This is a genomic window from Micromonospora sp. NPDC049044 (assembly GCF_040649215.1).
Taxonomy (GTDB): Bacteria; Actinomycetota; Actinomycetes; order Mycobacteriales; family Micromonosporaceae; genus Micromonospora.
In genome coordinates, this window is the sequence record NZ_JBEZFA010000003.1 from 134,556 (window position 1) to 191,619 (window position 57,064).

Below are 57,064 nucleotides of genomic sequence, written 5' to 3' on the forward strand. Positions count from 1 at the left end.
GGTTAGGGGGGGGGGGGCCGTGGCGATAGCCACGGCCCCCGCTTTCGTTCGGGTGGTTAGTGCTGCTTGTCCTGGTCCGGGTGGGCGAAGTTGAGGTGCTCCGGAGGCAGCGGGAAGGTCACGTCGTCACCGAACGGCGACGGCGCTGCGGCCCGGTCGAACGTGAGTTCGGTAAGCGGCAGCTTGCCCCGGTCGTCCACCGCCGGAGCGGTCGGGTGGGGCACCTCCCGGTCCCAGTTCACGCCACTCTGCGCCTGCGCCTCGGCGCTCGGGTTGTGCGAACCACCGGCGTGCGAGTGCACCCCGGCCCGCGTCGGGCCCGACGTCGTCGAGCCCTGACGGGCGGTGGTCACGCTGGTCTGGGGCGTCTCGCCCCGACGGAAGATCTTGCTACCAAGCCACACAAGGGGATCGTACCTGCGGTCGACGACCCGTTCCTTCATGGGGATGATCCCGTTATCAGTGATCTTGATGTGCTCGGGGCAGACCTCGGTGCAGCACTTGGTGATGTTGCAGAAACCGAGGCCCTGTTCGGCCTGCGCGTACTCCTTGCGGTCCGTCCGGGTGTCCAACGGGTGCATGTCCAGCTCGGCCGCGCGGATGAAGTACCGGGGGCCGGAGAACGCCTGCTTGTTCTCGTCGTGGTCGCGGATCACGTGGCAGACCGTCTGGCACAGGAAGCACTCGATGCACTTGCGGAACTCCTGCGAGCGCTCGACGTCGACCTGCTGCATCCGGTAGTCACCCGGGGCAACGTCCGCAGGCGGGGCGAACGCCGGGGTCTCCAGCGCCTTCTGGTAGTTGAACGAGACGTCGGTGACCAGGTCCCGGATGACCGGGAACGTCCGCAGCGGGGTGACCGTGACGGTCTCCTCGTCGCCGAAGGTCGACATCCGGGTCATGCACCCCAACCGCGGCTTGCCGTTGATCTCCATGGAGCAGGAGCCGCACTTGCCGGCCTTGCAGTTCCACCGGCAGGCCAGGTCCGGCGCGTCGGTGGCCTGGAGGCGGTGGATGATGTCGAGGACCACCTCGCCCTCGTTCACCTCCACCATGTAGTCCTGCAGGTCTCCGCCGGTCTCGTCGCCCCGCCAGATCCGGAACTGACGCTTCGCGCTCATCGGTTGTCCGCCTCTCCAGCGTCGGCGACGAGGGCGTCGAAGTCGGCCAACTCCTCGTCGGTGAGGTACTTGGCCAGCTCCGCACGGTCGAAGAGGCCGATCAGCTCCGGCCGCATCTTCGGCAGCGGCTTGCGGGTCAGCCGTACGCTGTCGCCGTCGAGCGAGCAGACCAGATTGACCTGCCGCCACTTCGGCTCCATCGCCGGATAGTCCTCCCGGGTGTGCCCGCCGCGCGACTCCTGCCGCTCCAGCGCCGCCTTCGCGGTGCACTCCGAGACCACGAGCATGTTGCGCAGGTCCAGCGCGAGGTGCCAGCCCGGGTTGTAGCGCCGACCGCCGACCGCGCTCACCTTGGCCACCCGCTCGCGCAGCTCGGCCAGCCGCACCAGGGCGTCGGCCAGTTCACCCTCCCGGCGGATGATCCCCACCAGATCCCCCATGACCACCTGGAGGTCCTGCTGGAGGGTGTAGGGGCTCTCACCGGTGTCCCGTTGCAGCGGGGCCAGGGCGGTGTCCACCGCCGCCTCGACCGCGTCCACCGCCACCTTCGGCCGGGCCGACAGCCCGTCCGCGTAGCTGGCCGCGTGCCCGCCCGCCCGCTTGCCGAACACCAGCAGGTCGGACAGGGAGTTGCCGCCGAGTCGGTTGGAGCCGTGCATGCCGCCGGAGACCTCACCGGCGGCGAACAGGCCGCGTACGTGGCCGAAGGCGGCACCCGAGTCCGGGTCGACCTCGACGCCACCCATCACGTAGTGACAGGTCGGCCCGACCTCCATCGGCTCGGCGGTGATGTCGACGTCGGCCAGCTCCTTGAACTGGTGGTACATCGACGGCAGCCGCCGGCGAATCTCGTCGGCCGAACGCCGGCTGGCGATGTCCAGGAAGACGCCACCGGCGGGGGAGCCCCGACCGGCCTTGACCTCGCTGTTAATCGCGCGGGCCACCTCGTCGCGGGGCAGCAGCTCCGGCGGACGCCGGTTGTTGTCCGGGTCGGTGTACCAGCGGTCCGCCTCCTCCTCGGTCTCCGCGTACTGCTTGCGGAAGACGTCGGGGACGTAGTCGAACATGAACCGCTTGCCCTCGGAGTTCTTCAGGACACCACCGTCACCACGCACCGACTCGGTGACCAGGATGCCCTTCACCGAGGGCGGCCAGACCATGCCGGTCGGGTGGAACTGGAGGAACTCCATGTTGATCAGCGTCGCCCCGGCGCGCAGCGCCAACGCGTGCCCGTCCCCGGTGTACTCCCAGGAGTTCGAGGTGACCTTGTAGGAGCGCCCGACACCGCCGGTCGCCAGCACCACGGCCGGCGCCTCGAAGAGGATGAACTCGCCCGACTCGCGGTAGTAGCCGAACGCGCCTGCCACCCGGTCGCCGTCGAGCAGCAGCTCGGTGATGGTGGTCTCGGAGAACACCTTGATCCGGGCGTCGTACGAGCCGAACTCCCGCTGGTCCTCCTGCTGGAGCGAGACGATCTTCTGCTGCAGGGTGCGGATCAGCTCCAGGCCGGTCCGGTCGCCGACGTGCGCCAGGCGCGGGTACTCGTGGCCACCGAAGTTGCGCTGCGAGATCTTGCCGTCCTTGGTGCGGTCGAAGAGCGCACCGTACGTCTCCAACTCCCAGATCCGCTGCGGTGCCTCCTTCGCGTGCAGCTCGGCCATCCGGAAGTTGTTGAGGAACTTGCCGCCGCGCATGGTGTCGCGGAAGTGCACCTGCCAGTTGTCCCGGCTGTTCACGTTGCCCATGGCGGCTGCCGCGCCGCCCTCGGCCATCACCGTGTGCGCCTTGCCGAAGAGCGACTTGGAGATGATCGCGGTCTTCTTGCCGGCGAGCCGGGCCTCGATCGCCGCGCGCAGACCGGCGCCGCCGGCCCCGATGACGACGACGTCGTAGTGGTGTCGTTCGATGCGAGTGGTAGTGGTCATGTCAGGGGCCCTTTAGTTGATGAACCGCAGGTCGGAGAACCAGCCAGCCGCGAGCGCCATGATGTAGAAGTCGGCGAGCGCCAGGGTGCCGAGGGTGATCCAGGCGAGCTGCATGTGCCGGACGTTCAACGCCGAGACGACAGTCCAGGCCTTGTACCGCACCGGGTGCTTGGAGAAGTGCTTGAGCCGGCCGCCGATGATGTGCCGGCAGGAGTGGCAGGAGATGGTGTACGCCCAGAGCATCACCACGTTGAGCACCAGGATGATGTTGCCGAGCCCGAAGCCGAAGCCCTTTGGCGAGTGGAAGGCGAGGATCGCGTCCCAGGTGTTGATCAGCGAGATGATCGCGGCAGCGTAGAAGAAGTAGCGGTGCAGGTTCTGACCGAGCAGCGGGAAGCGGGTCTCCCCGGCGTACTCCTTGTGGCCGTCCGGCACGGCGCAGGCCGGCGGCGACAGCCAGAACGACCGGTAGTAGGCCTTGCGGTAGTAGTAGCAGGTGAGCCGGAACAGCAGTAGGAACGGCAGGGTCAGCGCGGCGTCCGGGATGATCCACCAGCCGGGCAGGAACCGGCCGAAATGCGAGGCGGCCTCGACGCACCGGTCGGTCACGCACGGGGAATAGAACGGGGTCAGGTAGTGGTACGCGTCCACCCAGTAGTTGTCGTGCATGAAGACCCGGACCGTCGCGTACGCGACCCAGGCGCTGAGCCCGATCACGGTGATCAGCGGGGCGAACCACCAACGGTCGGTACGCAACGTCTTCGCCGCGATCGCGGCGCGCGCCCGCGCTCCCCGCGGCTTCGTTGCCGTTGAAGTCATTCGAGTCGTCTCCTCGACGGGCCCGTACGGGCGGGCTGATCTTTCTCCGGTCGGCACGCGGACCGGCGAACCCGCACCCGCTGCCACATCCTGCGCACACCAACGACCACGCCGGATCGACCGGCGCAGCTAAGTGACACACGTTACGCCGATCTCTGCGAGCCGTCCGCGCAAGGGACCGTCCCGTGTGTCTGGCCTGCGAAAAAGCCGCGTTGGGCCGGCCGGCGGCAGGCCGTCGCCGTCACCCCGAGGCGCCACCGGTGAAGTGCCAGGACGCCAGTCGCAGCGAAGGGGCCGCCCACCACACACCGTCCACCCGATCCGGTTGCCGCACCGCCCGAGCGCCCAGCCCGAGCACCGTCCCGGGTCCGAGCGCGCGCGGGTACGACTCGGTGAACCGCAGGTCACGTACCGCCCGCACGACAGTGCCGTTCTCGATGAGCCAGACACCGTTGCGGGTCAACCCGGTGACGACGAGGCTCTTCGGATCGAGGACCCGCGTGTACCACAGATCGGTGACCAGCAACCCCCGGCGTACCTCAGCGACAAGCGCCGCGGTGTCCGCGTCGACCACCGCGCCGGCCGCCCCACCGGTCGTGCTCCGCCCGGTCGCGCTGGCCGGGCCGGCCGTCGCACCGGACAGCCGCAGGTTGCGGGCCATCGGCCCCCAGGTGGCGCCACCCGCTACCGCGTGCCCGGTGGAGCGCGCACCCGCCTCGTTGGCCGTCCGCCGGTCGTGCGCCACGGCCCGGGTGATGCCCGCCTCGACCAGGGTCAGCGCCTGCCGACCGGTGCCTTCCGCGTCGAACGGCAGCCCTGACCCGCCCAGCGGATCGTCCACCAGGGTCACCGCCCTGTCGAACTGGGCCGTACCCGGCTCGGCGAACGACTGCCGTTCGGCGTACCGCTTGCCGTTGAAGCCGTAGAAGGAGAGGTTCTGCAACAGGTCGGCCACTGCGGCCGGCTCGAACACCACCTCGTAGCGCCCCGGCGGCAACTCGACCGGGTCGGCCGCCGCCTGGGCCTTCGCCGCCGCCTGCGCGCCAAGCTCCGCGCCGTCGAGGTCGGCGAGTCGGTCGACGTGGCGGCGGGCCACCCCGTCCGCGCCGTCGCGGCGCGCGATGCCGTCCATCGCCGCCTCCGCCGAGCGGCCGGAGGCCGAGTGCCCGGCCGAGTTGGCGAACGCCGACGAGCGGTGCGCGGTGCGGCAGTAGCCGGCCGTGCTGAGGCCACCGGCGGCGGCCACGAACGCGCCGACGCGGTCGGCCCGCTGGTCCGGCTCGGCGTGCGCGGTGGCCTCGTCGACCGCCGGAGCGGCCGGCACGGGCACCGGCGCGCCCAGGCCCGGCCAGCCCGGGTCGGGCGGTCCGAGCCGCGCCGCGGCCAGGGTGCGCTCGACAAGCGCGCTCAGCCCGTCGGTGGTGACCACGCTGCCGCTGCCGGCGGCCGTCCGCCCGTCGACGTGCAGCCGTAGCCGGACCCCGACCGTCGACTCCGCGACGTTCTGGTGAATGGCCGAGTTGGCGAACCGAGTCAGCGCCAGATCCGCCCGCGTCACCACCACCTCGGCCTGGGACGCCGGCCCGCCGAGGCGGCGCACCAGCTCGATGACCTGCCCGGCCAGCTCCAACTCGGTCATGCCGAGCAACCTTTCGTCAGCCACTGCGGGGCTCGCAGACCCGGCTCGCTCCTCGCGCTCGCCGAGCCGCCTTTCGTTCGCGACTGCGGGGCTCGCAGACCCGGCTCGCTCCTCGCGCTCACGCGGACACTCCGACCCGGACGTTGCGGAACCGGGCCGGCGCGGCCGGGTGACCGGTGTGCCCGATCTGGCCGGGCTGGCCCTTGCCGCAGTTGGGCGTGCCCCAGGGGACCGTCTCGCTGGAGAGCATGTCCATCGAGCGCCAGAAGAGCGGACCGATCCCGGTGTACGTCGGATTGCGCAACATCCGTCCCCGCCGCCCCTTCCTGATCTCCCAGCCGACCTCGCAGCCGAACTGGAAGTTGAGCCGCTTGTCGTCGATCGACCACGACCGGTTGAGGTCCATCAACACCCCGTCGTCGGTGGCCGCGATGATCTCCTCCAGGGTGTGCGGGCCGGGTTCCAGGCCGACGTTCGTCATCCGCACCATCGGCAGCCGGGCCCACCCGTCCGCGCGTACGCTGCCGCCGTAGTCGAGGCCGGCCATGGCGGCGGAGTCCCGGCCGGCCAGCACCCCCACCCAGCGACCGTCGCGGACCGCGTCCCGCTTGACCGCCGGGGAACCCTCGTCGTCGAAGCCGAAGCTGCCGAGCGCACCCGGGATGGTCGGATCGATCGTGATGTTCATCAGCTCGGAGCCGTAGCGCAGCGAACCGAGCTGGGCCAGGTCCAGCCAGGACGTACCGGCGAAGGCGGCCTCCCAGCCGAGGATGCGGTCCAGTTCGATGGCGTGCCCGACCGACTCGTGGATCTGCAGGGCCAGCTGCTCGCCGCCGAGGATCAGGTCCGTCTCGCCGGCCGGGCACTGCGGCGCGGTGAGCAGCGCCCGGGACTCCTCGGCGATCTGCGCGGCGTGCGCGGCCAGGTCCAGCGACTCGACAAGCTCCCAGCCGGTGGTGCCGTACTGGCCGCGGTAGCTCGGCCAGGACCGGCGTTGCGTCTCACCGTCGCCGATCGAGGTGGCCGAGATGCCGCCACCGCACTCGCGGATCCGCTGGTCGATCCGGTGGCCCTCGCTGGAGACGAACCACTTCGCGGTGTCCCAGATCTGGTACAGGCCCTCGGCCAGGTCCGCGCCGTGCTCGGCCATCGTGCGGGTCGCGCCGACAAGCAGGTCGCCCTTGTCCGACAGGGGCACCCCGAGCGGGTCGATCTGGCAGCCGGAGGTCCAACTCGCGACGAACGCCTGCGCCGCGACCAGGTCGACCGGCGGGCCGGGGACCCGCGCGCTTGCCATCGCGGTCCGGGTCGCGCGCCGGCCAGCGTCGCGGGCGGCGGCGTCGGAGAGGTCGGGTACGGCGTGGAAGCCCCAACTCGCACCGACGAGTGCCCGCACACCGAGCCCGATGCTCTCGTCCTGGGTCAGCTCCTCCACGTCGCCGTTGCGCGCGGTCATCGACTCGTAGCGGCGGTGCATCACCCGCGCGTCGGCATACCGGGCGCCCGCGTCGAGGGCGGCCTGGACGGCGGCGGTTGCCGCGTCGAACTCGGTCATGGACCGACCCTAGGCCAGCCGACCGACGCCCGTCAGGGGACGAGATCCTCCGGCCGGATAGTGGCCCGCACCGGCTCCGTCAACTCCAACACTTCGCCGACCCTGGTCGTCGACCGCCGCACGTAGCGGGCATCCTCCAGTTGATAGAGGTGCAGGGCCAGAGTTTCCTGGTCGACACGACCTCAGCCTCGATGACCCGCCAGAGCATCGAATACTGACGCTGCGGGCCTGCGCCAGCCGCAAGATCGCGCATCATCCTGGTTGTAGTGGTGTCGCGCGTCGGTGATGCCACTACATCCTGGTTCGAGCGTGACCTTGACGGCGGCTGGTGCGGGGCGCGGGACGGGAGGATGTGAGATGAACGGGCGTGGATGGCGAGGTGACGGGGGTGCGGGGCCGATGCGGACTCGTTACGCTCGGCCCCGCTGACACGCGCCGACTTTGTAGCTTATTTTCACCCTCGGGACTTTCCTGTAAGTTCCCTTCGTCACTGAGGGAGGTGGCCGTGGACAGCTCCGAACCCTCGCCGTCCGGCGATCCGGACGACCGTCCCGCCGTGCCGGCCCAGCGCTCCGACCAGGACGCCTACCTGCGGGTGCGGGACCTGCGGGTCCGGTTCGACACCGAGGACGGCGTGGTGCGCGCGGTCGACGGGGTGTCGTTCGCCGTCGAGCGGGGCCGCACCCTCGGCATCGTCGGCGAGTCCGGCTCCGGCAAGAGCGTCACCTCGCTGGCCATCCTCGGCCTGCACGATCCCAAACGGGCCACCATCACCGGGGAGATCTCCGTCGGCGGCCGGCAGGTGGTCGGCCTCCCCGACGAGGAGGTACGCCGGCTGCGCGGCCGGGACATGGCGATGATCTTCCAGGATCCACTGTCGGCGCTGCACCCCTACTACACTGTGGGTCGGCAGATCGCCGAGGCGTACCGGGTGCACCACCCGAAGGCCAGCCGGCGCGAGGCCCGCCAGCGGGCTGTCGACATGCTCGACCGGGTGGGCATCCCGCAGCCGGCCCGCCGCTTCGACCAGTACCCGCACGAGTTCTCCGGCGGCATGCGGCAGCGGGCCATGATCGCAATGTCCCTGGTCAACGACCCGGCACTGCTTATCGCCGACGAGCCGACCACCGCACTTGACGTCACGGTGCAGGCGCAGATCCTGGACCTGCTCGCCGACCTGCAGGCCGAGTTCCACTCCGCGATCATCCTGATCACCCACGACCTCGGCGTGGTCGGTCAGGTCGCCGACGACGTGCTTGTCATGTACGGCGGGCGTGCCATCGAGCGGGGCAGCGTCGAGCAGGTGCTCCGCTCGCCGCAGCACCCGTACACCTGGGGGTTGCTCTCCAGCGTGCCGTCCCTGCACGGCGACGCGGACGCGGACCTGGTGCCGATCCCCGGCAACCCGCCCAGCCTGATCAACCTGCCGTCCGGCTGCGCGTTCCACCCCCGCTGCCGGTACGCGGACCGCGCCGGTACCCGGTCCCGCAGCGAGGTGCCCGAGTTGCGCGCGGCCGGTGGGACCGGCTCAGCCAGCGCGGCCGGGGCCGACGGTCACCTGGTCGCCTGCCACCTGAGCGCGCAGGAGCGGGCCGCGTTCTACGCCGAGGACGTCGCACGAGTGGGGGTGGCTGTGTGAGGGCGAGGAACGCAGCGCAGCGGAGTACCGCGGTCCCGAACGGAGGACTGTGGAGATGACCGACGAACCACTGTTGCGGGTACGCGGGCTGACCAAGCACTTCCCGGTACGCCAGGGGCTGCGCGCCACCAGTCTGGTGCGGGCGGTGGACGGGCTCGACTTCGACGTACGCCCCGGCGAGACGCTCGGCCTGGTCGGGGAGTCGGGCTGCGGCAAGACCACCACCGGCCGGATGCTGGTGCGGCTGTTGGAGCCGACGAGCGGCAGCATCGAGTTCGCCGGGCGGGACATCACCCATGCCGGCCGGCGCGAGTTGCGCCCGCTGCGCCAGGAACTCCAGATCGTCTTCCAGGACCCGTACGCCTCGTTGAACCCCCGGCACACCGTCGGCCGGATCGTGGCGATGCCGTTGCAGGTGAACGGGATCAAGCCGCCGGGTGGGATCAAGGCCCGGGTGCAGGAGTTGCTGGAGCTTGTCGGGTTGAACCCGGAGCACTACAACCGCTACCCGCACGAGTTCTCCGGCGGCCAGCGCCAGCGCATCGGCATCGCCCGCGCGTTGGCGTTGCGGCCCAAGCTGATCGTCGCCGACGAGCCGGTGAGCGCGCTCGACGTGTCGATCCAGGCGCAGGTCGTCAACCTGCTGCGGGACCTGCAACGGGAGCTCGACCTGGCGTTCGTGTTCATCGCGCACGACCTGGCCGTGATCCGGCACTTCTGCCAGCGGGTCGCGGTGATGTACCTGGGTCGGATCGTGGAGATCGGCGACCGCGCCGACATCTACGAACGCCCGCAGCACCCGTACACCAGGGCGTTGCTCTCGGCGATCCCGGACGTCACCCAGCTCGGCCCGGCGGGCCGGATCCGGCTGAGCGGCGACGTGCCGACGCCGCTCGACCCGCCGTCGGGCTGCCGGTTCCGGACCCGGTGCTGGAAGGCGCAGGACATCTGCGCCACCGAGGAGCCCGCGTTGGTGCCGCGCGACGGCGGTCGGCAGGCCACCGCGTGTCACTTCCCCGAAGGGGGAGCGGTCAGCACGAGCCCCGAAGGGGAAGCGGTCGGCACGAGCCCGGAAGGGGAAGCGGTCGGCACGAGCCCGGAGTCGGCGGGTGCCGGCCCGGTGACGGATGCGGCCGTGCTCGGGGCCGAGCCGGCCGGCCGCGGGGCCGAAGCGAACGTCGAGGAGGTGCCGTCATGAGCCTGTCCCCGGTGGAGGGTGTGGCGCTTGCCGAGATCGAGTCCGGCCCGGACGTGGGCGGGCCGGCGACGAAGGGTGTCGTCGGGCGCTCGCCCGGTCAGCTCGCCTGGCTGCGGCTGCGCCGTGACCGCACGGCCGTGGCCAGCGGCGTGGTCCTGGTTTTCCTCATGGTGTTGGGGCTGGCGGCCCCGCTTGTCGAGATGGCCTACGGCGTCGGTCCGCGGGAGCAGTTCCAGCAACTGCTGGACGGCTTCGGCATGCCGCTGGGTTACGCCGGTGGCGTCAGCGGGGACCACTGGTTCGGCCTGGAGCCGAACCTGGGTCGGGACGTCTTCATCCGGCTGATCTACGGGTTGCGCACGTCGTTGTTCGTCGCCCTCGCCGCCGCGCTGATCACCGCGACGATCGGCGTCGTGCTCGGCACGCTCGCCGGCTACCTCGGCGGCTGGCTCGACGCGGTGCTCAACTGGATCACCGACCTGACCCTGGCCATGCCCTTCCTGATCATCGCGCTGGCGCTCACCCCCGCCATCACGCTGCGCTTCTACGGCGAGCGGGGGCAGGTGTCGTCCGCCTTCGGCGTGGGCGTACTGATCGCCGTGTTCGCCATCTTCGGCTGGACCAGCACCGCCCGCCTGGTGCGGGGGCAGGTGATCGCGCTGCGCGAGCGGGAGTTCGTGGAGGCGGCAAGGGCCAGCGGCGCCGGGTTGGGGCACATGCTCTTCCGGCAACTGCTGCCGAACATCTGGGCGCCGATCCTGGTCTCGTTCTCCCTGGCGGTGCCGCAGTTCATCACGAGCGAGGCCGCGCTGTCGTTCATCGGTGTCGGCCTCAGCGACGAGACGCCGAGTTTCGGCCGGATGATCTACGACAGTCTGGACTTCCTCCAGACCGACCCGGCGTACGTGTTCTTCCCGGGCATCACGATCTTCGCGCTGGTGTTCGCCTTCAACCTCTTCGGCGACGCGTTGCGGGACGCGCTCGACCCGAAGTCGTCCCGGTAGGGGTGGACTCATGTCACGGTTTCTGATCAAGCGGCTGTTCTCCGCCACGCTCACCCTGTTCGCGGTGAGCGTGCTGACCTTCCTGATGTTCTTCGCCCTGCCGCGTGACCCGGTCACCAGCATCTGCTCGAAGAACTGCAACCCGGAGCGGTTGGAGCGGGTCCGCGACGACCTGGGTCTGAACGACCCGCTGGTCAGCCAGTACGCCGGTTACATGAAGGGCATCGTGACCGGTCGCGACCTGGGCAGCGCCCAGGGTGGCCGGTGCGACGCGCCCTGCCTGGGCTGGTCGTACGTCACCAACGAGGCCGTCTCGGACACCCTCGCCCGGGTGCTGCCGGTGACGCTGAGCATCGTGATCCCGGCAGCCATCCTCTGGTTGCTGCTGGGGGTGGGGCTGGGCATGGTCTCCGCGTTGCGGCGCGGCACCTGGCTGGACCGGGCCGCCATCGGTTTCTCACTCACCGGCGCCTCGTTGCAGCTCTACTTCGTGGGCGCGGTGCTGCTGATGGTGTTCGTCTACAACCTGCGGCTGCTGCCGGTGCCCAGCTACACGTCACTGTTCGACAACCCGGCGAAGTGGGCCAGCGGGCTGGTGCTCGCCTGGGTGGCGCTGGCCTTCCTCTTCTCGGCGATCTACGCCCGGTTGTCCCGGGCACAGATGTTGGAGACGCTCTCGGAGGACTTCGTCCGGACCGCGCGGGCCAAGGGCCTGGCCAAACCCACTGTGTACGGGCGGCACGCGCTGCGCGCGGCGATCACCCCGGTGGTGACGATCGCCGGGCTGGACGTGGGTGGGGCGCTGGGCGGCACGGTGATCACCGAGACGACGTTCGGCATCCAGGGGCTGGGGCGTACCGCGGTGGACGCGGTGCGCTCGGGTGACCTGCCCACCATCATGGCCACCGTGCTGATCGCGGCCGTCTTCGTGGTGCTGGCGAACGTGCTTGTGGACCTGCTCTACGCGGCCATCGACCCGCGGGTCCGGCTGCGCTGACGTGTTTGATGGTCACCGCACGGCTGGTGGCGAAATTTATCGACAACTGTTACACAACTCGTAGGTTTTCTTCCTTACGATCCTCGGGACGTCGGCGGTTCTCGCCCCGGCGAAACCGCACGGCACATGGGTGAAGGGGGTACTTCATGAGACCACGCGTGGTGGCTGCCGCAGGCGGCGCGATCGCTCTGGTGGTGGCATTGGGTGCGTGCTCGAAGAACACGGGCGAGGGCACCACCGTGAACACCGAGCGGCAGCAGACCGGGGTCATCGCTACCGATCCCAAGGACTCGCAGGGCCCGGCCGCCGAGGTGAGTGGGGCGCAGAAGGGCGGCACCTTCACCGTCATCCGGGAGTCGCCGATCTCCCACCTCGACCCGCAGCGGACGTACTCGTTCGCCGGTCTGATGGCCAACCCCCTCTGGTCCCGCTACCTGACCACCTGGAAGGACGACGGCAAGGGCGGACTGGTCCTCGTCGGCGACCTGGCCGAAACGCCGGGCAAGAACGTCAACAACGACTGCAAGGTCTGGGAATTCACAGTCAAGGACGGCGTGAAGTTCGAGGACGGCCGGCCGATCACCTCGAAGGAGATCGCGTACGGCATCGCGCGGTCCTTCGACCCCGACCTCTCCGGCGGCCCCACCTACATCCAGGAGTGGCTGGCCGACACCGCGCAGTTCGACACCAAGTGGGACTTCAAGAAGAACAAGACGTCGCTCCCGCCCGGCCTCTCCACGCCGGACGCGAAGACGCTGCGCTTCGAGTTCGCCAAGCCCCGCTGTGACCTGCCGTTCGCGGTCTCGCTGCCGACCACCGCGCCGCTGCCGGCGGACAAGGACACCGGCATCGACGTGGACAAGCAGCCGTTCTCGTCCGGCCCGTACAAGGTCGCCAAGAACCAGGTAGGCGTGTCGCTCACCCTGGACCGCAACCCCAACTGGGACCCGAGCACCGACCCGGTCCGGCACCAGTACCCGGACCAGTTCGTCTGGACCTTCGGCCCGACCGCGGACGCCGCCAACAACCGGGTGATCGCCGACAACGGCGCCGACCAGAGCGCGCTCGCCTTCAACGCCGTGCCCGCCTCGCTTGTCGCCAAGGTCGCCGGGGACGCCACGCTCAAGTCGCGGACGCTCCTCTCCCCGACCCCGAGTGCCAACCAGCTCGTCATCAACAACCAGCGGGTCACCGACCTGAAGGTCCGCCAGGCGCTCAACTACGCAATCGACCGCGAGGGCATGATCAAGGCGCTCGGCGGCCAAACCGTCGCCGCGCCGCTGACCACGCTGATGCCGCCGGCAACCATCGGCTACAAGGCGTACGAGGCGTACCCGGCCGGGCCCAACGGCAACGTCGACAAGGCCAAGGAGCTGCTCGGCGGCAAGACGCCGGAACTGGTTCTCGGTGTCGCCGACAACTCCACCGAGCAGCAGCAGGGTGCGCAGCTCAAGGCCAACCTGGAGCGGGCCGGCTTCAAGATCACCGTCCGGAACATCTCGGACGACGCGAAGCTCGACGAGATCAAGAAGAAGAACAACCCCTGGGACCTGTACATCGGTAACTGGGCTGCGGACTGGCCCAGCGGGGCGTCGATCCTGCCGGTGCTCTACGACGGCCGCACCATCAAGGCCGAGGGCAACAGCGACCAGTCCTACTTCAACGACCCGGCGATCAACGCCGAGATGGACCGCATCCTGGCACTGGCCCCGGCCGACCAGGGCCCCGAGTGGGCCAAGCTCGACGAGCGGATCATGAAGGAGTTCGCACCTGTGGTGCCGCTCTACGTGGACGTGGCCTACAACGTGCACGGGTCCAAGGCTGGCGGGGTCTTCATCTCCAGCGTCTTCGGCTATCCGTCATTCGTGAACGCGCACGTGAAGCCGTAAGTCACACCGCAGACCAGCAGGGTCCTCTCCCGACAACGCCGTCGGGCGGGGACCCTGCTGTTTTCGTTGACGGGTGGAGGTCGACGGCCCGGTCGATCCGGACGGCTGGAGTTCCGACGCCGGAGCGCCCGGCTGGAAGGAACGCTGGGGGATGCTCAGGCCGAGATGCCGGCAGATTAGGATCGGCTGATGTCCAACTTGATCAGGCTCGGCGTGACGACGGTCAATGCGCCGGACGCGCTCGCGCTCGCGCGGTTCTACGCTGAGATCACCGGCGGGGTCGCGAAGGGTGACGAGAGCTGGGCGGTCGTAGAAGGACCGAACGGTGACCTCGGGTTCCAGGGGGTCGACGACCACCGGCCGCCCACCTGGCCGGATGGAGAGGTGGGGATGCAGATGCACCTGGATTTCCTCGTCGACGATCTGGAGGCGACCGGAGCGCGTGTGCTGGCGGCCGGCGCTACCCGATTCGAGCATCAGCCCAACGCGGACCACTGCGTCGTGTACGCCGACCCGGCCGGGCATCCGTTCTGCCTGTCCCTGTGGGGAGCCCCGAGAGTCGGCGACTGACTCAGCTGCGGATACCGCAGAGTCATCTCGCTGCCTCCGCGCCCACCGTGGCGGATCGGTGCGACGGGCCGACAGTTCCACGAGGATGGGCACATGGCGGAGATCTACCCAGATGGCGGCGACGGGGAAGCCCGCACCGAGGCCGTGCCCGGTCTGCGCCCCGAGAGTGAGGACGCCGCCGATGCCACGGCGCGCACGCTCGACGTCGATGGAGAGACGTTCGCTCTCCGTCGAAACGAGTGCGATGGCACCGACTACACGTGGCTCAGCGGGCCGAACCCCGGCTATGGCTTCGGGATGAGCCCGACCGCCGGCCTGTCGCTCGACGAGCACCGGGAGAACATCCGCGGTTTCCTGGCCATGGTTGACCCCACGACCGGACGCATCGAAGACGACTGAACACCACAGCGGCGTCGGCGGCTGGCAGGTCGGGTTCGGCTCGCGCTGCGTCCGAGCGCCATGTGGATCGCCGAGGCGCTCTCCCAACGAAAGCGGGTGATGATGACGCCAACGCTGTTTCTGACAGTGGGCTTGCCGTGCACCGGGAAGACCACTGCTGCTCGCCGTCTGGAGATCGAGCGCAACGCCCTCCGGCTGACGAAGGACGAGTGGGTGAAGGCGCTCTACGGGCCCGAGAATCCGGCGGCGGCCCAGGACGTGATCGAGGGACGGCTCATCGCGATCGGGCTGCGCGCCCTCGAACTCGGCACCAACGTCGTGATCGACTACGGCCTGTGGAGCCGGGACGAGCGCTCCGCCCTCCGGCAGGCGGCAGCGGACCTCGGCGCGGCAGTGGAGCTGCGCTACTTCGAAGTCACCCCTGCTGAGCAGCGCAAACGAGTTGATCAGCGGCAGGCCGAAGCGCCACACACGACGTGGCCGATGTCCGACGAGGAACTTGCCGAGTGGGCCGCCGGCTTCGACATCCCGACCCCTGGCGAACTCGACGGCACCGAACCCATCGACGAGCCACCGGCCGGATTCGCGACGTGGCGCGAGTGGCGTACGCACCGCTGGCCGCCGTCGATCTCCTGACACCTGCGCCGTACCGGCAGTCGCGGACGCTCACCGGCCTGTTTGACGTCCACGCCCCGCCGAAACCGCCGGCATGGGTGCCAGCAGCTCGCGGCCACGCCGTCTGGCTCGCCGGCGGGAGGGCCGGCGAGCCAGACGCTGATCAGTTGAGGATCCGGACGGGACCGACCGCCAGCTGGCCTGACTGACCGCGCTCACCGCCGCGGATCAGGGGACGATCACCACGCCGCCGCGCACGCCACCTCGGGCCAGCCGATCATGGGCGGCCGCCACGTCGGCGAAGGGGTACACGTCGGCGACCCGGAGCGGGATGTCGCCGCTGGTGACGAGCTTTACCAGCTCGCCCAGCCGGGCTCCGTCCGGTAGCACCTCCAGCGCGAAGGTCCGGATTCCCCGCACCGGCTCCGGACGAAGAGGGGGTGACGCGGCCACGTAGCCGCCGCCGTCGCGGATGACGTCCAGCAGCGGGGGGCCGATCACCGCCAGGTCGATGACCGCGTCGAACGGCCCCGTCGGATCGTCGGCGCGCGACAGGAACGCCGCACCGAGCGACTCGACGAACTCGCGGTCGCCGGCCCCGGCGAGGCCCGTGGCGTGCAGACCGGACACCCGGGCCAGCGCCAGAACGAACCCACCGACCTGCCCGGCGGCACCGGTGACGAGCACCGTCGAACCCGCCGGGAGCGCGAGCAGGTCGAGGGCCTGCGCGGCGGCGAGGCCATTGGCCGGCAGGGTCGCCGCCTCGGTGGCGGGGACGCCGGTGGGCGCGGAGGTCAGCCAGGCGGCGTCGAGGACCACGTACTCCGCGTGGGTGCCGACAGTGGTTTGTAGCCACGGCGAGAAGCCGATGACCTCGTCGCCGATCGTGAGCTCCTCGACCGACGGGCCGACCGCGTCGACGCTGCCGGCAACGTCCCAGCCGGGCGTGTAGGGCAGGCCGGTCGGCAACGGGGCCGGGAACCGACCGGAGCGGACCACCAGATCAACCGGATGGACAACTGACGCCGCGACCCGCACCCGCACCTGCCCGGGCCCGGGCTCGGGCACCGGCACGTCGGCCACCTGCAGGACCTCCGGCTCTCCGAACCTTGCATAACTGACTGCGCGCATCGTCGTCTCCTTCACGGCATCTCGTGACCACCAGAACCGTATGAATGATCGGCACTGTGAGAAAGTAGGTACCGTAAAGTGCCTAGGGCACCAAAGGAGGGAAAGATGGCGACGACTACCGCCGCGCAACGCCGTGAAAAGGCCAAACGCGACTACGACGCGTTCCTGGAACAGTGCCCGACCCGCGAGCTGCTGAGCAGGCTCACCGACAAGTGGGTTGCCCTGGTGATCCCCGCACTCGTCGACGGCCCGCAGCGGCACGGCGAGCTCGCCCACCGCATCGCCGGCGTCAGTCAGAAGATGCTCACCCAGACCCTGCGGACGCTGGAGCGCGACGGCCTGGTCACCCGCACGGTCACCGCCTCGGTACCGGTCCGCGTCGACTACGAGCTCACCCCACTCGGCCATGAACTGTTCCCGGTCATGATCGCGATCAAGAACTGGGCGGAGACGCACATGGATCGCGTCTTCGAAGCCCGTACCCAATACGACGCCCGCCCCTGAAGGCATCCGCCGCCGACCGCACAGACCGCGCGACGTATCGCTCATCAGCTAGGTCCAGCTTGGTGAAGACGGCCGTCACGTGCTTCTCCACGCTGCCTGCGGCGAGACGCAGCGACTCGCAGATGGCCGCCTTGGACCGGCCCTCGGCCACCCGGCGTGCCGGAATCACCTATCGAGGATTGGCCCTACAGCAGATGGGTACGGAGGAAGTCGAGTTCCAGCGGAAGCAGTCGCTCGGCGGTGCCGTTCGCTGCCATGTGGGTGGCCCCGGTCAGCGGCAGCACGGCGTGCGGGCGGCCGGTGCTCAGCAGGGCCGCCGAGAGCCGGAGCGTGTGCGCGGCCACCACGTTGTCGTCGGCCATGCCGTGCACAAGCAGCAACGGGCGGGCCTGGTCCGGGCCGGTGACCGGCTCGGCGGCCAACTCGATGAGCGAGTGGTGCGCGTACACGTCCATGCCGTCCTCCGGCAGGCCGAGATAACGCTCGGTGTACGCGGTGTCGTACAGCGTCCAGTCGGTCACCGGCGCACCCGCGATCCCGCACTTGAACAGCTCCGGGTGGCGCAGCACCGCCAACCCGGCCAGCCACCCGCCGAACGACCAGCCCCGCACCCCCACCCGCGCCATGTCCAGGTCGGGATGTTTCCCGGCGAGCGCGGTCAGGGCGTCGATCTGGTCGGTCAGGGCCACGTCGGCCATCCGTCGGTGGACGGCCTTCTCGAACGAGGGGGCCACGCCCGGCGTACCCCGGTTGTCGATGGCGACCACCGCGAACCCGGCGTCGGCCCACCACTGCCGCTCCAACCACGCGGCCCGCGCCGCCACGACCTCCTGGTGCCCCGGCCCGCCGTAGATGTCGAGCAGCACCGGCAGTCGGCGGCCGGTCACGTGGTTGTCCGGGTAGAGCACCGCCGCCGGCAACCGCCGGTCGGTCACCCGTTCCAGCAACGGCAGCGGAGAATATGGCGGGACGGCGGCAAACGACCGCAGCTCGGCGAGCTCCTGGTCGCCGCGCCGGACCGTCCACCGCACCCCGGCATGATCAAGTGACGCGACCCCGACGGCCAGCACGTCACCGCCCACGGCGGCGGTGTGCCAACCCGAGTCGGTGGTGATCCGGCGCGCGTCCACCCCACCGCCGATGGTGGTCCGGACCCGGAACAGGTGCCGCTCGCTCGGCTCGCCGTCGCTCGCCTCGACGAGCAGGTCGGCCGGACCGGAACTGGCCGGCAGTCGACCCACGACCCGCCGCACGTACAGCGACGGCGGGGTGAGCAGGGTGCCGTCCGCGAACAGGCACCGCGCGTCGTACCCGTCGTGGGCCAACTCCCCGCCGACCAACACCCGACCGTCCGCCAGGTGTGCCGGGGTGCCGGCGATCGGCTCGACCCAACGCGGATCCGCCAGCTCCGCGTGCACCTGCGTCTCACCCGTCCGGGGGTCCACAGCGAGCACCAGCCCATGCTGCTGCGAACGGCGCAACACGGTGATCAACGGGCTGCCCTCGCCCCAGCTCACCGCCGTCAGGTACGGGTAGGTCTCCCGGTCCCAGTGCACGTCCACCCAGCCGTCGTCGAGGTCCAGCAGGTGTAGGCTGACCTCCGCGTTCGGCCCCCCGGCCCGGGGGTACGCCACGGCGGTCGGCGGGCTGGCTGGCTGGGCCGGGTCGTGCAGGTGCCACCGCTCCAGGCGGGACTCGTCCACCCTCGCTGCGAGCACCATCCGGCCGTCCGGTGCCCACCAGTAGCCCCGGTACCTGCCGAACTCCTCCGCCGCGATGTGCTCGGCCAACCCCCAGCTCACCCCGGCGTCCTCGCCGGCCAGCAGGGTGTCGGTGCCGTCCGACTCGATCACCCGCAACTCGCCCCGGCGCACCCCCGGCCCGGCGTCGGTCACGTACGCCACCCGCTGCCCGGTCGGGTCCGGACGTGGGTCGAGCACCGGACCGTCGGTGGCCACCTCCACCACGTCACCGTGCACCAGATCGGCCCGGAACAGCCGTCCGGCCAGCGCGAACACCGCGATCCGGCCGGCCGCGTCAAGCGCGTACGAGCCGATGCCGGCGGCGCTGAGCCGTAACCGCTCACGCAGTGCGCGTTCGCCGGGGGAGAGCGACCGGACGTCCCCGCCCTCGCCCAGCAGGGTCGTCGGGTCGGCGACCAGGCGCTCCTCGGCGGTAGCCACGTCCAGCAGCCAGAGCGCGTCCGCCGGGTCCTCCGGCCCCGCCGAGCGCAGGAAGATCACCCGGGAGCCGTCATCAGCTACGGAGACAGCGCGCGGCGCACCGTGGCTGAACCGGCGGGTGCGGGCGGCCAGCTCCGGAAAGTCCACAGACCGAATCGTAGAGCGGTACCGCAGGTGATGTGGCCGACCTGGGCGGACGCGTCAGCGCCGGCGGGCCCTGACCGCCGGTTAGAGTGACAGCCGTGACGATGCTGCCCGACCGCCGCCTGCTGCTGGTCCATGCGCACCCCGACGACGAGTCGATCGGCACCGGCTCGACGATGGCCCACTACGCCGCCGACGGCGCCCACGTCACGCTTGTGACCTGCACCCTCGGTGAGGAGGGCGAGATCCACGTGCCGGCGCTGGCCCAGCTCGCCGCCGCCGAGGCCGACCAGCTCGGCGGGTACCGGATCGCCGAGCTGGCCGCCGCGTGCGCCGCGCTCGGTGTCAGCGACCACCGCTTCCTGGGCGGGGCCGGGCGCTACCGCGACTCGGGAATGATGGGGCTCGCCACCAACGAACACCCCCGCGCCTTCTGGCAGGCGGACCTGGACGAGGCCGCCGGGCACCTGGTGGAGATCATGCGGGAGGTCCGCCCGCAGGTGCTGGTCACGTACGACCCGAACGGCTTCTACGGCCACCCGGACCACATCCAGGCGCACCGGGTCGCGATGCGCGCTGTCGAGCTGGCCGCCGCCGAGGGCTGCGCCCCGCTGAAGGTCTACTGGACCGCCATGCCGCTCAGCGTCCTGGAGGCCGGCCTGGCGCACTTCGCCGAGTCCTCCGACAACCCGTTCGCCGGCATCGAGGACATTGCGGAGCTGCCCTTCGGCACGCCGGACGCCCGGATCGCCGCCCGGATCGACGGCACCGACCAGCACCTGGCCAAGGAAAACGCGATGCGGGCGCACGCCACCCAGATCCCGGCCACCTCCTGGCTCTACTCGATCGCCGGCAACTTCGGCGGCGAGTTCATGGGCGTGGAGTTCTTCACCCTGGCGGTCGGCGAGAAGGGTCCGGGCTCCGGGCCGTACGGCTGGGAGGACGACCTCTTCGCCGGGCTCCCCGCGGAGACCGCCGCGGACCGGTCTCCGGTCACGGCGGCTGGTCTCCGGTGACCCTGCCCGCGCCGATGACGGTTCTGGACGAGCAGGATGCCCCGCCCCCGGTGGGGCCACCGCCGCGACTGCTCGACCTGGGCCTGCGGGTGGCCGGCGCGATCGTCGTGGTGGTCGCCGGGGTGCTGAGCGGGGTGCTGGAGTTGCTGCTCGCCACGGTCCGCGTCGGCGGGCAGTTGATCGGTGTGTCGGCAGTCCTGGCCGTCGGTGCCAACATCGTGCTGAGCTGGTTCGCCTACGCGGCGGTCGGCCGCAGGTGGGCGGTGGCGCTGCCGGCGGTGCCCTGGTTCGCGCTGATGGCGGTGGCCGCCATCCGGACCAGCGAGGGTGACCTGTTGCTGGCCGGCGACAACTGGGTCGGCCTGGCCATGATCGTGGCCGGCGCGATGACCTTCGCGGTGATGGGCTTCCGGCAGATCCTCGCTCCGCCAACGACGCTCGGGCTGGTGACGCCACCCAGGTAGGGATGGTAGATATTCCAGCCAGGGATGTGAGCCCGCGACGGGGCGTACGGCAGGAGGTCCGGCGATGGACAGACGGTGGCGTGACATCACGGTGCTCGTGGCGGCACTGTTCGCGGTCAACGTGGTCGCCCGGCTGGTCATCCGGTTCGGCTTCGAGGAGGACGACACGGCCGCTGACCGGGTGTCGTTGGCGATGTTCGCGGTGATCGGGCTGACCCTGGCCGTTGTCGCCTTCCGCTGGGGCCGTCGTCGGCCGCTTGCCGACTGGGCGGCCGACATGGCCGTCGTGGTGCCGGCGGCGATGGTGTTGACAGTCCTGGTCGGGCCGCTGCTGATCGGCCACAACCCGTTCGCCGGTGGTCCGGAGACGTTCTTCGCCCAGCTCTGGCTGTACCTGCTCGCCGCCGGCGCCGGGGTGCTGATCGGCTACCTGGTGCTCACCGCACTGGGGCGTGACTACCGCTCGTGGCAGCTCAAGCGGTACGCCGAGGTCAAGGCCGCCAAGCCCCGCCGCGTCGTCCGCCGCTGACCCGGGTGCCGGGCGCTGCGCGCCTTGATCAACTCGGCTTCCAGAAAGTCGCGGTGTCCGGGCGGTGTGGATGCCGCGACTTCCTGAAAGTCGAGTGGATCAGCGCGAGGTCGAGCCGATCAGCGCGACCGGGCCGTGCCGGTAGGCGTCGCGTCGAGCCGACGAGTGGCCGGGTCAGTGCGGGGCCACCCGGGTCAGGTAGGTGTGGTGGGTGGTGAAGCCGAGCCGCCGGTAGAGCGTGACCGCCGCCGTGTTGTGCTGCTCGACCTGGAGAAACGTGTGTGTCGCACCGACCGTCACGCCCCAGGTGGCCAGCTCGTGGATCACCCGACGGGCCAGCCCTTGGCGGCGGGCCGCCGGCACCACCTCGATCAGGCTCAGGCCCAACCAGCGCCCCTGGCCGGTCACCGTGCCCCGGCCGACAGCGACCAGCGCGTCGTCGACGTACACGTGGGCGAAGCGGACCTGGTCCACGGCGGTGAGCACGTGGCGGGCGGCCTCCGGTAGGCCGCCCTTGCGGCCGGCGGCGATCGCCAGCCACGGCTCGCTCGGGGCGGTGGCCAGCTCGACGACCACACCGCGCCGCCGGCCACCGGTGCCGGCGCCCACCTCGCCGGGGACCGTGTCCACCTCGCCGGGGACCGTGTCCACCTGGCGCGGGGCGGACCGATCCTCGGGCGGCAGGGGGAGCGGCGCGGTCTGCACCAGGACCGGCGGGCGGGCGGCCCAGCCACGGGCGTCCAGCTCGGCACCGACCGGCGCGGCGAGCGGCAGCGGCGTGTTGATGATCGGGGTCTGTCCCTGGTCGGCGTACCAGCGTTCGACAGCGTCTACGGCGGCGGGCAGCGGCCGGTCGGGATCGCCGAGCGGCAGCGCCGAGTTGGCCCGCCCGGTCCAACCGTCCGCCGCACGCAGCAGCCAGTCGCCGAGCTGGCCCCGCGTCGGTGCCGGCCAGGCCTCGTCGGCGGCCCGCTCCAGCGCCACCACCGCCGCGGCGGTGGGCCGGCGGGTCGGGGGCACCCGCTTGGCGCGGTGCACCTGCGTCACCGGGACGCGAAGCTGGCCCTGTGCCGTGGCGAGGGTGAGATGAGTCTCGCTCAGCTCGACCAGCTCGCCGAGGGCGTCCGAGAAGAGCGGTCGGCCTTCGCGAATCCCCACAATCCGGCGGACTACGATTCGGTGTCCCACATCCTGCTGTCGGAGCACGATCGACCCCCTCCCCGGCGAGATACTAGGCTCTTACCGTCGCGGGTGATCGCGGCGTGTCTTGCGGAGGAGAAGACCGGTGACCTACATCATCGCCGAGCCGTGCGTGGATGTGCTCGACAAGGCATGCATCGAGGAGTGCCCGGTCGACTGCATTTACGAGGGCAACCGGATGCTCTACATCCACCCCGACGAGTGCGTCGACTGTGGTGCCTGTGAGCCCGTCTGCCCGGTGGAGGCGATCTTCTACGAAGACGACGTCCCCGAGCAGTGGAAGGACTACACCGGCGCCAACTACGAGTTCTTCGAGGACCTGGGCTCGCCCGGTGGTGCCTCGAAGATCGGCAAGGTGGAGAAGGACGCCACCTTCGTCGCCGCGCAGCCGCCGCGCGGCGAGGGCCACTGAACCGGCCCGCGCCGGTCTCGTCGCGGCTGCCCGAGTTCACCTGGGACACCCTGGACGCCGCGGCCACCCTGGCCGCGGCGCATCCGGATGGCCTGATCAACCTCTCCATGGGTACGCCGGTCGACCCGGTGCCCGAGGTGATCCGCCGGGCGTTGGCTGACGCGTCCGATGCTCCCGGTTACCCGCTGACCGCCGGCACCCCGGCGTTGCGGGCCGCGATCGCGGCGTGGGTGTCCCGGGCCTGTGGCGCCGGGGTCGACGGGCTCGGCGTGCTGCCGACCATCGGCTCGAAGGAGCTTGTCGCCTGGCTGCCGACCCTGCTCGGCATCGGCCCGGGTGACGTGGTGGTGGTGCCGTCGATCGCGTACCCCACGTACGAGGACGGTGCCCGCCTGGCCGGCGCCACGGTTGTCCGCACCGACTCGCTCACCTCGGTCGGGCCGACCCCGCGCGTCCGGCTGGTCTGGGTCAACTCGCCCGGCAACCCGACCGGCCGGGTGCTGCCCGCGGCGCACCTGCGCAAGGTGGTCGACTGGGCTCGGGAGCGCGGCGCGGTGGTCGCCAGCGACGAGTGCTATCTGCCGCTGGGCTGGTCGGCCGAGCCGGTTTCGGTGCTGTCCCCGCAGGTAAGCGGTGGCAGCTATGCCGGGATCCTCGCCGTGCACTCGCTGTCCAAGCGATCAAATCTCGCCGGCTACCGGGCCGGGTTCGTCGCCGGTGACCCGGCGCTCGTCGCCGAGCTGCTCAAGGTGCGCAAGCACGCGGGCATGATCGTGCCCGCGCCGGTGCAGGCGGCCATGGTGTCCGCACTCGAGGACGAGCGGCACGCCGAGGAACAGCGGGAGCGCTACCGCGCCCGGCGGGAGGTGCTGGCCGCCGCGTTCACCGGTGCCGGGTTCACCGTCGAGCACTCCGAGGCGGGTCTCTACCTCTGGCTCACCCGGGGTGAAGACTGCTGGCAGACGGTCGACTGGCTGGCGCGGCGGGGCATCCTGGTCGCGGCCGGCGTCTTCTACGGTCCCGGCGGCCAGCAGCACGTACGGGCGGCGCTCACCGAGTCCGACGAGCACATCGCCGCAGTCGCGGCCCGCCTCGCCCAGGTCTGAGCGCGGGTTCGGGCGGTCGGGCCGGTGGCCCGACCGCCCGAACGGCGTCAGTCGCTGATCTGGCCGAACACCCGCAGCAGCGTGTTCCGGCTCTGCTTCTCCAGCAGTTCGCTGGAGTAAAGCTCCTGCATGGCGATGACCCGCCCGTCGTGCACTGTCACCTCCGCCTTCAGCGGCACCTCCCGCTTGACGTCCACGGACACGATCTCCTCGTACGGCAGGAACGTGTGCCTGGCCGACAGTTCCGCCATCGACACCGAGCCGACCAGCGTGCGCAGCCGATCCTCGCCCTGGCTGGCCTTACCCGGGTTGGCGATCAGGACCAGCCCTCGGTCGAGGACGAGCACGTCGTGCTCCGTACCGTCGATCTTGATGTTGGCCAGCGCGCCGATCAGGTCGGCGTTGCGCGCGGAGGCCCGCTCCTGCACCACAGTCGCGCCGGACGGGTCGATGCCCAGCTCGGCCAGGCGGGCCAGCGCCACGTCCAGGGTCTGCGCTACGACGGCCAACTTGGCGATCTCGGCGAGGTCCAACGGCTGCCCCTGCGGGCCGACGAGCTGCGCCGGGCCGGACCAGGAGAGCTGCCAGTGGGCCTGACCGGAGCGGACGGCCGCGTTGTCGAGCAGGGTCTCCATCGGTCCGGCGAATCGGGCCGCGGCCTCCTTGCGGGTGGCGTCGTCGAAGAACTGCTCGGCGAACTCGCCGAGCCGGCCGGAGCGCACCAGGTCCAACACTGTGGTGAGGCCGGGCTGGGAGGTGCCGGTGAACCGTCCGGCGGCCCGGTAGATGCTGTCCGCCTGCTCTTGCACGCCGGCCGCGACCGCCGCGGCGATGAACTGCGCCCAGGGCAGCGCGGTGCGCTGGCCGTGGTCGACCACGATCCGCTGCAACTGCCGCCCGGCCGCGTCGATGTCGGCGAGCAGCAGCGCGGCAGGCCGTTCGTCAGGTGTGACGGTCCCGGCCGGCAGGGCCGCCATCGCGGCGACCCGGACGCCGATCGGCGGGTGGGTGTCCCACGGCGAGGGATCCCGGTCGGGGGCGTTCTCCCGTAGCGCGGCGAGCTCGTCCCGTCGGGCGTGCAGGAGCTGGCCGAAGCCACCGAAGAGGTCGTCCGGCGCCAGCCCGGCCGACCAGCCCGACTCGACGTAGCGACGCATGAAGAACCCCCAGGCCGCGTCGAGCGCCGGCAGGGTGCGCAGCGCGGAGGCTGCGGCGTCGTGCCCGGCCAGCAGCACCGAGGAGCGGTCGGCCTCCAACTCCTGCCGCCGGGACGCGGCGTTGTCGACAATCAGGTAGAGCCTCGAGTAGCCCTTGAAGACCCAACCGACCGGGTTACGCGGGCTGATCCGGTCAAGCGTCTCCGCGATGGCGAGCCGACCCCGGTACGCCACCCCGCCGAGTCGGGTGTGCTTGCCGGAGTAGTGGCCCAGCTCGTGCGCGAGGACCGAGCGCAGCTGGTCGGTCCGCATCGCCTGGAGCAGCGGCAGTCCGACGTACAGGGTGCGCCGCCCGCCGACCAGGCCGAGCAGTTTGCTCTGCTCGGCGACCGCCGCGTTCACCTCGGGCACCAGCCGGATCTCGTCCGGGGCGCGGGTGCCCACCGCGCTGGCCAGCTCGCGCACGGTGGCCCACAGGCCCGGTGCCTCGTGGTCGGTGAGCACCAGGCCGGGTTCCGGCTCGTTCTTCGTACGGATCGCGCGCCACAGCCCGACGGCCACCGCGCCCAGCGCGATGACCAGGGGCAGCAGCAGCTTCCCGGTGACGACCCCGTTTGTGTGATCGAACAGCCAGACCCCGAGTGCGACGACGGCGGCGAGCTGGAGGAGCGCGACGACGTAGAAGCCGATCAACATGACCACCGAGGCGAGCGCCCGGTATGTCGCGGACATTGGGTTTCCTTCCCGCTGTAGCCCGCATCGACGTGGCGGGCGGCGCAGCGGACCGTACGACGCTGATCTGACGCGGACAACCCCCTTCCGGGCGGCCTCGCCAAGACTTACGATCTTGCGGATTCGTCACGGGGTGAGAGGCAGCGCGTCATGTGGCCGTTCCGGCGTAGCAACAGGCAGGTGGCGGTGCCCACGTTGACCGTGGACCCGACCGAGGGCGACCCGACCGCGCGGGCGTTGCGGGAGGCCGCCGCACGGCGGGACTGGGCCGCCATCCGCGATCTACTCGCCCCGGTGACCGACCCCGACGACCACGCCTTCTACGTCACGGCCGTCGCCGATACCGACGGCGTGCAGGACTGGATCGGTGCGTGGATCGAGGCCGAACCCGGCTCGACGCTGCCGGTGCTGGTGCGCGGGGCGCACGCCGTCTACTGGGCCTGGGAGGCCCGCAGCAGCGCACGGGCCTCGCAGGTGAGCCAGGATCAGTTCAAGGAGTTCTGGCGGCGACTGCGGCTGGCCGAGAACTGCCTCGACGAGGTGGTCGACCGCGATCCGGACGACACCACGGCGCGTACCTTCCTGGTGACCTCGGCCCGGGGCCGGCAGGTGGACCGGGACGAGGCGAACCGGCGGTTCGGCGAGGTGGTCGCCCGGCACCCGTGGCACCGGATCGCGCACGAGCAGATGCTGCAGTACCGCTGCCGCAAGTGGTACGGCAGCCACGAGGAGATGTTCGCGTTCGCCCGCGAGGCGGTGGCAAAGTCGCCGGCCGGCTCGCCGCTCGGGCACCTCGTCGTCGTCGCGCACCTGGAACAGTGGTTGGACCTGCCCGTCGGCGAGGACGACGAGTACCTGGACGACGACGCGATCCGCGCCGAACTCGCCGCCGCCGCCGACCACTCGGTGCGGCACCCCGACTACCGGCGCCGACCGGGCTGGGCGAGCGTGCACAACACCTTCGCAATGGGCTTTTCGAAGGTGGGGGACCTGCGCTCCGCCGCCGGCCAGTTCGAGGTGATCGGCGACCAGGTGACCTCCTGGCCCTGGCAGTACATCAACAACGACCCGGTGATCCCGTTCGTCGCCTGGCGCGACGACGCGATGGCCGTCGAGGACTGACCGGCGTCCGGACCGGCCCCGGACGATATCCTCGGCCCGACCCGGTCGGGGCCGTGTCGGCCCCACACCCCAGCAGGATCGTCGAGGTGTGCGGATGGTGGACAGGCCCGGTGTGCGGGCGGCGGTGGTCGGCACCGGCCTGATCGGTGGTTCGGTATTGCTCCGGCTGCACGCCGCAGGCGTCGACGTGACCGGGTGGGATCCGGACGAGGACACCCGGCGGGAGGCCCGCCGGGTGGGCGTACCCACTCCGGACCGGCTGGCCGACGCGGTGGCCGACCGGGACGTGGTCTTCCTCTGCGGGCCGCTGCCCACCCTGCCGGCGACGCTTGTCGAGGTGGCCGCGATGACCGGTGAGCGTTGTGTGCTCACCGACGTGGGCAGCACCAAGGCGGAGGTGGCGGCGTTCGCCGCCGCGCACGGGCTGACGCACCGGTTCGTGCCCGGCCACCCGATGGCCGGCACCGACCGGGCGGGCTTGACGGCGGCGGGGCCGGAGCTGCTCGCCGACGCCGCCTGGGTGCTCTGTCCCGCGGCCGGGCCGGCCACCGCCGCGTTCCGTTGGCTGGCCGCGCTGCTGACGGACCTGTTCGGGGCGCGGGTGGTGCCGATGTCCGCGGCGGAGCACGACTCGGCCGTCGCGCTCGCCTCACACGTGCCGCACCTGCTGGCCGGCGCGCTCGCCGGTGCGGTGCAGCGCGCCCCGCTGCGCGACGCGATTCTCGCGCTCGCCGCCGGCAGCTTCTCCGACGGCACCCGGGTCGCCGGCACCCCCGCCGGTCGGACCGCGAACATGCTGCTCGGCAACCGGGACCGGGTGCTACGCGAGCTGGCCGAGGTCACCGCGTTCCTGGACGACCTGACCGCCGCGCTGCGCGACGGCGACGCACCGGCGCTCACCGCCCGGTACGACGAGGCCCGGACCGCCCGCGCGGCGCTGCGGGAACGCCGGTTCGACGCGGAGCACCGGCAGTTCCCACTCGACGGTGACCACGCCGCGGAGGTGTCCTGGCTGCGTGGGTTGGGGGTGGCCGGCGGTCACCTGACGGGTCTGCGCGTCGGCGTCGACACTGTCTCCTACGCGGCGCGGCGGCCCGCGGCTGACTAGGCTGAGGGGCATGGCGGCGGACAGTCCGGTGGTGCAGGTACGCGGCGAGGCGTACCGGGAGGTGCCGCCGGAGCTGGCCCGGTTCGCGGTCACCGCGACCGCGCGGGACCGCGATCGGGAGACCACCCTGACCCGGCTGGCCGAGCGTGCCGCGGCCGTCCGGGTGCTGCTTGACGGTTCCGGGCCGGCGGTGGCGCGGCGGGAGACCGGCGATCTGCGGGTGCGACCGGAGACCCGTCGCTCGGGCGAGCGGGTGGTCGCCTGGCACGGCAGCGTGACCACCACTGTCACGGTCACCGACTTCACCGCCCTCGGCGAGCTGATGCTCCGGTTGGCCGACCAGGATCAGGTCGAGGTGGCCGGGCCCTGGTGGGAGCTTCGCCCGGACAGCCCCGCGCACCGCGAGGCCCGACACGCCGCGATCCGTGACGCGCTGGTCCGGGCCCGGGAGTACGCCGAGGCGCTCGGCGCCCAGGTCACCTCGCTGCTCGAGCTGGCCGATGCCGGGCCGGCCGACCGGCCGATGTTCGCCCGCGCGGCGTTCGCCGGGAGTGGCGGCGCGGGTGGCGGGCCGCCGGAGCTTGAGCTGGACCCGCAGCCGCAAACCGTCCAGGCGGCCGTGCAGGCGCGGTTCACGATCAGCGCGCCGGTCCTCGACTGATGCCACCGCCGCGGGTGCTGTCGGTCGACGAGTTGGTGCGGCGGGCGTCGGCGCTTGCCGAGGCCGGTCCGCGGCAGCTGCTGGGCATCGCCGGCGCCCCGGGCGCGGGCAAGTCCACGCTTGCCGAGCAGGTAGTGGCCGCCGTCGGGTCGGCCGCCCGGTTGGTGCCGATGGACGGCTTCCACCTGGCGCAGTCCCAGTTGGTCCGGTTGGGCCGCGCGGACCGCAAGGGCGCGGTGGACACCTTCGACGCCAACGGGTTCGTGTCGTTGCTGCGCCGGCTGCGTCGGCTGGAGCCCACCTCGGTGTACGCGCCGGAGTTCCGCCGGGAGCTGGAGGAGCCGGTGGCCGGGGCGATCGAGGTGCCGCCGTCGGTCCGGCTGGTGGTGACCGAGGGCAACTACCTGCTGCTGCCGGATTTTCCGTGGCAGGAGGTGCGTGCGCTGCTGCACGAGACGTGGTTCCTCGATCTGGACGCCGATCTGCGCCAGCGTCGGTTGACCGCCCGGCACGAGGCGTTCGGGCGGTCGCCGGAGCAGGCCCGCGCATGGGCGTTGGGCACTGACGAGGCGAACGCGGCCCTGATCACTCCGACCGCCGACCGAGCCGACCTGGTGGTCCGGCTGCTCGAACCCCCGGCGGCCTGACCGGCCGGGCCCGGCCTGGCGGTCTTCAGTCCAGGTCGCGGATCGGCCGGGCGGGGTTGCCGACGGCGACCACGTTGGCGGGCAGGTCCCGGGTCACCACAGCGCCCGCGCCGACGACGGTGTTCGCGCCAATCGACACTCCGGCCAGCACTATCGCACCGCCGCCGAGCCAGACGTTGTCGCCGATGGTGATCGGTTTGGCGGCCTCCCACTTGTCCCGGCGTGGACCGGGTTCCACCGGGTGGGTCGGCGTGAGCAGTTGCACGTTCGGTCCGATCTGGACGTCGGCGCCGATGGTGATCGGGGCGACGTCGAGGAAGACAGTTTGGTAGTTGACGAAGCTGCGTGGCCCGATCCGGATCTGCCAGCCGTAGTCGCAGTAGAACGGTGGGCGGATCCAGGCGTCCTCGCCCAGGTCGCCGAGCAGTTCGCGCAGCGCCGCCAGCCGCCCCTGCGGGTCCGCCGCGGCGCTGGTGTTGAAGCGTTCCATCAGCCGGGCGGCCCGGTCCAGGTCGGCGATGAGCTCTGGGTCGTCGGCGAGGTAGGGCTCGCCGGCCAGCATCCGGTCCTTCATGGAGGTCACCCGGTCGATGATGCCCGCCAGCAGCGGTGCCGGTTGGCGGGTTTCGTCATATTTCCCGGGGACACCACCGGCAGCACTGTCACCGAGCGGATCATCCAGGCGTACCCCCGTGGGGTCCGTGGCCGAGCGCCGCGGACCCGGCGGGTGCGTCAGTCGTTGGCGTGCAGGGCGGCATTCAGCTCGATGCCCCGGCCGGTGCGTGGCCGGGCCTCCAGCGCGCCGGTCACCGAGTTACGCCAGAACAGCAGGCCGTTGACGCCGGACAGCTCCCGAGCCTTGACCACCCGGCCGTCCGGCAGGGTGACCTTCGAACCGGCAGTGACGTAGCAGCCGGCCTCGACCACGCAGTCGTCGCCGAGGGAGATGCCGATGCCGGCGTTCGCGCCGACCAGGCTCCGCTCGCCGATGCGGACCTTGTCGGTGCCGCCGCCGGAGAGGGTGCCCATGATCGACGCCCCGGCGCCCACGTCGGAACCGTCGCCGACCACCACACCCTGCACGATCCGCCCCTCGACCATCGAGGTGCCGAGCGTGCCGGCGTTGAAGTTGCAGAAGCCCTCGTGCATCACAGTGGTGCCGGCGGCCAGGTGCGCGCCGAGGCGGACCCGGTCGGCGTCGGCGATGCGCACCCCGGCGGGGACGACGTAGTCGGTCATCCGGGGGAACTTGTCCACCCCGTACACCGCCAGGTGGCGGCCGGCCGCCCGCTCGATCACCCGCAGCTCGTCCACCCGCTCCGGTGGGCACGGCCCGGCCGACGTCCAGGCCACGTTCGCCAGCTTGCCGAAGATGCCGTCGAGGTTGAGCTGGTTGGGTCGGACCAGGCGGTGCGAGAGCAGGTGCAGCCGCAGGTACGCGTCCGGGGCGTCCTTGATCGGGTCGTCGAGCGAGCCGATCACGGTGACCACCTGGACGGTACGCAGACCGGGCAGGGACCGGTCACCGAGCGCCGCCGGCGGCAGGTCGAGCACGTCCGACTTGTCCTCCCCGGCGACAAGCGGCAGCTCACCCAGGCCCAGCTTGCCGGTCGGGTACCAGGTGTCGAGCACCTGCTCGTCGGCCGTGACAGTGGCCAGGCCAATGCCCCAGGCGGATTCTGCGGACGTCACTGATACACCTCTCCGTCGCGGCCGGGCCGACCTCAGCTCACTCCTCGCGCTGACAGACCTGACGGTACCGTGCGAACCATGGAGAACCCGCTGACCCCCGAGGTCCTCGCCGATCCGGTGCAGCTGACCCGCGCTCTGGTCGACATAGAGTCCGTGTCCCTCAACGAGAAGGCGATCGCCGACTGTGTCGAAGAGGTGCTGCGGGGCGTACCGCACCTGACCACCCACCGGCACGGCAACACGGTGATGGCGCGTACCGACCTCGGTCGGGCGCAGCGCGTCGTGTTGGCCGGGCACCTCGACACGGTGCCGCTCAACAACAACTTCCCGTCGACCATGCGCGGCGATCTGATGTACGGCTGCGGCACCTCGGACATGAAGTCCGGCACCGCGTACGCGCTGCACCTGGCGGTGACGCTGCCCGAGCCGCGCTACGACGTGACGTACTTCTTCTACGAGGCGGAGGAGATCGAGTCGCGGTACAACGGGCTCAACCTGGTCGCCCAGGCGTACCCGGAGTGGCTGGAGGCGGACTTCGCGGTGCTGCTGGAGCCGACGTACGGCATCGTCGAGGCGGGCTGCCAGGGCACCATGCGGGCCCTCGTGACGACGACTGGTGAGCGGGCGCACGCGGCGCGCTCCTGGCACGGGGTGAACGCCATCCACGCGGCCACCGAGGTGCTGCGGCGTCTGCAGACGTACGAGGCCCGGCGGGTCACCATCGAGGGGTGCGACTACCGCGAGGGCATGAACGCGGTACGGATCATCGGTGGGGTCGCCGGCAACGTGATCCCGGATCGCTGCGAGATCGAGGTCAACTACCGGTACGCGCCGGATCGCGACCCGGCGGCTGCCGAGGCACACCTACGGGAGGTGTTCGCCGGCTTCGAGGTGGTGGTGACGGACGCGGCGGCCGGTGCGGCTCCCGGCCTGCAGGCGGCCCCGGCGCAGGAGTTCCTGGCGGCGGTGGGCGCGGCACCGATCGGCAAGCTGGGCTGGACGGACGTGGCCCGGTTCGCGGCCATGGGTATTCCCGCGCTGAACTTCGGGCCGGGTGACCCCAACCTCGCCCACCACCGGGACGAGCACGTCGAGATCAGCAAGATCCGCGACGGCGCGGCGACCCTGCACCGCTGGCTGGCTCCGGCCTGACCGATCGCCCGGTGATCAAGAGGTTTGCGTCACCCTGGCCCGTTGTCGGCGACGCAAACCTCTTGATCGGCTCCTGCGGGCGTGGCGGCGGTGGGGGAGATGAGGGTCGGGTCCTGCAGTCGCGTGCGGCGGCGTTCGGCCACCACGTCTTGGATCCGTCGCTGCATCTGGCGACGGATCCGGATCATCTCGCTGTTACTGATCACGCTGTCTCCTCCCCCGAAGGCGCGCGCCCGGGCATACCGGGTATGTGAATAGTAAGACGTACGGGGGAGCGAATTAGTTGCCCATGATCCCGAACTATTTCCCGGCGACCGCGCCCCGCGCCCCGGCGAGGTGCCGCTCCACTACGGTTGCTCCATGAGCCAGAGCAACGGGCGGGAGGCCGGTCGCGGTCCAGGGCAGGAGCGGCACCGGGGTGCGGTCACACTACGCAGAGGGGCGATCCCGAGCAGCACCGCCGACCAGCGGCTGCTGGATTCGCGCGGACGGGGTGACTGGAAGACCAAGGACGCCTGGCGCGCCCTGCGCATCCTCTCCGAGTTCGTCGAAGGGTTCGACACCCTCGCCGACCTGCCGCCGGCGGTGAGCGTGTTCGGCTCCGCGCGCAGCGGACCGGACAGCGCCGAGTGCCGGCTGGCCGAGCAGCTGGGTGGCGCCCTGGCCCGAGCCGGCTACGCGGTGATCACCGGAGGGGGGCCGGGGGTGATGGAGGCCGCCAACCGCGGTGCCAGCGAGGCCGGTGGGCTTTCCGTCGGGCTCGGCATCGAGCTGCCGTTCGAGCAGGGGCTCAACGAGTGGGTCGACCTGGCGATCGACTTCCGTTACTTCTTCGCCCGCAAGACGATGTTCGTCAAGTACGCCCAGGCGTTCGTCGTGCTGCCCGGCGGGTTCGGCACCATGGACGAGCTGTTCGAGGCGCTCACCCTGGTGCAGACCGGCAAGGTCACCCGCTTCCCGGTGGTGCTGATGGGGCTCTCCTACTGGCAGGGCCTGCTCGACTGGCTGCGCGACACCATGGCCGCCGACGGCAAGGTCGGTCCGGTCGACCTCGACCTGATCTGCCTCACCGACGACGTGAACGCGGCGGTCCGGCACATCGTCGAGGCGGAGGCCGCGCTCTCCGCGGAGCAGGAGGCGGTCCGGGACGAGGCCGTCGCGCGTACCGGCGCGGACCAGCAGGCCGCCGCCGCGCAGGCCGCCGAGCAGCCGCGGGACAAGTGATGGCCGCGATCTGCGTCTTCTGCGCCTCCTCCCGCACGCTCGACCAGCGCTGGTTGGACCTGGCCACCGAGGCCGGCGAGCAGTTGGCCCGGCGCGGTCACACGCTGGTGAGCGGCGGTGGCTGCGTCGGGATGATGGGTGCGGTGGCCGACGGCGCCCGATCCGCCGGCGGGCGCACCCTGGGGGTGATTCCGCAGTCGCTCGTCGACCTGGAGGTCGCCGACCTGGCCTCGGACGAGCTGCTGGTGACCGACTCGATGGCCGGTCGCAAGACCCTGATGATCGACAAGTCGGACGCGTTCCTCACCCTGCCCGGCGGACTGGGCACCCTGGACGAGTTGTTCGAGGTCTGGACGACGGCGACTCTCGCCCTGCACGCCAAGCCGATGGTGCTCATCGACACCGACGGGTTCTACCGCCCACTGCTGGACTGGCTGGACGGCCTGGCCGACAATCGCTTCCTGAAGCCCGCCGGTCGCGCCCTCCTGACGGTGGCCACCTCGGTCCCCGAAGCCCTGGACGCCCTGGAGTCCCAGCTCACCTAACCCCACCCCACCCCACCCCACCCCACCCCACCCCACCCACCCCGGCCCACCCCGGCCCCGCGCGCTCCGGCCGCGTTGATCATGAAGTTATTGCCCTCGATGTCGGCGTGTCTTGGCTATAACTTCATGATCAACCACGCGAATGGGGGGTTCGGTGGGGTGGGGTGGGGTTCGGTGGGGTGGTGGGGTTCGGAGGGGTTTGGTGGGGGTGTCGTACTGGTCTGATGGGATGAGCTGATGCAGGCGTACCGGTTGGTGCGGCCCTCCGTTGGGCCGGCGCGGGAGGACGCGGCGGCGCCGACCGACGCTTCCGCGCCCGCCGCCGGCGGTTGGCGGGCCGATCCGGTGCAGGCCGAGGTGATCGGGCACACCGCCGGGCCGATGCTCGTGCTCGGCGGCCCCGGCACCGGAAAGACCAGCACGCTTGTCGAGGCGGTCGCCGCCCGGGTGCGCGAGGGGGTCGACCCCGAACGGATCCTGGTGCTGACCTTCGGTCGTCGCGGGGCCACCGCCCTGCGGCAGCGCATCGAGGCCCGGGTCGCGCAGGACGGCCACCGGGTGCTGCGTGAGCCCCTGGTGCGCACCTTCGCGGCGTACGCCTTCGGGCTGCTGCGCCGCGCCGCCGCCGAACGAGGCGAGCCGTCGCCCCGGCTGCTCACCGGCCCGGAGCAGGATCTGATCATCCGTGAGCTGCTCGACGTGGTGGGCGAGGAGCCCGAGGACGACCCGGTCGGCTGGCCGGACGACCTGCGCCCCGCCCTGCGTACCCGGGCCTTCGCCGGTCAGCTGCGCGACTTGCTCATGCGCGCCGCCGAGCGGGGCGTCGGCCCGGTCGACCTGGCCCGGCTGGGCGAGAAGCTCGGCCGCGCCGACTGGCCGGCCGCCGCACGCTTCCTGCGGGAGTACGTCTCCGTGCTCGCGCTGCGCGACGTCAGCAACCGGGGCTCCATCGCGTACGACCCGGCGGAGCTGGTCCGGGCGGCCACCGGGTTGCTGCGTGACGACGAGGAGTTGCTGGCCGCCGAGCGCCGCCGGATCGCCCACGTGTATCTCGACGAGTTGGCCGACACCGACCCCGCCCAACTGGAGCTGCTCTCGGTGATCGCGGGCGGCGGCACCCCGCTTGTCGCGTTCGCCGATCCGGATTCCTCCACGTACGCGTTCCGCGGCGCCGACCCGGCCGGCGTGAGCACGTTCACGCACCGCTTCCGGACCGCCTCCGGAGCGCCCGCCGCGCAGGTGCTGCTGACCACGTCGTACCGGGCCGGGCCGGGTCTGCTCGCCGCCGTGGCCCGGCTGGGCCGCCGGCTGCGCGGCCCGGCCGCGCACCGCCGACTACACCCACTGCCCGACGCGCCAGCCGGGACGGTCGAGGTGCACACGTTCCGGTCGGCGACCGGTGAGGCCGCCTGGCTGGCCCACGCGCTGCGCTCGGCCCACCTGCTCGACGGCGTGCCCTGGTCGCGGATGGCGGTGCTGGTGCGGTCCACCGCGTTGCAGCTGCCCACGCTGCGCCGGGCGCTGCACGCCGCCGGCGTCCCCACCGTGGTGCACGGCGAGGACCTGCCCCTGCATCTGCAACCGGCTGTCGCGCCGCTGCTGCTCCTGCTGCGCTGTGCGCTGGAGCCGGATCGACTGGACGAGGAAGCGGCGGTCGCGCTGCTGCACTCGCCACTGGGCGGGGCCGACCCGCTGGCCGAGCGGCGACTGCGCCAGGGCCTGCGTGCCCTCGCGCTGGCCGGCGGTGACCGCCGCCCGTCCGGGGAGCTGATCGTCGAGGCCCTGCGCGACCCGGCCGAGCTGGCCGGCATCGACCGACGCTGGGCGGAGCCGGCGCAGGCGGTGGCGGGCCTGCTGGCCACCGCTCGCGACGCCGCCGCCGGGCCGGGCTCGACCGCCGAGGACGTGCTCTGGGCGGTGTGGAGTGCCAGCGGTCTCGCCGAGCGCTGGGCGGGGGCGATCAACCAGGGGCGGCCAGCCGCCGGGGAGGGGGACCTGGCCCGGCGGCGGCGGGCCGAGGCGGCCGACCGCGACCTGGATGCGGTGCTCGTGCTCTTCGACGCGGCGGCCCGGTTCACCGACCGGCTGCCCGGCGCCCGCACCGAGGTCTTCCTCGACCACGTGCTCGCACAGGACCTGCCGGCCGACACCATCGCGCCGACCGCCGACCGGGGCGCGGCGGTACGCCTGCTCACCGCGCACGCCGCCAAGGGCCTGGAATGGGACCTGGTGGCGGTGGCCGGCGTGCAGGAGGGCATCTGGCCGGATCTGCGCCTGCGGGGCAGCCTGCTCGGGTCCGAGCGGCTTGTCGATGTGCTGACCGGCCGGTCGGTCGACGGCGCCACAGCGGCGAACGTGGTGGGTCAGACCTCGGCGTTGCTCGACGAGGAGCGCCGGCTCTTCCACGTCGCGATCAGCCGGGCCCGGCACCGGCTACTGGTAAGTGCCGTGGCCTCGGCCGCCGTCGGTGGCGACGACCACCAGGAGCAGCCGAGCCGGTTCCTGCACGAGCTGGGCCCGACTGTGCCACCCACCCTGCCGAGCGCCGGACCGCCCACGCCGCCCACGCCACCGGGCCCGCGCACCGGCCCCCAGGCCGGGTCGCCAGCCTCCAGCCCACCAGAGGCCACGCCCGCCGCCGACCGGTCCGCCGGCGACCCGGCCACCGCCGGGACGTCCGGCGTCGACCCGAACAGCGTCGACCCGAACAGCGTCGACCCGAACGGCGTCGACCCGAACGGCGTCGGCCCGAGCGGCGTCGGCCCGAACGGCGGCGACCCGAACAGCGGCGACCCGTCCGCCGCCGACCCGAACAGCGTCGACCCGAACGGCGGCGGGACGAACGGCAGGACGAGCGGCGCGACCGACGATGACGGCGAGCCGGACCTTCCGGGGGCGCTGCCGGTGACCCGGCCACCTCGGGCGCTCACCCTGCCGGCGCTGGTGGCCGAACTGCGTACCGCCATCACCGACCCGGCCGCCCCGGCGGGCCGGCGGCGCGCGGCGGCGGCCGAGTTGGCCCGGCTGGCCGCCGCCGGGGTTCCCGGTGCGCACCCCGACGACTGGTGGGGATTGCGCGCGCTCTCCGACGATCGCCCGCTCGTCGACGACGGGGACCCGGTGCGGGTCACCCCGTCGGCGATGGAGAGCGCCCTGCGGTGCAGCCTGCGGTGGCTGCTGGAACGGCACGGTGGCAGTGGCCCGACAAGCACCGCACAGGGGGTGGGCAACCTGGTGCACGCCGCCGCGATGCTCGCCGAGGACGCCAGCGCCGACCGGGGCGCGCTACTCGACTACGTGGCCGCCCGGTTCGACGCGATCGAGCTGGCCGCCCGGTGGATGGCCGGGCCGGAGCGGGAACGCGCCGAGGCGATGGTCGACAAGCTGCTGCGCTGGCTGGCCACCAACCCGCGGCGGTTGCTCGCCATCGAGCACGAGTTCGCGGTCCGGCTGGACGACCCGCACCGGCCGATCGACCTGACCGGCCGGGTCGACCGGCTTGAGGTCGATGAGTCCGGGCGGCTCGTGGTGATCGACCTGAAGACCGGCAAATCCACAGCTGTCACGGGCACCGACCTGGCCGAGCATCCGCAGCTCGGCGCGTACCAGGCGGCGGTGGAGGCGGGGGCGTTCGCCGAGTTCGGTGACGAGTCCGGCGGCGCGGCCCTGGTGCAACTCGGCACCTCCGCAAAGGATGCCCGGGAGCAGAACCAGCCGGCGGCCGGCGAGGGACCGGCGGCCGGTTGGGCGACCGCGCTGGTCCGGCGGACCGCCGATACGATGGCAGCCGCCACGTTCGCCGCGGTGGCCAACTCGAAGTGCCGGGTCTGCCCGGTCCGCACCAGCTGCCCGGTCTCCGGGCAGGGGCGTCAGGTCGTCGAACCGCCGACCGTGCGACGCAACAGTGAGGGCGAGGAGTGAGCGGGTGTCGCAGCCTGAGACAGCACCGTGAGCCAACCCACCCTGTTCGGTGCGGGCCCCACGCCGGCGCCCCGGCTGGCGGACTCCGGCCCCCGCTACACGCCCGTGGAGCTGGCCAAGCTGCTGCGGCTGCCGGCACCCACCCGGGAGCAGGCCGCGATCATCGCCGCCCCGGTGGAACCGCTGCTTGTGGTCGCGGGAGCCGGGTCGGGCAAGACCGAGACGATGGCCGCGCGGGTGGTCTGGCTGGTGGCCAACTCGTACGTACGCCCGGAGCAGATCCTCGGGCTGACCTTCACCCGGAAGGCGGCCGGTGAGCTGGCCCACCGGGTCCGCACCCGGCTCGACCAGCTGATCCGCAGACTCGGCAGGCAGGGCCGCGACCCGCTTGACGACCCGCTCGCCGGGGAACCCACCATCTCCACCTACCACTCCTACGCGGGGCGGATCGTCACCGAGCACGGGCTGCGGTCCGGCTACGAGCCGACGACCCGGCTGCTCACCGAGGCGTCCCGCTGGCAGTTGGTCGACCTGCTGGTGCGCAACTACGACGGCGACATGTCCGAGGTGGACCGGATGCCGAGCACCATCACCGACGCGGTGCTGGCGCTGGCCGGAGAGTTGGACGAGCACCTGGTCGGGCCGGACCAACTGGCGGCCTGGACCGGTCGGTTCTTCGCCGAGGTGCAGTCCCGGCCGGGTCGGGTGTACGCCGACGTTCGCAAGGCCCTCACCCTGCAACAGACCAGGCTGCGTCTGCTGCCGCTGGTGCGGGCGTACGCCCGGCGCAAGCTGGACTTCGAGGCGATGGACTTCGCCGACCAGCTCGCCCGGGCGGCCCGGGTCGCCCGGGACCACCCGGGGGTCGGCGAGATCGAGCGGGGCCGCTTCCGGGTGGTGCTGCTCGACGAATACCAGGACACCAGCCACGCGCAGGTGGTGCTGCTCAACGCGCTGTTCGGTGGCGGGCATCCGGTGACCGCGGTCGGCGACCCCTGCCAGTCCATCTACGGCTGGCGGGGGGCCAGCGCCGGCACCCTGGACCGGTTCCCGACCGAGTTCGCCCGCGCTGACGGCCGGCCCGCCCCGGCGCTCGGGCTCACCACGAGCTGGCGTAACCGCCCGGAGATCCTGCGGGTGGCGAACGCGCTGTCGGCTCCGCTGCGGGCTGCGGGTGCCCGGGTGCCGGAGCTGCGCTCCGCGCTCACCGTCCTGGACCCGATCCCGCACCGCAGTCCCGGCGGTGCGGCCGGCGGCACTGTGCACTGCGCGCTGCTGCCCACGTACGCCGACGAGGCGGACTGGATCGCCGACAGTGTGCTGGCCGCCTGGCGGGGGGCCGCGCGGATGCCGGGCGCGGCTCCCGAGCACATCCCGGTGGCGCAGCGTCCGAGCACCGCAGTGCTGGTTCGGGTACGCAGCCAGATCCCGGCGATCGAGTCGGCGTTGCGTGAGCGTGGCCTCCCGGTCGAGGTGGTGGGGCTCGGCGGCCTGCTGGACACCCCCGAGGTACGCGACGTGGTCTGCACGTTGCGGGTGCTTGCCGACCCGACCGACGGGGCCGCGCTGCTGCGGTTGCTCACCGGCGCCCGCTGGCGGATCGGGCCCCGGGACCTGGTGGCGTTGCACCGGCGGGCCCGCGCCATCGCCAACGCCCGGCGCCAACTGGCCGCCGACGACGCCGCGGAGATCAGCCCCGATCTGCTCGACGAGGCGACCCTGGTGGAGGCGCTCGCCGATCTCGGCCCGGCGCAGGCGTACTCGGCGGAGGGTTTCGCGCGGCTGCGCGCGTACGGCATGGAGTTGGCGTTGTTGCGCTACCGGTTGGATCAGGCGTTGCCGGATCTGATCGCGGACATCGAGCGGACCATCGGCCTGGACGTGGAGGTCGCGGTGCGGGCCGGTCGGGACGGTGCCGGCGACGCCGGCCTGGCCCGGGGTCATCTGGACGCCCTGGGTGACGTGGCGGCCCGCTTCAGCGGGGAGACGCCGGGCGCGACGCTGTCCGGGTTCCTGTCCTACCTGGCCGCCGCCGAGGACGAGGAGCGTGGTCTGGCGCCGGGCGAGGTGGAGGTGGTGGAGGGCGCGGTGCAGGTGGTCACCGCGCACGCCGCCAAGGGTCTGGAATGGGACGTGGTGGCGGTGGCCGGCCTGTGCCGTGGGTCGTGGCCGGGGCCGGTGCGTAACTCCGATCACTGGTTGGGCGGGCTGGGGGTGCTGCCGTTCCCGCTGCGCGGCGACGCCGACGGGTTGCCCGAGCTGGCGCTCGACGAGGCGGCCGACCAGCGGGCGGTGGCGCGGGCGGTTACCGACTTCACCGACGCCTGGCGGGCGCACGACGAGCGGGAGGAGCGCCGCCTGACCTACGTGGCGGTCACCCGGCCACGCCGGCTGCTGTTGTGTTCCGGCTACTGGTGGGGGGAGGGCACGAAGCGTCCGCGAGGTCCGTCGGTCTTCCTGCGCGAGATGTACGACGCCTGCCTCGACGGTGGGCCGGGGCACCTGATCGACACCTGGGCACCGGAGCCGACCCCGGACGCGACGAACCCCACCGCCGAGGTGGTGCTCCGCGCGGAGTGGCCGGCTGACCCGCTCGGTGGTCGTCGACCGGAGTTGGCCGAGGCGGCCGGGTTGGTACGCCGCCTGATGACCGACGGGCCGACGTCGGGGGCTGTCGGTCCGGTGGGACCGGTGGTCGCCGGGCCGCTGGTGTCGGTCGAGCCGGCGGTGGACCCGGAGGTGGCGCGTTGGCAGCGCGAGGCGGATCTGCTGCTGGCCGAGCGGGCCGAGCTGACCCGGCTCTCCGGTGCGGTGGAGGTGGCCCTGCCGGGGCAGTTGAGCGTCACCCAGCTGGTGGCGTTGCGACGCGACCCGGCGGCGCTGGCCCGTACGCTGCGCCGCCCGGTGCCGGCCGAGCCCAACCCGTACGCCCGCCGAGGCACCGCCTTCCACGCCTGGTTGGAGCAGCGCTTCGGTGCTGACCGTCTGCTGGACCTGGACGAGTTGCCCGGCGCGGCCGACGCGGATGCCGCGCCCGACGAGGCGCTTGTGGAGCTTCAGGAGCGGTTCCTGGCCAGCGAGTGGGCCGACCGGTCACCGATGGAGGTGGAGGTCCCGTTCGCCACGGTGATCGGTGGCGTCGTGGTGCGGGGGCGGATGGACGCGGTCTTCGCCCGGCCGGGTGGGCGGTTCGACGTGGTCGACTGGAAGACCGGCGCGCAGCCCGCCGGGCCGGCGGCGGAGGTGGCCGCGGTGCAGCTGGCCGTGTACCGGTTGGCCTGGGCGGAGCTGGCCGGTGTGCCGGTGGACCGGGTGGGCGCTGCGTTCCACTACGTCCGGCACGGGGTGACGGTTCGGCCCGCTGACCTGCTGGATGTGACAGGGCTCACCGCCATGATCACCCAGTTACCCGAAGATTCCGCCCGACATTGACCGCTCGCGGGAAAACCATGATAGGTTGACCGGGTTGCAGTTTTGGTTACCAGAGACTCTGTGTGCGCCTGGCGGGATTGTGGCCCCAGGCGCTCTTTGTTGTGTCCGGAGTTCTCCGGGCGGGGCGACCAGAAGCGACAGGCGATTCGCGCATCCCCGCGCGGAGCGCTCCTCTTCGGGCCCGCAACAAGTGCGGGTCCGACGTTCCGTCAAGGAGACGAAACACATGGCTATTGGCACCGTGAAGTGGTTCAACGCTGACAAGGGCTTCGGCTTCATCACCCCCGACGGCGGCGGCGCTGACGTCTTCGCCCACTTCTCGGCGATCCAGTCCTCCGGCTACCGGAGCCTGGACGAGAACCAGCGGGTCGAGTTCGAGGTGACCCAGGGCCAGAAGGGCCCGCAGGCGGAGAACATCCGCCCGCTCTGATCTTCGGATCGGTCAGCATTACCTGTCGCGCCCTCCGGGTGTGACGGTGACGGGACCGGCCCGCCTCGCCATCTCCTGCACCCGCAGGCGGTGGCCCGGCGGCGGGCCGGCCCGTACTCCAATCGGTTCGTGCTTGTGAGTCCTGGCTGCCGTGCGCAGCCGGTTGACAGCGCCGACTTCGGCGCCCTCCCTCGACACGTGCCGCGTCGAGGAAGGCTTCCGCATGACCACAGTTATTCCTTCTTTCGCTCATACCGGTCTGGCTCCGGCGCTGCTCACCGCGCTTACCGCGCAGGGCATCACGGAGCCGTTCCCGATCCAGTCGGCGACGCTGCCCGACTCGCTCGCCGGCCGGGACGTGCTGGGCCGGGGTCGTACCGGCTCCGGTAAGACCCTCGCCTTCGGGCTCCCGCTGCTGTCCCGCACCGCCGGCCGCAAGGCCCGGCCGGGCCGCCCACTGGCCCTGGTGCTCGTGCCGACCCGTGAGCTGGCCCAGCAGGTCACCACGGCGTTGGCCCCGTACGCCCGCGCCGTCGGGCTGCGCTGCGCCACCGTCGTCGGCGGGCTGTCGTTGCAGCGGCAGGCGGACGCCCTGCGTGCCGGTGCCGAGGTGGTCGTCGCCACCCCCGGCCGGCTGCACGACCTGATCAACCGCGGCGACGCCCGGCTGGACCAGGTCGAGATCACCGTGCTGGACGAGGCCGACCAGATGGCCGACATGGGCTTCCTGCCGCAGGTCACCAAGCTGCTTGAGCAGGTCGCCCCGCAGGGGCAGCGGATGCTCTTCTCGGCCACCCTGGACGGTGGCGTGGACCGGCTGGTCCGCCGCTTCCTGAGCAACCCGGTCACCCACTCGGTCGACCCGGGCACCGCCACGGTGACCGCGATGACCCACCACGTGCTGCACGTCGACGCTCTGGACAAGCCCGACACGCTGACCCGGATCGCCGCCCGCGAGGGCCGCACCATCCTGTTCATGGGCACCAAGCACCGCGCCGACCGGCTGGCCCGCCAGTTGCTCGCCAAGGGCGTACGCGCGGCCGCGCTGCACGGCGGCAAGTCCCAGCCGCAGCGCACCCGCATCCTTGAGCAGTTCCGCAACGGCCAGGTGACCGCTCTGGTGGCCACCGACGTGGCGGCCCGGGGCATCCACGTGGACGGCCTGGACATGGTGGTCAACGTGGACCCGCCGGCCGAGGCGAAGGACTACCTGCACCGGGGCGGCCGCACGGCGCGGGCCGGCGAGTCCGGTTCCGTGGTCACCCTGGTCCTGCCCGAGCAGCGCCGGGACGTGTCGCGGCTGATGGCGGTGGCCGGCATCCGACCCGAGTCGGTGCAGGTGCGCCCGGGTGACGCTGCGTTGGCCCGGGTGACCGGTGCCCGCGAGCCGTCCGGCGTGCCGGTGACCATCGTCGCCCCGCCGGCGCCCGCCGTCCGGGGACGCGGTGCCGGTGGCACGGCTACCGACGGTGCCGCCCGTCCGGCGCACCGCGCGTCTGGTCGGTCGCGTCGCCCGCGCCGCCCGCGTACCGTCTGATCTGCTGCGCTTCCATCGACCCGCACCGCTTCGGCGGTGCGGGTCGATTGTTTCTCCAGGTGCTCCGGGCGGTCGGCTGTCCGTGTGGCCCGCCCGGCGCACCGACCGGTCGGTCCGCCCCGCCGCACGGCCCGCCCCGCCCGGTCGGTAATCAGCCTCGGGTGGGTCGGCTGGCCGACTGCGCGCCCGCCGACCGTGGTCGAAGCTAGCCGACGGGGGGACGTCGGGCGGGGGGCTCGACGCGGGAGGGGTGACCATGGCGGGCGAGGTCGGCTCGGGTGCGGTGCGCGAACTGATCCTGGTGGTCGCGCTCGCGCTCGCCGGTCTGTTGCTCGCCATGGTTGCGGCCTTCGTGCCCTGGCACGCCACCCCGACGGGTAACGCTCCCGCCGGGCTGGTGGAGCTGCGCGGCCCCGACGACCCGGGACCTGGCCCGGCGGTCGCACACGTGGGCTGAGCAGTCGCCGGTGTGGTTGGGTCGGCGGGGCGCCGATCCGACCACACCGCCTCCGCCGCTTCAGGTGGTGGGGGCGCGGTCGGTCGGGTGGTGGGTGAGCAGGTTGGCCAGTGTGGTGCTGTCGACCACGGTGGCGATCGCCCCGTGCACCGCCAGCCAGACGTCGGTAAGCCCGGCGGCCACTCCGTGGTAGCCGGCACGCTCGGCCGGTAGGCCACGCACAGTGGTGAGTGAACCGCCGACCGCGCGCAACACGTCGCCGACGGTGATCTCGTCGGCGGGGCGGGTCAGGGCGTACCCGCCGTCCGCGCCGCGATGACTGTCCAGCAGGCCGGCCCGGCGCAGGTCGAGCAGGATGCCCTGGAGGAAGCTGAGCGGGATGTCCTGCACCTCGGCCAGGCTGGCCGCCTTCACCAACTCGCCGCCGCCACCAGCGGCGGCGACGGCGAGCATCGCCCGGAGCGCGTAGTCACTGCGCGCGGAGACGTACACCGCTCAGTTGCCCGCCTGGTCGAGCACGCCCCAGCGGCGCCGGATCGCCTTGTCCGCAGCGCCGAAGGCGGCGTCCACGCCGAGACCGAGCACCAGAATGACGATCATGGTGGAGAGCAGCCAGGGTGCGTCGGACAGCTCCCGCGAGTAGGTAAGTTGGGCGCCGAGCGACGTCTGCGAGATACCGACCACGATCAGTTCACCGGCCATCAGGCTGCGCCAGGAGAACGCCCAGCCCTGCTTGAGGCCAGCGACGATCGCCGGCAGGGCGGCCGGTGCGATGACGTACCGGTAGAGGTTGAGCCCACGGGCGCCCAGGTTGCGGCCGGCGCGCAGCAGCAGCGGCGGCACGTAGTCCACACCGGAGATCACCCCGTTGGCGATGGACGGCGCGGCACCGAGCACGACCACGAAGAAGATCGCCTTCTCGCTCAGCTCGAACAGCAGGATGGCAAGCGGGAACCAGGCGATCGACGGCATTGTCTGCAACGCGGTGATCATCGAGCCGATGGCGGCCCGGAGCACCTTCGACCGGGCCACCGCCAGGCCCAGCAGCAGGCCGACTGCGACCGAGAAGACGTACCCGACGGCGGCCCGGCGCAACGTGGTGGCCAGACCTTCCCAGAGCTGTGGGCCCTGGACCTGGCTGGTCAGCTCACGGCCGACCTCCAGCGGCCCGGGCAACGAGTACGGCGGCTTCCACCCCGACCAGACCACCAGCTGCCAGACCGCGATGGCGATGGCCAGCGCCGCCAGCTTGGGCCAGGTGGCCGCCCAGAACCGGGCACCCCGGGAGACCTCCTTGTCCCGGCCGGCGATGTCCAGGGCGTCCAGGCCGGAGATCTGCGCGTCGGTACGCGCCGCGCTGGTCAGCGTGTCATTGGCCATGGCGGCCCACCTCCGTACGGAGCCGCTCGGTGACCTCGGCGGCGATGGCGGCGACCTCGGGGGAGTCGATCCGGCGGGGGCGCGGGATGTCCACACCGGTGGAGTAGATGATCCGGCCGGGGCGGCTGGAGAGCAGGATGATCCGGTCGGCCAGCCGGGCGGCCTCGCGGACGTTGTGCGTCACGAAGAGCACCGACAGGTTGCGCTCGGACCAGATCCGTTCCAGCTCGTCGTGCAGGATGTCGCGGGTCATCGCGTCCAGCGCGCCGAAGGGTTCGTCCATCAGCAGCACCGGGGTGTCCAGGGCGAGCGTGCGGGCCAGGGCGACCCGCTGCCGCATGCCCCCGGAGAGTTCGTGTGGGCGCTTGCGGCCGAAGTCGGCAAGGTGCACAGTGCGCAGCAACTCGGCCACCCGCTCGCGGCGTTCCGCCCGGGGGAGCCGGCGCAACTTGAGCGGCACCTCCACGTTGCCCTCGACGGTCAGCCAGGGAAACAGCGCCGGTTCCTGGAACATCAACCCCGGGTTGGCGTCGCCGGCCAGCCCGATCTGGCCGCCGCTGGGCCGGTCCAGTCCGGCGACCAGGTTGAGCAGGGTGCTCTTGCCGCAGCCGGAGGCGCCGACCAGGCAGACGAACTCGCCGGGTGCGACGTCGAGTGACACGCCGTCGAGGGCCAGCACGGCGCTCGGCCCGCGGCCGTACACCTTTGTCACGCCGGAGAGCGCGACGGCTGTCGTCGCGCTCTGCGGCGTCGTCGTTGTCGACGTCATGGCTGGACGACCTCGGGCTTGCCCTGCGCCTTGAGGGACTTGTTGAGGTACGTCAGGTCGTACAGGCCCTTGAGGTCGACCGGGTCGGTCAGCTTGACCTCGACAGCGTGGTCGAGACCGGCCTTGAGCGAGGTCGCGATCGGGTCGTTGGTGAACTCCAACGTCGGCCACGCCTGCTTGATGAGCTTCAGGTCCAGCGGCTTTCCGGTGATCTTGCCGATCGCGTCGGAGATGGCCTGCTGGGCCTCCTCGGGCCTGCTGTTGACGAACTCGTTGGCGGCCACCTGGCCGTCGACCAGCTTCTGCACCACGTCCGGGTGCGCCTTGAGGAACTTCGTGCTGACCAGCAGGTTGGTGATGACGAACTTCTTGTCCGGCCACAGGTCACGCTCGTCGACGAGCACCTTGCCGCCGGCGTTGATGAGCTGGGAGACGAATGGTTCAGGGACCCAAGCGCCGTCGATCGCGCCGCTTCGGAAGGTTTCCAGGGTCTGTGCGTTCTGCTGCGGGACGATCTTGACGTCGCCGCCACCCTCCTTGGTGGTGGTGAGGCCCTGCTGCTTGAGCCAGTACCGGATCGCCACGTCCTGGGTGTTGCCCAGCTGCGGGGTGGCGACCTTCTTGCCCTTCAGGTCCTGCACGCCGCTGATCGCGGGCTTGACCACCAGGGCCACGCCGCCGGAGGCCGCGCCGGAGACGACCCGGACGGCCTCCCCCTTGGACTTGGAGAAGGCGTTCACCGTCGGGTTCGGCCCGATGTAGGTGGCGTCCAGCGCGCCGGAGAAGACCGCCTCGATGGCCTCCGGGCCGGCGTTGAAGGTCTTCGGGTCGAGCTTGACGTCGGCGCCGAGCTTCTCGGCGAAGATGCCCTTCTCCACGCCGACTACCGCCGGCGCGTGGGTGATGTTGGGAAAGTAGCCGAGGCGCAGCGTCACCGGGCCGCCGGAGCCGCCACCCGAGCCGTCGCTGTCGTCGCCGCACCCGGCGGTGCTGCCCACAGTCGCCGCCCCGAGGGCGGCAAGGGTGGCCAGGGTGACCAACCGACGCAGGGGGAGCCGTCTCATCGTCCATCCAATCCGCAGTATTCCTACTTAGTTGGTAGGAAGAGTGGGTCAGGGCCTGGCCAGCGTCAAGACCCATCCACATGTCGGGATGGCGTGTCTCGCTTATGTCGGTATTTCCTATCAACTTGATAGGCCGGTCGACGGCCGCGAGGCGACCACGCGATGCCTGCCGAACTCGTTGCTGTCCCGCCGCACCGCCCCGGTTTCGGCGGCTCCGCTGAGGTCGCGGGTGGTGGGGGTGCCGACGCGCTAGGGTCGACTCCGTGCCTGCGCGGAGATCCAGAATTCCAGCGACGAAGTATCCGATCGAGCGGTTCACCCTCGACAACGGCCTGCGGGTGGTGCTCACCCCCGATCGCAGCGCCCCGGTAATCGGGGTTGCGGTGGTCTACGACGTCGGCATCCGCTCCGAGCCGGAAGGACGCTCTGGCTTCGCGCACCTCTTCGAACACCTGATGTTCCAGGGCTCGGAGAACCTGGAGAAGCTTGCCCACTTCCGGCACGTACAGGGGGCGGGTGGCACGTTCAACGGCTCCACCCACCTGGACTACACCGACTACTTCGAGACGCTGCCGAGCAACGCGCTCGAACGTGCGCTGTTCCTGGAGGCGGACCGGATGCGCGGCCCCCGGCTCACCGAGGAGAACCTGCGCAACCAGGTCGACGTGGTCAAGGAGGAGATCCGGGTCAACGTGCTCAACCGGCCGTACGGCGGTTTCCCCTGGTTGACCCTGCCGCCGGTCATGTTCGACACCTTCCCGAACGCGCACGACGGCTACGGTTCCTTCGACGACCTGGAGTCGGCGACCGTCGCCGATGCCGCTGACTTCTTCCGCCGCTACTACGCCAGCGGCAACGCGGTCCTCGCCGTCAGCGGTGACATCGACGTGGCCGAGGCGACCGAGTTGGTGAACCGCCACTTCGGCGACGTGCCGGCCCGGCCGGCACCGGTGCGGCCCGACTTCACCGAGCCCGACCTGACCGCCGAGCGGCGCACCTCGTACACCGATGCCCTGGCGCCGCTGCCGGCGGTCGCCGGTGCCTGGCGGGTGCCCGACCCGGTCAGCGATTTCGCCGGCTACCTGCCCTACGTCGTGCTGGCCGAGGTGCTCACCGACGGTGACGCGTCGCGGCTCGTCGAGCGGATGGTGCAACGGGACCACACTGTGACAAGCCTCGGCGGTTACCTCGGCTTCATGGGTGACCCCTTCGACGTCCGCGACCCCACCGCGCTGCTGTTGCAGGCGCACCTGCCACCCGGCGGCGACGTGGACAAGGTGCTGCGCACCATCGACGAGGAGTTGGACCGGCTGGCCACCGACGGGCTGACCGACGGTGAGCTGGCCCGCACCCAGGCCCGGATGGCGACCCACCTGCTGCGCGACACCGATGCGGTGCTCGGCCGGGCGCTGCGGATGGCAGTGCTGGAGCAGCAGCGCGGCGAACCGGGCCTGCTCAACGAGCTGCCCCGGCTGGTCGGCGAGGTCACCGAGGAGCAGGTCCGGGCCGCCGCGGCCACCCTGCGGCCGGAACGCCGTGCCGCGATCGAGGTCATCGCCGGAGGTGCCCGATGAGCACGACCACCGCTCCCGCCGGGCCGCGTACGCTGCCCCCGCTCGGCCCGACCCGCAAGCTCAAGGTGCCGAAGCAGGCCGAGCGCACACTGCGCAACGGGCTCACCGTGATCGCCGTACGCCGGCCCGCCGTGCCGCTTGTCGAGCTGCGGCTCTGGGTGCCGTTCGGCCGGGTCCACCTGGCCCGCGGCGCGATGCTCTCGCAGACCATGCTGTCCGGCACCGAGTCGATGACAAGTGTGCAGCTCGCCGCCGAGTTGCAGAAGGTCGGCGGCGGGCTCTCCGCGGGCGTCGACCCGGACCGGCTGATGCTCTCCGGCGCTGGCCTGGTCACCGGCCTGGACCGGATGCTGGAGCTGCTGGCCGAGGTGCTGACCAGCGCCAGTTACCCGAGCGACGAGGTGGCCACCGAGCGGGACCGGCTCGTCGACCGGATCCAGGTGGCGCAGAGCCAGCCGGCCCACCTGGCCCGGGAGGCGCTGCTGAAGCGGATCTACGGCCGGCACCCGTACGCGACGCAGACCCCGGAGCCTGGCCAGATCCGCGCCGTTCGACCGGCGGCGCTGCGCACCCTGCACGCGGCGCGGGTGCACCCGGCCGGCGCGCAGCTGGTGCTGGTCGGCGACGTGCAGCCGGAGAAGGCACTGGACGCGGCCGAGCGGGCGCTCGGCGGCTGGGCCGGTGCCGGGCGCGTCGCGGAGCTGCCGGCGACGCCGCCGCTGGAGCCGGGGCCGCTGCTGCTTGTCGACAGGCCCGGATCGGTGCAGTCGTCGCTGCGGATCGCGCTCCCGGCGGTGTCCCGCACCGACCCGGACCATGCTCCACTGCAACTCGCCAATCTGATCTTCGGCGGCTACTTCTCCTCTCGTTGGGTGGAGAACATCCGCGAGGACAAGGGCTACACGTACGGCCCGCACTCGGGGATCGAACACTCCGTGGCCGGGTCGGTGCTTGTCGCCTCCGCCGAGGTGGCCACCGAGGTCACCGGTCCGGCGTTGCTGGAGACGACGTACGAGCTGGGTCGGCTGGCGTCGTTGCCGCCGAAGCCGGAGGAGTTGGAGCAGGCCCGCCAGTACGCCCTGGGCACCCTCCAGCTCGGCATGTCCACCCAGGCCGGGCTGGCCGCGTTGACGAGCGCGTACGCGGGCAACGGGCTGCGGCTGGACTTCCTCGCCGAGTACGCCGCGAGGTTGGCGAAGGCGAGCACCGACGACGTCGCGCGGGTGGCGGCCCGGTATCTGGCACCGGCTCGGGCGGCGATCGTGGTGCTCGGCGACGCCGAACGGGTCACGCCAGGGCTGGCCGCGCTCACCGAGATCCGTACCGAGCCGCTGTCATGAGCGAGCGCAGCGGGCGGGCCGTCCGGCGCAGCCGCGAGGCGCGGGCGTGAGCGGGGAGGCCGCGCCGCCGTTGGCCCGGTCCACCCTGGATCGCTCGGCCCACCTGCGGGGCGACTCGCAGTGGTTGACCGAGGCGTGGCTGCGGGCCCGGGTGTTGGTGCTCGACTCGTCCGACGAGGGCCGGACGCTGGCCCGCGCCGACGCGTCACCGCCGGCGCTGGTGCTGCTCACCGCTGCCGATGTGCCGGCCGGGTCGGCGTCGACGGCGATGTTCCTCGGTGTCGAGCCGGACGGGGTGCCGGTCTTCGCTGTCGACGCACCGCTGCCGGACCTGCCGGGGACCCGGGCGGTCAACCTGCGCGAGGTGGGTCATCTGCTCGCCGACCGGGAGGCCGGCATCTTCACCACCGCGTTGGCCCTTGTCAACTGGCACACCCGGCACGGCTACTCGTCGGGCACCGGGGCGCCGACCGCCATGGACGAGGCCGGCTGGTCCCGGGTGGACCGCAACGGTGGGCGGATCTGGCCGCGTACCGACCCGGCGATGATCGTGCTGGTGCACGACGGTGTGGACGGTCCGGACGGGCGCTGTCTGCTCGGCAACAACGCCAGCTGGGCGGGCACCCCGGACGGCCGGCGCTACTCGTGCCTGGCGGGCTATGTCGAGCCCGGGGAGTCGGCGGAGGCCGCCGTGCTGCGCGAGGTCCGCGAGGAGGTGGGCATCGGGATCGAGCGCATCAGGTACGTGAGCAGCCAGGCCTGGCCGTTCCCCGGCTCGCTGATGTTGGGTTTCCTGGCCACCGCGGACCCGACCGATCCGGTGCGGGTCGACCCGTCCGAGATCGCGGACGCCCGGTGGTTCGCGCGCCACGAGATCGGGGCGGCGCTGGCCGGGCGGACTGTCGATGTGGGTGGCGGCGCTCGGCTGATCCTGCCCCCACCGTCGTCGATCGCGTTGTTTCTCATCCACCGCTGGCTCGACGGTTGGGTGGACGCCGACCGGTGAGCACGGTCCCGGCCCGTGGCCGCCGTTGCCGCGACGGTCACAGGCCGGGAACACGGGCCGTCGTGGTCGGCGGGTGCGCGAACGCGGCGGGGGAGCCGGTCCGACCACGACGGACGTCTGGTGTGGTCAGGTGCTTGTGCGATTGGTTCTGCTCCGGAAGGCCGGCCGGGGCTCGTTCAGCGGCAGGACCTTGACCCGTTGTCGGCCGGCCCGGACCGCGCCGACCGCGGCCAGGGCGCGGGCCAGCAGCAGTGCGGCGTCCCGGTCCTCGGCGTGCACGATCTGCCGTCGCGGCTCGGGCGCGGTCGTCTCGTCGCGTAGTCGGTGGCCGTCCGCCCAGGCGGCGGCGATGTCCCCGTCGGCGACGGCGCGGATGTCGGTGCGAACGATCAGGAACCGCATGAGGGTCTCCGGATGAACCGCGACGGATGAGCCAGTGTGGAAGTTCCACGTTTCGACGGTCATGTTACGCCGCGTGAACATCGCAGCAACGCAAACGCGCCTATCGGTTCTGAGCCTCGTCCGATCATCCGATGCCTGCTCAGCGGGCTTGCGCCCGGGACGAGACGGGGCCGCCGGCAGGATGCCGACGGCCCCGTTCCGCTCACCGGGTCAGTTCAGATCGAACTGGCCGCCCTTCGCTCCGGCGATGAAGCCGAGCCAGCCGGCCCGATTGAACAGCAGCACCGGGCCGCCTCGGTCCTTGCTGTCGCGCAGCGCGACAGCGGACGGGCCGGCGGCCAAGGGGGCGACCTCGACGCAGTTGGAGGTCTGGCTGCGTGTGCTGGTACGCCACGGGGCGTCCGCCAACGAGTGGGCGGAGTCGGACGGCGTGTTGCGGATGTCGTTCATGGTTCTGCTCCTGGTGTGAACCGATCCGATGGGACGAGTGGCGTCGCACGTCCGGACGGATGGGCCCCCGTGGATCACCGTTCCGTCAGTCGCCCCGCATCCCGGCGGCGTTGGGTCGGCGCCGTTGCCGGCCCGAACGCCACTGTGGATGGGGGCACCGCCTCGGTCAGCCGTCCCGTCGACTCGATCAGCCAGGAGAGGGTTTCCGACTCGGTAAGTGCCGCCGTGCATAGCCACTCGAACACCACTTTATAGCTATTTAGTGGGATTACCTCGGTCGACATGACGTCGGTGAACCCCCCTTCGATGGCCAATGTCTCCGGGTCGAGCGGATCGGCGAACCGGTAGACGGAGAACGCGGTCGGCGGAAGGTACCAATTACCGACCGGGGTGTCCCGCAACAGCACGTGCAGCGTCACGTTGGGCAGCAGGGCCAGCTCGCACAGCTGCACCAACTGCTCGTGCAGCACCTCGGGCGGTCCGGCCCGATTGCCGAGGGCCGCCTCCTCCAGGACCGCCGTGTAGCGCGGCGCGTGCGGCTCCCGGGTCAGCAGCGACTGGCGGGCCATCCGGGCCTGCACCTCGGTGTCGAGATCGTCGCCGGGTTCGGGTTCACCGGCACCCGCGCCCACCTCGCGGGCCGAGAGCAGCCGGACCTTGGCGTACCCGGGGGTCTGCAACAGGCCCGGTACCAGCACCGGGTTGTACTCGGAGATCTCCGCGCAGCCCGCCTCCAGCTCGGCCCAACTACGCTGCTGTTGCGTCATCACTGGGAAGTTCTTCAACCAGCCCCGCATGTCGCCGGCGTCGCCGGCGATCCCGAGCAGCTCCGTGTGCAGTGCCTCGTCGGCCCCGTAGAGGGCCAGCAGAACGCCGACGTCCTGCGGGTCGGGTCGGCTGCGGCCGTTCTCCAGGCGGGACAGTTTGGACGCAGACGCCCAACCGATCCTCTCGATTACCTGATCGCCCGTGAGGCCCGCGGCCTCGCGCAGGCGGCGCAGTTCTAAGCCCAACCGTCGGCGACGCATGATCGGGCTGGGTGCGGCAGGAGGCACAGTGTCCTCTTTCCCGTCGACCGCCGCAGACGCGACGGTAACTGTATGAAATTCGCCCCCCACGGCCAGTATGGACGGCGCGACCGGCGTCGGAGCTTCCGACGGGGGCGTGTCTTACAAAAATGGACCACAGGACTGCCCGATGACGACGGACCTGCGGTCGCAGCCCCGTCGACCACGCCCACCCGGGCGCGCCATCCCCGCCGGAGGGACACATGCGCACCGTCCTGCGCCGACCCGACTTCCGCCTGCTCTTCGGCGGTCTGCTGGCCAGCATGACCGCCGAGTCGATTCTGCTGCTCGCACTCGCCATCTGGGTCAAGGATCTGACCGGTTCCAACGGGCTCGCCGGCGGCACCATCTTCGCCGTCGTCGCGCCGATGACGCTGGCACCGGTAATCGGCTGGTTCGTCGACCGCTATCCCCGCCGGCCGTTCTTCGTCGCCGCCAACGTGGTCACCGCGGCACTGCTCACCCCCCTGTTCACCGTCGCGGACGCGGGTGACGTCTGGGTCGTCTACCTGGTGGCGGCCCTGTACGGGCTGTCGTCGATCACGCTCGGGGCGGCGCTCAGCGGGCTCATCCGGGAGTTGGTGCCTGTCGAGTTGCTCGCGGAGGCGAACGGCGTGCTGCAAACCGTACGCCAGGGGATGCGGCTGGTGGGCCCACTGGCCGGCGCGGCGCTCTACGCGGCGCTCGGCGGGTGGGCGCTGGCCGCGATCGGCATGGTCGGATTTCTGACCGCGGCGGCGGTGGTGACCGCGCTGCCCACGCCGCAACAGCCGCCCTCGACCACCCGACTGGGCTGGCCGGCCGAGTTGGGTGCCGGCCTGCGGCACCTGGCCGGTGAGCCGGCCCTGCGTCGGGCCCTGCTCGGCTACGGGCTCGGCTCACTGGTGATGGGCTTCAGCGAGTCGCTCATCTTCGCCTACGTCGACCAGGGGCTCGACCGTGACGCCGCGTTCGTCGGTGTGCTGGTCACCGTGCAGGGCGTCGGCGGGCTGCTCGGCGGGCTCTGCTCACCGGCCCTGGTCCGCCGGCTCGGAGAACTCGGCACACTGGCCGCCGGGGTCGCCTTCTTCTCCCCAGCCGCGCTCGTGCTCGCGTACCCGGACCTCCGGCTCGCCTTCGCCGCGGTGCTGCTGGCCGGCGTCTCGCTCCCGCTGACGATGGTCGGGCTGCACACGCTGATCCAGCGCCGGACCCCGCCGACGCTCGTCGGCCGGGTCGCCGCGGCCACCCAGGCGGTGGTCAGCGGGCCGCAGGCGCTCTCCATCGGGACGGGCGCGTTGCTTGTCGGTTTCCTGGACTACCGGATGCTGTTCGCGCTGGTCGGGATGGCCACCCTGGCGGCCGGCGGTTACCTCTGGCGGGGGCGGCACCTGAGCGCCCCGCCCGGCGCCCGCCCGCCCACGCCGCCGACCCGGCCGACCGGCCCGAGGATCCCGGCCCCCCGACGCCCGGTCGAGGACGCCGAGCGGCAGGTGTCGACCGGCACCCACCGACGACCGCCCGGGTGACGGCTGCCGAAACACGACGAGCGGCCGCCCCGGGTGGGGCGACCGCTCGTGCGCAGGGGCACCGGCCGATCAGGCGCTGAGGGTCTCCAGGTGTTGCTTGACCTGGGTGATCGAGGGGTTCGTCAGGGCGCTGCCGTCGGCGAAGCGCAGCGTCGGCACCGTCTGGTTGCCGCCGTTGACGCTCATCACGAAGTCCGCGGCGTTCGGGTCCTGCTCGATGTCGACCACCTCGTACCCGATGCCCTCCCGGTCGAGCTGCGACTTCAGGCGGTGGCAGTAGCCGCACCAGGGGGTGGAATACATCGTCAGCATCCTCGGATCCTCCAACTCCTCCGGCCGCGGCTTGCGGATCAAGCCGAGGCTGTTCGCTGCAACGCTGGGAGGAGCTGAGATGATTCCTGGTTGTGGCGGTTCACTCAGCGTCGGAACAGGTGCTCGCCGGGCTGGACCCGGAGCAGCGCTCCGCGGTGACCGCACCCGCCGGCCCGGTCTGCATCCTGGCCGGCGCCGGCACCGGCAAGACCCGGGCGATCACCTCGCGGATCGCCCATCGGGTGCTCTCCGGTGAGATCTCCCCCCGGCATGTGCTCGCCGTCACCTTCACCGCCCGCGCCGCCGCCGAGATGCGACACCGTCTCACTCTGCTCGGGTCGCAGGGTGTGCAGGCGCGCACGTTCCATGCCGCCGCTTTGCGCCAGGTGCGGTACTTCGCACCCCGGCTGCTGGCCGGACGGGCCATGCCCGAACTGCTGGACAGCAAGGTGCGGCTGGTCACCCTCGCCGCCGCCCGGGTCGGCCTGCGCACCGACCGGGCCGCCGCCCGCGACCTGGCCGGTGAGATCGAGTGGGCCAAGTCGTCGCTCGTCGAGCCGGGGGACTACGTGGTGTCCGCGGCGCGGGCGCTGCGCGACACACCGCACGAGCCGGCGAAGGTCGCCGACGTGTTCACCGCGTACGAGCAGCTCAAGCGCTCGAACGGCGTGATCGACTTCGAGGACATGCTGCGGGCCGCGGTGTGGGGCATCGAGGAGCACCCGGACGTCGGCGAGCAGGTCCGCGGCCAGTACCGGCACTTCGTGGTCGACGAGTACCAGGACGTCAACCCGCTCCAGCAGCGGTTGCTCGACGCCTGGCTGGGTGGCCGCAACGACCTCACAGTGGTCGGCGACGCCAGCCAGACGATCTACTCGTTCACCGGGGCGACCTCGGCGTACCTTGTCGACTTCCCCCGCCGCCACCGGGGTGCCACGGTGGTCCGGCTGGTCCGCGACTACCGGTCCACCCCGCAGGTGGTCGGGCTGGCCAACGCGGTGATCGCCCAGGCCCGGGGCACCGAGGCGCGGCTGCGCCTGGAGTTGAGCGGGCAACGCCCACCGGGACCGGAACCCGACCTGCGGATCTTCACCGACGAGCCGGCCGAGGCGAACGCGGTGGCCGCGCGCTGCCGGTCACTCATCGACACGGGTACGCCGGCGAAGGAGATCGCCGTGCTGTTCCGGGTCAACGCGCAGTCCGAGGCGTACGAGAAGGCGCTCACCGAGGCCGGCGTGCCGTACGTCGTGCAGGGCGCGGAGCGGTTCTTCGAGCGGACCGAGGTGCGCCAGGCGATGGTCGCGCTGCGCGCCGCCACCCGGTCGATCCCCGGGGAGACACCGCTGCCGGCCGCCGTCGTCGAGGCGCTCACCGCGGTCGGTTGGGCTCCGGACGCGCCCCCGGCCGGCGGCGCCGCCCGGGAGCGCTGGGAGGCGCTGTCCGCGCTGGTCCAGCTCGCCGAGGAGTACGCGGCCACCCCCGAGGTGGTGCCGATCGGCGAGGCCGCGTCGGTGGAACGCCCCGTCACCCTCGCCGACTTCACCGAGGAACTGGCCCGCCGGGCCGCCCAGCAGCACGTACCGACAGTGGACGGGGTGACCCTCGCCTCGCTGCACTCCGCCAAGGGGTTGGAGTGGGACGCGGTCTTCCTGGTCGGTCTCGCCGAGGGCACCCTGCCGACCACGTACGCCAAGACCGTCGAGCAGGTCGAGGAGGAACGCCGACTGCTCTACGTCGGCATCACCCGGGCGAGGCAGTGGCTCTGGTTGTCGTACGCCGCCGCGCGCTCGCCGGGCGGGCGAGCCCGGCGACCGTCGCGGTTCCTGCCCCAACTGGACCGCTCCGGCGGCACCGAACGGGCAACCGGCACCGGTCCGGCGGCCAAACGCCCCGAGCGACGGCGTACCCAGATCGTCTCCTGCCGGATCTGCGGCGCGACCCTGCTCGCCGGCCCGGACCGCAAGCTCGGTCGGTGCCCCACCTGCCCGTCCGACATCGACGATGAGCTGCACGAACGGCTGCGTGAGTGGCGGCAGCGGGTGGCCGGGGCGCAGAAGGTCCCGGCGTACGTGGTCTTCACCGACGCGACGCTTGTCGCGTTGGCCGAGCGGCGGCCCGGCCGGCCCGAGGAGTTGATCGCCATCGCCGGTATCGGCCCCCGCAAGCTGGGCCTCTACGGGGAGTCGGTGCTGGCACTCGTGGACGGCGCGGGGGTGGACGACGTCTGCCCTGAGAAAACTTTCGAAATCCAGTCGTAAATTCGTTTGCCCTCGCCCCAGCGCGAGGAATAGCCTCAGGACACACCACGCGAGCGGC

At 71.7% G+C, this 57,064-nt stretch carries 50 protein-coding genes; 31 read left to right on the forward strand and 19 right to left on the reverse strand.

What is annotated here, in order from left to right:
* Nucleotides 1–56: 56 nt before the first annotated feature.
* The 5 genes from AB0B85_RS03485 to AB0B85_RS03505 all read right to left on the reverse strand — a co-directional run bounded on the left by AB0B85_RS03485 (nt 57) and on the right by AB0B85_RS03505 (nt 7,059).
* Complete coding sequence (locus AB0B85_RS03485; protein WP_357403112.1) at nt 57–1,121, reverse strand: succinate dehydrogenase/fumarate reductase iron-sulfur subunit; 1,065 nt, start codon at nt 1,119–1,121, stop codon at nt 57–59.
* A complete protein-coding gene (locus AB0B85_RS03490; protein ID WP_357403114.1) occupies nt 1,118–3,046 on the reverse strand; it encodes a fumarate reductase/succinate dehydrogenase flavoprotein subunit in 1,929 nt (642 codons plus the stop codon). Before AB0B85_RS03490 ends, AB0B85_RS03485 begins: the two co-directional genes overlap by 4 nt.
* Nucleotides 3,047–3,058: 12 nt before the next feature.
* Nucleotides 3,059–3,865: a hypothetical protein gene (locus AB0B85_RS03495; RefSeq protein ID WP_357403116.1), complete on the reverse strand. Its 807-nt coding sequence runs from the start codon at nt 3,863–3,865 to the stop codon at nt 3,059–3,061.
* A 241-nt stretch (nt 3,866–4,106) separates the two neighbouring features.
* Nucleotides 4,107–5,504, reverse strand: a complete 1,398-nt coding sequence (locus AB0B85_RS03500) for a metallopeptidase TldD-related protein (RefSeq protein ID WP_357403118.1) — start codon at nt 5,502–5,504, stop codon at nt 4,107–4,109.
* Between the two features lie 118 nt (nt 5,505–5,622).
* A complete protein-coding gene (locus AB0B85_RS03505; protein WP_357403120.1) occupies nt 5,623–7,059 on the reverse strand; it encodes a TldD/PmbA family protein in 1,437 nt (478 codons plus the stop codon).
* Between the two features lie 556 nt (nt 7,060–7,615).
* On the opposite strand from AB0B85_RS03505, the gene AB0B85_RS03510 reads away from it, so the two are divergent.
* The 8 genes from AB0B85_RS03510 to AB0B85_RS03545 all read left to right on the forward strand — a co-directional run bounded on the left by AB0B85_RS03510 (nt 7,616) and on the right by AB0B85_RS03545 (nt 15,391).
* The gene (locus tag AB0B85_RS03510) at nt 7,616–8,698 is read left to right on the forward strand and encodes an ABC transporter ATP-binding protein (protein WP_357403324.1); all 1,083 of its coding nucleotides are present in this window, start codon (nt 7,616–7,618) and stop codon (nt 8,696–8,698) included.
* Between the two features lie 55 nt (nt 8,699–8,753).
* A complete protein-coding gene (locus AB0B85_RS03515; protein ID WP_357403122.1) occupies nt 8,754–9,896 on the forward strand; it encodes a dipeptide ABC transporter ATP-binding protein in 1,143 nt (380 codons plus the stop codon).
* Entirely contained in the window at nt 9,893–10,900 is a 1,008-nt protein-coding gene (locus AB0B85_RS03520) for an ABC transporter permease (protein WP_357403124.1), read from the forward strand. The genes AB0B85_RS03515 and AB0B85_RS03520 overlap by 4 nt, the downstream gene beginning before the upstream one ends.
* A gap of 10 nt (nt 10,901–10,910) precedes the next feature.
* Entirely contained in the window at nt 10,911–11,897 is a 987-nt protein-coding gene (locus AB0B85_RS03525) for an ABC transporter permease (protein WP_357403127.1), read from the forward strand.
* Between the two features lie 146 nt (nt 11,898–12,043).
* Nucleotides 12,044–13,786 carry an ABC transporter substrate-binding protein gene (locus AB0B85_RS03530; RefSeq protein ID WP_357403129.1) on the forward strand — a complete coding sequence of 581 codons (1,743 nt, stop codon included), beginning with the start codon at nt 12,044–12,046 and terminating at the stop codon, nt 13,784–13,786.
* A gap of 189 nt (nt 13,787–13,975) precedes the next feature.
* The gene (locus tag AB0B85_RS03535; protein ID WP_357403131.1) at nt 13,976–14,356 is read left to right on the forward strand and encodes a VOC family protein; all 381 of its coding nucleotides are present in this window, start codon (nt 13,976–13,978) and stop codon (nt 14,354–14,356) included.
* 93 nt (nt 14,357–14,449) lie between these two features.
* Complete coding sequence (locus AB0B85_RS03540) at nt 14,450–14,755, forward strand: hypothetical protein (protein WP_357403133.1); 306 nt, start codon at nt 14,450–14,452, stop codon at nt 14,753–14,755.
* A 99-nt stretch (nt 14,756–14,854) separates the two neighbouring features.
* Nucleotides 14,855–15,391 (forward strand): ATP-binding protein, encoded by a 537-nt coding sequence (locus AB0B85_RS03545; protein WP_357403327.1) that lies wholly within the window; start codon nt 14,855–14,857, stop codon nt 15,389–15,391.
* 207 nt (nt 15,392–15,598) lie between these two features.
* Here AB0B85_RS03545 and AB0B85_RS03550 read toward each other — a convergent pair whose 3' ends face one another.
* A complete protein-coding gene (locus tag AB0B85_RS03550) occupies nt 15,599–16,501 on the reverse strand; it encodes an NADP-dependent oxidoreductase (RefSeq protein WP_357403135.1) in 903 nt (300 codons plus the stop codon).
* A 105-nt stretch (nt 16,502–16,606) separates the two neighbouring features.
* Between AB0B85_RS03550 and AB0B85_RS03555 the strand changes: the two genes are divergently transcribed.
* On the forward strand, nt 16,607–17,005 hold the full coding sequence (locus tag AB0B85_RS03555; RefSeq protein ID WP_357403137.1) for a helix-turn-helix domain-containing protein: 399 nt from the start codon (nt 16,607–16,609) through the stop codon (nt 17,003–17,005).
* A 185-nt stretch (nt 17,006–17,190) separates the two neighbouring features.
* On the opposite strand, the gene AB0B85_RS03560 is transcribed toward AB0B85_RS03555, so the two are convergent.
* A complete protein-coding gene (locus AB0B85_RS03560; protein WP_357403139.1) occupies nt 17,191–19,335 on the reverse strand; it encodes a prolyl oligopeptidase family serine peptidase in 2,145 nt (714 codons plus the stop codon).
* 86 nt (nt 19,336–19,421) lie between these two features.
* Between AB0B85_RS03560 and mshB the strand changes: the two genes are divergently transcribed.
* The 3 genes from mshB to AB0B85_RS03575 all read left to right on the forward strand — a co-directional run bounded on the left by mshB (nt 19,422) and on the right by AB0B85_RS03575 (nt 21,341).
* On the forward strand, nt 19,422–20,348 hold the full coding sequence (gene mshB, locus AB0B85_RS03565) for an N-acetyl-1-D-myo-inositol-2-amino-2-deoxy-alpha-D-glucopyranoside deacetylase (protein ID WP_357403141.1): 927 nt from the start codon (nt 19,422–19,424) through the stop codon (nt 20,346–20,348).
* A 14-nt stretch (nt 20,349–20,362) separates the two neighbouring features.
* The gene (locus AB0B85_RS03570; protein WP_357403329.1) at nt 20,363–20,812 is read left to right on the forward strand and encodes a hypothetical protein; all 450 of its coding nucleotides are present in this window, start codon (nt 20,363–20,365) and stop codon (nt 20,810–20,812) included.
* A gap of 64 nt (nt 20,813–20,876) precedes the next feature.
* A complete protein-coding gene (locus tag AB0B85_RS03575; RefSeq protein ID WP_357403143.1) occupies nt 20,877–21,341 on the forward strand; it encodes a hypothetical protein in 465 nt (154 codons plus the stop codon).
* A gap of 174 nt (nt 21,342–21,515) precedes the next feature.
* Here the strand turns inward: AB0B85_RS03575 and AB0B85_RS03580 are convergent, their stop codons facing one another.
* The gene (locus AB0B85_RS03580) at nt 21,516–22,547 is read right to left on the reverse strand and encodes a GNAT family N-acetyltransferase (RefSeq protein ID WP_357403145.1); all 1,032 of its coding nucleotides are present in this window, start codon (nt 22,545–22,547) and stop codon (nt 21,516–21,518) included.
* Nucleotides 22,548–22,626: 79 nt separating this feature from the next.
* On the opposite strand from AB0B85_RS03580, the gene fdxA reads away from it, so the two are divergent.
* Nucleotides 22,627–22,953, forward strand: coding sequence for a ferredoxin (gene fdxA, locus AB0B85_RS03585; protein WP_007464872.1), 327 nt, complete (start codon nt 22,627–22,629; stop codon nt 22,951–22,953).
* The gene (dapC, locus tag AB0B85_RS03590; protein ID WP_357403331.1) at nt 22,950–24,059 is read left to right on the forward strand and encodes a succinyldiaminopimelate transaminase; all 1,110 of its coding nucleotides are present in this window, start codon (nt 22,950–22,952) and stop codon (nt 24,057–24,059) included. Before fdxA ends, dapC begins: the two co-directional genes overlap by 4 nt.
* Nucleotides 24,060–24,106: 47 nt before the next feature.
* Here dapC and AB0B85_RS03595 read toward each other — a convergent pair whose 3' ends face one another.
* Nucleotides 24,107–25,948 (reverse strand): M48 family metallopeptidase, encoded by a 1,842-nt coding sequence (locus AB0B85_RS03595; RefSeq protein ID WP_357403147.1) that lies wholly within the window; start codon nt 25,946–25,948, stop codon nt 24,107–24,109.
* Nucleotides 25,949–26,134: 186 nt separating this feature from the next.
* Between AB0B85_RS03595 and AB0B85_RS03600 the strand changes: the two genes are divergently transcribed.
* The 4 genes from AB0B85_RS03600 (at nt 26,135) to AB0B85_RS03615 (ending at nt 29,486) form a co-directional block, all read left to right on the forward strand.
* Nucleotides 26,135–27,070: a DUF4034 domain-containing protein gene (locus tag AB0B85_RS03600; protein WP_357403150.1), complete on the forward strand. Its 936-nt coding sequence runs from the start codon at nt 26,135–26,137 to the stop codon at nt 27,068–27,070.
* A gap of 94 nt (nt 27,071–27,164) precedes the next feature.
* Nucleotides 27,165–28,178, forward strand: coding sequence for a prephenate dehydrogenase/arogenate dehydrogenase family protein (locus AB0B85_RS03605; RefSeq protein WP_357403152.1), 1,014 nt, complete (start codon nt 27,165–27,167; stop codon nt 28,176–28,178).
* A 10-nt stretch (nt 28,179–28,188) separates the two neighbouring features.
* Entirely contained in the window at nt 28,189–28,839 is a 651-nt protein-coding gene (locus AB0B85_RS03610) for an SIMPL domain-containing protein (RefSeq protein WP_357403154.1), read from the forward strand.
* Nucleotides 28,839–29,486, forward strand: a complete 648-nt coding sequence (locus AB0B85_RS03615) for a nucleoside/nucleotide kinase family protein (RefSeq protein ID WP_357403156.1) — start codon at nt 28,839–28,841, stop codon at nt 29,484–29,486. Before AB0B85_RS03610 ends, AB0B85_RS03615 begins: the two co-directional genes overlap by 1 nt.
* A 25-nt stretch (nt 29,487–29,511) precedes the next feature.
* On the opposite strand, the gene AB0B85_RS03620 is transcribed toward AB0B85_RS03615, so the two are convergent.
* A complete protein-coding gene (locus AB0B85_RS03620; RefSeq protein WP_357403158.1) occupies nt 29,512–30,069 on the reverse strand; it encodes a sugar O-acetyltransferase in 558 nt (185 codons plus the stop codon).
* Nucleotides 30,070–30,218: 149 nt separating this feature from the next.
* Nucleotides 30,219–31,178, reverse strand: a complete 960-nt coding sequence (dapD, locus tag AB0B85_RS03625; RefSeq protein ID WP_357403160.1) for a 2,3,4,5-tetrahydropyridine-2,6-dicarboxylate N-succinyltransferase — start codon at nt 31,176–31,178, stop codon at nt 30,219–30,221.
* Between the two features lie 78 nt (nt 31,179–31,256).
* Here dapD and dapE point away from each other — a divergent pair, with 78 nt between their 5' ends.
* The 8 genes from dapE (at nt 31,257) to AB0B85_RS03665 (ending at nt 43,876) form a co-directional block, all read left to right on the forward strand.
* Nucleotides 31,257–32,330, forward strand: coding sequence for a succinyl-diaminopimelate desuccinylase (gene dapE, locus AB0B85_RS03630; protein WP_357403162.1), 1,074 nt, complete (start codon nt 31,257–31,259; stop codon nt 32,328–32,330).
* Between the two features lie 360 nt (nt 32,331–32,690).
* A complete protein-coding gene (locus AB0B85_RS03635) occupies nt 32,691–33,554 on the forward strand; it encodes a TIGR00730 family Rossman fold protein (protein ID WP_357403164.1) in 864 nt (287 codons plus the stop codon).
* Nucleotides 33,554–34,099 carry a TIGR00730 family Rossman fold protein gene (locus tag AB0B85_RS03640; protein ID WP_357403166.1) on the forward strand — a complete coding sequence of 182 codons (546 nt, stop codon included), beginning with the start codon at nt 33,554–33,556 and terminating at the stop codon, nt 34,097–34,099. Before AB0B85_RS03635 ends, AB0B85_RS03640 begins: the two co-directional genes overlap by 1 nt.
* A gap of 237 nt (nt 34,100–34,336) precedes the next feature.
* Nucleotides 34,337–38,020 (forward strand): PD-(D/E)XK nuclease family protein, encoded by a 3,684-nt coding sequence (locus AB0B85_RS03645; RefSeq protein ID WP_357403168.1) that lies wholly within the window; start codon nt 34,337–34,339, stop codon nt 38,018–38,020.
* Between the two features lie 27 nt (nt 38,021–38,047).
* Entirely contained in the window at nt 38,048–41,452 is a 3,405-nt protein-coding gene (locus AB0B85_RS03650; protein WP_357403170.1) for an ATP-dependent DNA helicase, read from the forward strand.
* 226 nt (nt 41,453–41,678) lie between these two features.
* A complete protein-coding gene (locus tag AB0B85_RS03655; RefSeq protein WP_007464836.1) occupies nt 41,679–41,882 on the forward strand; it encodes a cold-shock protein in 204 nt (67 codons plus the stop codon).
* A gap of 223 nt (nt 41,883–42,105) precedes the next feature.
* Complete coding sequence (locus AB0B85_RS03660; protein WP_357403172.1) at nt 42,106–43,419, forward strand: DEAD/DEAH box helicase; 1,314 nt, start codon at nt 42,106–42,108, stop codon at nt 43,417–43,419.
* Between the two features lie 256 nt (nt 43,420–43,675).
* A complete protein-coding gene (locus AB0B85_RS03665) occupies nt 43,676–43,876 on the forward strand; it encodes a hypothetical protein (protein ID WP_357403174.1) in 201 nt (66 codons plus the stop codon).
* A 60-nt stretch (nt 43,877–43,936) separates the two neighbouring features.
* Here AB0B85_RS03665 and AB0B85_RS03670 read toward each other — a convergent pair whose 3' ends face one another.
* The 4 genes from AB0B85_RS03670 to AB0B85_RS03685 are packed head-to-tail and all read right to left on the reverse strand — an operon-like array spanning nt 43,937 to nt 47,089.
* Nucleotides 43,937–44,368 carry an Rrf2 family transcriptional regulator gene (locus tag AB0B85_RS03670; protein ID WP_357403176.1) on the reverse strand — a complete coding sequence of 144 codons (432 nt, stop codon included), beginning with the start codon at nt 44,366–44,368 and terminating at the stop codon, nt 43,937–43,939.
* Between the two features lie 3 nt (nt 44,369–44,371).
* Nucleotides 44,372–45,256, reverse strand: a complete 885-nt coding sequence (locus tag AB0B85_RS03675; protein WP_357403178.1) for an ABC transporter permease — start codon at nt 45,254–45,256, stop codon at nt 44,372–44,374.
* Nucleotides 45,246–46,025, reverse strand: coding sequence for an ABC transporter ATP-binding protein (locus AB0B85_RS03680; RefSeq protein ID WP_357403180.1), 780 nt, complete (start codon nt 46,023–46,025; stop codon nt 45,246–45,248). The genes AB0B85_RS03675 and AB0B85_RS03680 overlap by 11 nt, the downstream gene beginning before the upstream one ends.
* Nucleotides 46,022–47,089 (reverse strand): ABC transporter substrate-binding protein, encoded by a 1,068-nt coding sequence (locus AB0B85_RS03685; protein ID WP_357403182.1) that lies wholly within the window; start codon nt 47,087–47,089, stop codon nt 46,022–46,024. The genes AB0B85_RS03680 and AB0B85_RS03685 overlap by 4 nt, the downstream gene beginning before the upstream one ends.
* A gap of 263 nt (nt 47,090–47,352) precedes the next feature.
* Here AB0B85_RS03685 and AB0B85_RS03690 point away from each other — a divergent pair, with 263 nt between their 5' ends.
* The 3 genes from AB0B85_RS03690 to nudC are packed head-to-tail and all read left to right on the forward strand — an operon-like array spanning nt 47,353 to nt 51,009.
* Nucleotides 47,353–48,663, forward strand: a complete 1,311-nt coding sequence (locus tag AB0B85_RS03690; RefSeq protein WP_357403184.1) for a pitrilysin family protein — start codon at nt 47,353–47,355, stop codon at nt 48,661–48,663.
* Nucleotides 48,660–50,003, forward strand: coding sequence for a pitrilysin family protein (locus AB0B85_RS03695; RefSeq protein ID WP_357403186.1), 1,344 nt, complete (start codon nt 48,660–48,662; stop codon nt 50,001–50,003). Before AB0B85_RS03690 ends, AB0B85_RS03695 begins: the two co-directional genes overlap by 4 nt.
* A gap of 46 nt (nt 50,004–50,049) precedes the next feature.
* Complete coding sequence (gene nudC / locus AB0B85_RS03700; RefSeq protein ID WP_357403188.1) at nt 50,050–51,009, forward strand: NAD(+) diphosphatase; 960 nt, start codon at nt 50,050–50,052, stop codon at nt 51,007–51,009.
* Between the two features lie 126 nt (nt 51,010–51,135).
* Here the strand turns inward: nudC and AB0B85_RS03705 are convergent, their stop codons facing one another.
* From AB0B85_RS03705 to AB0B85_RS03715, 3 genes are all read right to left on the reverse strand, one after another.
* Complete coding sequence (locus AB0B85_RS03705) at nt 51,136–51,411, reverse strand: hypothetical protein (protein ID WP_357403190.1); 276 nt, start codon at nt 51,409–51,411, stop codon at nt 51,136–51,138.
* A gap of 210 nt (nt 51,412–51,621) precedes the next feature.
* Nucleotides 51,622–51,861: a DUF397 domain-containing protein gene (locus AB0B85_RS03710; protein ID WP_357403192.1), complete on the reverse strand. Its 240-nt coding sequence runs from the start codon at nt 51,859–51,861 to the stop codon at nt 51,622–51,624.
* 74 nt (nt 51,862–51,935) lie between these two features.
* On the reverse strand, nt 51,936–52,916 hold the full coding sequence (locus tag AB0B85_RS03715; RefSeq protein WP_357403194.1) for a helix-turn-helix transcriptional regulator: 981 nt from the start codon (nt 52,914–52,916) through the stop codon (nt 51,936–51,938).
* 215 nt (nt 52,917–53,131) lie between these two features.
* Here AB0B85_RS03715 and AB0B85_RS03720 point away from each other — a divergent pair, with 215 nt between their 5' ends.
* Nucleotides 53,132–54,436, forward strand: coding sequence for an MFS transporter (locus tag AB0B85_RS03720; protein WP_357403196.1), 1,305 nt, complete (start codon nt 53,132–53,134; stop codon nt 54,434–54,436).
* A gap of 69 nt (nt 54,437–54,505) precedes the next feature.
* On the opposite strand, the gene AB0B85_RS03725 is transcribed toward AB0B85_RS03720, so the two are convergent.
* A complete protein-coding gene (locus tag AB0B85_RS03725; RefSeq protein ID WP_357403198.1) occupies nt 54,506–54,748 on the reverse strand; it encodes a mycoredoxin in 243 nt (80 codons plus the stop codon).
* 92 nt (nt 54,749–54,840) lie between these two features.
* Here AB0B85_RS03725 and AB0B85_RS03730 point away from each other — a divergent pair, with 92 nt between their 5' ends.
* Nucleotides 54,841–57,006: an ATP-dependent DNA helicase UvrD2 gene (locus AB0B85_RS03730; protein ID WP_357403200.1), complete on the forward strand. Its 2,166-nt coding sequence runs from the start codon at nt 54,841–54,843 to the stop codon at nt 57,004–57,006.
* Nucleotides 57,007–57,064: the final 58 nt, after the last annotated feature.

Bases quoted from the DNA above. Each gene is read 5' to 3' on its own strand.
- AB0B85_RS03485 (WP_357403112.1), bottom strand. From the start codon at position 1,121: ATGAGCGCGAAGCGTCAGTTCCGGATCTGGCGGGGCGACGAGACCGGC.
- AB0B85_RS03490 (WP_357403114.1), bottom strand. From the start codon at position 3,046: ATGACCACTACCACTCGCATCGAACGACACCACTACGACGTCGTCGTC.
- AB0B85_RS03495 (WP_357403116.1), bottom strand. From the start codon at position 3,865: ATGACTTCAACGGCAACGAAGCCGCGGGGAGCGCGGGCGCGCGCCGCG.
- AB0B85_RS03500 (WP_357403118.1), bottom strand. From the start codon at position 5,504: ATGACCGAGTTGGAGCTGGCCGGGCAGGTCATCGAGCTGGTGCGCCGC.
- AB0B85_RS03505 (WP_357403120.1), bottom strand. From the start codon at position 7,059: ATGACCGAGTTCGACGCGGCAACCGCCGCCGTCCAGGCCGCCCTCGAC.
- AB0B85_RS03515 (WP_357403122.1), top strand. From the start codon at position 8,754: ATGACCGACGAACCACTGTTGCGGGTACGCGGGCTGACCAAGCACTTC.
- AB0B85_RS03520 (WP_357403124.1), top strand. From the start codon at position 9,893: ATGAGCCTGTCCCCGGTGGAGGGTGTGGCGCTTGCCGAGATCGAGTCC.
- AB0B85_RS03525 (WP_357403127.1), top strand. From the start codon at position 10,911: ATGTCACGGTTTCTGATCAAGCGGCTGTTCTCCGCCACGCTCACCCTG.
- AB0B85_RS03530 (WP_357403129.1), top strand. From the start codon at position 12,044: ATGAGACCACGCGTGGTGGCTGCCGCAGGCGGCGCGATCGCTCTGGTG.
- AB0B85_RS03535 (WP_357403131.1), top strand. From the start codon at position 13,976: ATGTCCAACTTGATCAGGCTCGGCGTGACGACGGTCAATGCGCCGGAC.
- AB0B85_RS03540 (WP_357403133.1), top strand. From the start codon at position 14,450: ATGGCGGAGATCTACCCAGATGGCGGCGACGGGGAAGCCCGCACCGAG.
- AB0B85_RS03545 (WP_357403327.1), top strand. From the start codon at position 14,855: ATGATGACGCCAACGCTGTTTCTGACAGTGGGCTTGCCGTGCACCGGG.
- AB0B85_RS03550 (WP_357403135.1), bottom strand. From the start codon at position 16,501: ATGCGCGCAGTCAGTTATGCAAGGTTCGGAGAGCCGGAGGTCCTGCAG.
- AB0B85_RS03555 (WP_357403137.1), top strand. From the start codon at position 16,607: ATGGCGACGACTACCGCCGCGCAACGCCGTGAAAAGGCCAAACGCGAC.
- AB0B85_RS03570 (WP_357403329.1), top strand. From the start codon at position 20,363: ATGACGGTTCTGGACGAGCAGGATGCCCCGCCCCCGGTGGGGCCACCG.
- AB0B85_RS03575 (WP_357403143.1), top strand. From the start codon at position 20,877: ATGGACAGACGGTGGCGTGACATCACGGTGCTCGTGGCGGCACTGTTC.
- AB0B85_RS03595 (WP_357403147.1), bottom strand. From the start codon at position 25,948: ATGTCCGCGACATACCGGGCGCTCGCCTCGGTGGTCATGTTGATCGGC.
- AB0B85_RS03605 (WP_357403152.1), top strand. From the start codon at position 27,165: ATGGTGGACAGGCCCGGTGTGCGGGCGGCGGTGGTCGGCACCGGCCTG.
- AB0B85_RS03610 (WP_357403154.1), top strand. From the start codon at position 28,189: ATGGCGGCGGACAGTCCGGTGGTGCAGGTACGCGGCGAGGCGTACCGG.
- AB0B85_RS03615 (WP_357403156.1), top strand. From the start codon at position 28,839: ATGCCACCGCCGCGGGTGCTGTCGGTCGACGAGTTGGTGCGGCGGGCG.
- dapE (WP_357403162.1), top strand. From the start codon at position 31,257: ATGGAGAACCCGCTGACCCCCGAGGTCCTCGCCGATCCGGTGCAGCTG.
- AB0B85_RS03635 (WP_357403164.1), top strand. From the start codon at position 32,691: ATGAGCCAGAGCAACGGGCGGGAGGCCGGTCGCGGTCCAGGGCAGGAG.
- AB0B85_RS03640 (WP_357403166.1), top strand. From the start codon at position 33,554: ATGGCCGCGATCTGCGTCTTCTGCGCCTCCTCCCGCACGCTCGACCAG.
- AB0B85_RS03645 (WP_357403168.1), top strand. From the start codon at position 34,337: ATGCAGGCGTACCGGTTGGTGCGGCCCTCCGTTGGGCCGGCGCGGGAG.
- AB0B85_RS03655 (WP_007464836.1), top strand. From the start codon at position 41,679: ATGGCTATTGGCACCGTGAAGTGGTTCAACGCTGACAAGGGCTTCGGC.
- AB0B85_RS03660 (WP_357403172.1), top strand. From the start codon at position 42,106: ATGACCACAGTTATTCCTTCTTTCGCTCATACCGGTCTGGCTCCGGCG.
- AB0B85_RS03665 (WP_357403174.1), top strand. From the start codon at position 43,676: ATGGCGGGCGAGGTCGGCTCGGGTGCGGTGCGCGAACTGATCCTGGTG.
- AB0B85_RS03675 (WP_357403178.1), bottom strand. From the start codon at position 45,256: ATGGCCAATGACACGCTGACCAGCGCGGCGCGTACCGACGCGCAGATC.
- AB0B85_RS03680 (WP_357403180.1), bottom strand. From the start codon at position 46,025: ATGACGTCGACAACGACGACGCCGCAGAGCGCGACGACAGCCGTCGCG.
- AB0B85_RS03685 (WP_357403182.1), bottom strand. From the start codon at position 47,089: ATGAGACGGCTCCCCCTGCGTCGGTTGGTCACCCTGGCCACCCTTGCC.
- AB0B85_RS03695 (WP_357403186.1), top strand. From the start codon at position 48,660: ATGAGCACGACCACCGCTCCCGCCGGGCCGCGTACGCTGCCCCCGCTC.
- AB0B85_RS03705 (WP_357403190.1), bottom strand. From the start codon at position 51,411: ATGCGGTTCCTGATCGTTCGCACCGACATCCGCGCCGTCGCCGACGGG.
- AB0B85_RS03710 (WP_357403192.1), bottom strand. From the start codon at position 51,861: ATGAACGACATCCGCAACACGCCGTCCGACTCCGCCCACTCGTTGGCG.
- AB0B85_RS03720 (WP_357403196.1), top strand. From the start codon at position 53,132: ATGCGCACCGTCCTGCGCCGACCCGACTTCCGCCTGCTCTTCGGCGGT.
- AB0B85_RS03725 (WP_357403198.1), bottom strand. From the start codon at position 54,748: ATGCTGACGATGTATTCCACCCCCTGGTGCGGCTACTGCCACCGCCTG.